Annotated in this window: 51 protein-coding genes and 1 pseudogene (1 of these 52 running past the window's edge); 37 read left to right on the top strand and 15 right to left on the bottom strand. The window is 73.3% G+C overall.

Features of this window, described 5'->3' with window-relative positions:
* A protein-coding gene (locus tag AB0F72_RS34530; RefSeq protein WP_360440568.1) for a pectinesterase family protein crosses the window boundary here: on the bottom strand, positions 1-2,413 show its 5' end (the start). The gene continues 4,784 nt to the left of window position 1, outside the view; 2,413 of the gene's 7,197 nt are visible here — the first part of the coding sequence; its start codon is at positions 2,411-2,413; its stop codon lies beyond the left edge, outside the window.
* 403 nt (positions 2,414-2,816) lie between these two features.
* On the opposite strand from AB0F72_RS34530, the gene AB0F72_RS34525 reads away from it, so the two are divergent.
* From AB0F72_RS34525 to AB0F72_RS34510, 4 genes are all read left to right on the top strand, one after another.
* A complete protein-coding gene (locus AB0F72_RS34525) occupies positions 2,817-3,383 on the top strand; it encodes a Uma2 family endonuclease (protein ID WP_360440565.1) in 567 nt (188 codons plus the stop codon).
* Between the two features lie 7 nt (positions 3,384-3,390).
* The gene (locus tag AB0F72_RS34520; RefSeq protein WP_360440562.1) at positions 3,391-3,567 is read left to right on the top strand and encodes a hypothetical protein; all 177 of its coding nucleotides are present in this window, start codon (positions 3,391-3,393) and stop codon (positions 3,565-3,567) included.
* Positions 3,568-3,622: 55 nt separating this feature from the next.
* The gene (locus AB0F72_RS34515; protein ID WP_360440559.1) at positions 3,623-4,183 is read left to right on the top strand and encodes an RNA polymerase sigma factor; all 561 of its coding nucleotides are present in this window, start codon (positions 3,623-3,625) and stop codon (positions 4,181-4,183) included.
* A gap of 89 nt (positions 4,184-4,272) precedes the next feature.
* Positions 4,273-4,866, top strand: coding sequence for a hypothetical protein (locus AB0F72_RS34510; RefSeq protein WP_360440556.1), 594 nt, complete (start codon positions 4,273-4,275; stop codon positions 4,864-4,866).
* Here the strand turns inward: AB0F72_RS34510 and AB0F72_RS34505 are convergent.
* Positions 4,859-6,238: a serine/threonine-protein kinase gene (locus tag AB0F72_RS34505; RefSeq protein ID WP_360440553.1), complete on the bottom strand. Its 1,380-nt coding sequence runs from the start codon at positions 6,236-6,238 to the stop codon at positions 4,859-4,861. The two genes, AB0F72_RS34510 and AB0F72_RS34505, sit on opposite strands and share 8 nt — an antisense overlap.
* Positions 6,239-6,396: 158 nt before the next feature.
* Between AB0F72_RS34505 and AB0F72_RS34500 the strand changes: the two genes are divergently transcribed.
* The 5 genes from AB0F72_RS34500 to accD are packed head-to-tail and all read left to right on the top strand — an operon-like array spanning position 6,397 to position 11,260.
* Positions 6,397-6,825, top strand: coding sequence for a cupin domain-containing protein (locus AB0F72_RS34500; RefSeq protein WP_360440550.1), 429 nt, complete (start codon positions 6,397-6,399; stop codon positions 6,823-6,825).
* Positions 6,822-8,084, top strand: a complete 1,263-nt coding sequence (locus tag AB0F72_RS34495; RefSeq protein ID WP_360440547.1) for a beta-ketoacyl-[acyl-carrier-protein] synthase family protein — start codon at positions 6,822-6,824, stop codon at positions 8,082-8,084. Before AB0F72_RS34500 ends, AB0F72_RS34495 begins: the two co-directional genes overlap by 4 nt.
* Complete coding sequence (locus tag AB0F72_RS34490; protein ID WP_360440543.1) at positions 8,081-9,292, top strand: ketosynthase chain-length factor; 1,212 nt, start codon at positions 8,081-8,083, stop codon at positions 9,290-9,292. Before AB0F72_RS34495 ends, AB0F72_RS34490 begins: the two co-directional genes overlap by 4 nt.
* Positions 9,293-9,321: 29 nt before the next feature.
* Positions 9,322-9,579 carry an acyl carrier protein gene (locus AB0F72_RS34485; protein WP_360440540.1) on the top strand — a complete coding sequence of 86 codons (258 nt, stop codon included), beginning with the start codon at positions 9,322-9,324 and terminating at the stop codon, positions 9,577-9,579.
* 52 nt (positions 9,580-9,631) lie between these two features.
* Positions 9,632-11,260, top strand: coding sequence for an acetyl-CoA carboxylase, carboxyltransferase subunit beta (gene accD / locus AB0F72_RS34480; protein ID WP_360440537.1), 1,629 nt, complete (start codon positions 9,632-9,634; stop codon positions 11,258-11,260).
* A gap of 3 nt (positions 11,261-11,263) precedes the next feature.
* On the opposite strand, the gene AB0F72_RS34475 is transcribed toward accD, so the two are convergent.
* Positions 11,264-12,004 (bottom strand): response regulator transcription factor, encoded by a 741-nt coding sequence (locus tag AB0F72_RS34475; RefSeq protein ID WP_360440534.1) that lies wholly within the window; start codon positions 12,002-12,004, stop codon positions 11,264-11,266.
* Between the two features lie 360 nt (positions 12,005-12,364).
* Between AB0F72_RS34475 and AB0F72_RS34470 the strand changes: the two genes are divergently transcribed.
* Entirely contained in the window at positions 12,365-13,153 is a 789-nt protein-coding gene (locus AB0F72_RS34470; protein WP_360440531.1) for an AfsR/SARP family transcriptional regulator, read from the top strand.
* Positions 13,154-13,218: 65 nt separating this feature from the next.
* Here the strand turns inward: AB0F72_RS34470 and AB0F72_RS34465 are convergent, their stop codons facing one another.
* Genes AB0F72_RS34465 through AB0F72_RS34450 form a run of 4 tightly spaced genes read right to left on the bottom strand, consistent with a single transcriptional unit; the run spans position 13,219 to position 17,395 of the window.
* Complete coding sequence (locus AB0F72_RS34465; RefSeq protein WP_360440528.1) at positions 13,219-14,631, bottom strand: MFS transporter; 1,413 nt, start codon at positions 14,629-14,631, stop codon at positions 13,219-13,221.
* A complete protein-coding gene (locus tag AB0F72_RS34460; protein ID WP_360440525.1) occupies positions 14,624-14,782 on the bottom strand; it encodes a hypothetical protein in 159 nt (52 codons plus the stop codon). Before AB0F72_RS34460 ends, AB0F72_RS34465 begins: the two co-directional genes overlap by 8 nt.
* On the bottom strand, positions 14,779-16,353 hold the full coding sequence (locus AB0F72_RS34455; protein ID WP_360440522.1) for an FAD-dependent oxidoreductase: 1,575 nt from the start codon (positions 16,351-16,353) through the stop codon (positions 14,779-14,781). The genes AB0F72_RS34460 and AB0F72_RS34455 overlap by 4 nt, the downstream gene beginning before the upstream one ends.
* A 22-nt stretch (positions 16,354-16,375) precedes the next feature.
* Positions 16,376-17,395: a methyltransferase gene (locus tag AB0F72_RS34450; protein ID WP_360440519.1), complete on the bottom strand. Its 1,020-nt coding sequence runs from the start codon at positions 17,393-17,395 to the stop codon at positions 16,376-16,378.
* Positions 17,396-17,560: 165 nt separating this feature from the next.
* On the opposite strand from AB0F72_RS34450, the gene AB0F72_RS34445 reads away from it, so the two are divergent.
* Positions 17,561-18,769, top strand: coding sequence for a cytochrome P450 (locus tag AB0F72_RS34445; protein WP_360440516.1), 1,209 nt, complete (start codon positions 17,561-17,563; stop codon positions 18,767-18,769).
* On the opposite strand, the gene AB0F72_RS34440 is transcribed toward AB0F72_RS34445, so the two are convergent.
* On the bottom strand, positions 18,759-19,442 hold the full coding sequence (locus AB0F72_RS34440; RefSeq protein ID WP_360440513.1) for a response regulator transcription factor: 684 nt from the start codon (positions 19,440-19,442) through the stop codon (positions 18,759-18,761). The genes AB0F72_RS34445 and AB0F72_RS34440 overlap by 11 nt on opposite strands.
* Entirely contained in the window at positions 19,439-20,629 is a 1,191-nt protein-coding gene (locus AB0F72_RS34435; RefSeq protein WP_360440510.1) for a sensor histidine kinase, read from the bottom strand. The genes AB0F72_RS34440 and AB0F72_RS34435 overlap by 4 nt, the downstream gene beginning before the upstream one ends.
* A gap of 164 nt (positions 20,630-20,793) precedes the next feature.
* Between AB0F72_RS34435 and AB0F72_RS34430 the strand changes: the two genes are divergently transcribed.
* Both AB0F72_RS34430 and AB0F72_RS34425 read left to right on the top strand, forming a co-directional pair.
* Positions 20,794-22,071, top strand: a complete 1,278-nt coding sequence (locus AB0F72_RS34430; RefSeq protein ID WP_360440507.1) for a cytochrome ubiquinol oxidase subunit I — start codon at positions 20,794-20,796, stop codon at positions 22,069-22,071.
* Entirely contained in the window at positions 22,043-23,029 is a 987-nt protein-coding gene (locus AB0F72_RS34425; protein WP_360440504.1) for a cytochrome d ubiquinol oxidase subunit II, read from the top strand. Before AB0F72_RS34430 ends, AB0F72_RS34425 begins: the two co-directional genes overlap by 29 nt.
* Before the next feature lie 104 nt (positions 23,030-23,133).
* On the opposite strand, the gene mppR is transcribed toward AB0F72_RS34425, so the two are convergent.
* On the bottom strand, positions 23,134-23,937 hold the full coding sequence (mppR, locus tag AB0F72_RS34420) for an enduracididine biosynthesis enzyme MppR (RefSeq protein ID WP_360440501.1): 804 nt from the start codon (positions 23,935-23,937) through the stop codon (positions 23,134-23,136).
* Between the two features lie 82 nt (positions 23,938-24,019).
* Between mppR and AB0F72_RS34415 the strand changes: the two genes are divergently transcribed.
* From AB0F72_RS34415 to cydC, 17 genes and pseudogenes are all read left to right on the top strand, one after another.
* Positions 24,020-24,775 (top strand): ABC transporter ATP-binding protein, encoded by a 756-nt coding sequence (locus AB0F72_RS34415; RefSeq protein ID WP_360440498.1) that lies wholly within the window; start codon positions 24,020-24,022, stop codon positions 24,773-24,775.
* A 10-nt stretch (positions 24,776-24,785) separates the two neighbouring features.
* Entirely contained in the window at positions 24,786-27,389 is a 2,604-nt protein-coding gene (locus AB0F72_RS34410) for an FtsX-like permease family protein (RefSeq protein WP_360440495.1), read from the top strand.
* Positions 27,390-27,478: 89 nt separating this feature from the next.
* Positions 27,479-29,332, top strand: coding sequence for an asparagine synthase (glutamine-hydrolyzing) (gene asnB / locus AB0F72_RS34405; protein ID WP_360440492.1), 1,854 nt, complete (start codon positions 27,479-27,481; stop codon positions 29,330-29,332).
* Between the two features lie 33 nt (positions 29,333-29,365).
* Positions 29,366-30,505, top strand: coding sequence for an enduracididine biosynthesis enzyme MppP (gene mppP, locus AB0F72_RS34400; protein ID WP_360440489.1), 1,140 nt, complete (start codon positions 29,366-29,368; stop codon positions 30,503-30,505).
* A gap of 26 nt (positions 30,506-30,531) precedes the next feature.
* Positions 30,532-31,671 (top strand): enduracididine biosynthesis enzyme MppQ, encoded by a 1,140-nt coding sequence (gene mppQ / locus AB0F72_RS34395; RefSeq protein ID WP_360440485.1) that lies wholly within the window; start codon positions 30,532-30,534, stop codon positions 31,669-31,671.
* A 32-nt stretch (positions 31,672-31,703) separates the two neighbouring features.
* A pseudogene (locus tag AB0F72_RS34390) lies at positions 31,704-32,156 on the top strand (SRPBCC family protein); the annotation flags it as partial.
* Position 32,157: 1 nt separating this feature from the next.
* The gene (locus AB0F72_RS34385) at positions 32,158-32,622 is read left to right on the top strand and encodes an anthrone oxygenase family protein (RefSeq protein ID WP_360440482.1); all 465 of its coding nucleotides are present in this window, start codon (positions 32,158-32,160) and stop codon (positions 32,620-32,622) included.
* 57 nt (positions 32,623-32,679) lie between these two features.
* On the top strand, positions 32,680-32,991 hold the full coding sequence (locus tag AB0F72_RS34380) for an antibiotic biosynthesis monooxygenase family protein (protein WP_360440479.1): 312 nt from the start codon (positions 32,680-32,682) through the stop codon (positions 32,989-32,991).
* A 23-nt stretch (positions 32,992-33,014) separates the two neighbouring features.
* Positions 33,015-33,515, top strand: a complete 501-nt coding sequence (accB, locus tag AB0F72_RS34375; RefSeq protein ID WP_360440476.1) for an acetyl-CoA carboxylase biotin carboxyl carrier protein — start codon at positions 33,015-33,017, stop codon at positions 33,513-33,515.
* The gene (locus AB0F72_RS34370; RefSeq protein ID WP_360440473.1) at positions 33,512-34,894 is read left to right on the top strand and encodes an acetyl-CoA carboxylase biotin carboxylase subunit; all 1,383 of its coding nucleotides are present in this window, start codon (positions 33,512-33,514) and stop codon (positions 34,892-34,894) included. Before accB ends, AB0F72_RS34370 begins: the two co-directional genes overlap by 4 nt.
* Positions 34,891-35,544 (top strand): class I SAM-dependent methyltransferase, encoded by a 654-nt coding sequence (locus tag AB0F72_RS34365; RefSeq protein ID WP_360440471.1) that lies wholly within the window; start codon positions 34,891-34,893, stop codon positions 35,542-35,544. Before AB0F72_RS34370 ends, AB0F72_RS34365 begins: the two co-directional genes overlap by 4 nt.
* 26 nt (positions 35,545-35,570) lie before the next feature.
* Positions 35,571-35,891 (top strand): TcmI family type II polyketide cyclase, encoded by a 321-nt coding sequence (locus tag AB0F72_RS34360; RefSeq protein ID WP_360440468.1) that lies wholly within the window; start codon positions 35,571-35,573, stop codon positions 35,889-35,891.
* Positions 35,888-36,199, top strand: a complete 312-nt coding sequence (locus tag AB0F72_RS34355; protein WP_360440465.1) for an antibiotic biosynthesis monooxygenase family protein — start codon at positions 35,888-35,890, stop codon at positions 36,197-36,199. The genes AB0F72_RS34360 and AB0F72_RS34355 overlap by 4 nt, the downstream gene beginning before the upstream one ends.
* The gene (locus AB0F72_RS34350; RefSeq protein WP_360440462.1) at positions 36,199-37,230 is read left to right on the top strand and encodes a class I SAM-dependent methyltransferase; all 1,032 of its coding nucleotides are present in this window, start codon (positions 36,199-36,201) and stop codon (positions 37,228-37,230) included. The genes AB0F72_RS34355 and AB0F72_RS34350 overlap by 1 nt, the downstream gene beginning before the upstream one ends.
* Positions 37,227-37,421, top strand: coding sequence for a hypothetical protein (locus tag AB0F72_RS34345; RefSeq protein ID WP_360440459.1), 195 nt, complete (start codon positions 37,227-37,229; stop codon positions 37,419-37,421). Before AB0F72_RS34350 ends, AB0F72_RS34345 begins: the two co-directional genes overlap by 4 nt.
* A gap of 180 nt (positions 37,422-37,601) precedes the next feature.
* Positions 37,602-39,269 (top strand): thiol reductant ABC exporter subunit CydD, encoded by a 1,668-nt coding sequence (gene cydD, locus AB0F72_RS34340; RefSeq protein WP_360440456.1) that lies wholly within the window; start codon positions 37,602-37,604, stop codon positions 39,267-39,269.
* Positions 39,266-40,933, top strand: coding sequence for a thiol reductant ABC exporter subunit CydC (gene cydC / locus AB0F72_RS34335; RefSeq protein ID WP_360440453.1), 1,668 nt, complete (start codon positions 39,266-39,268; stop codon positions 40,931-40,933). The genes cydD and cydC overlap by 4 nt, the downstream gene beginning before the upstream one ends.
* 59 nt (positions 40,934-40,992) lie before the next feature.
* Here the strand turns inward: cydC and AB0F72_RS34330 are convergent, their stop codons facing one another.
* Positions 40,993-41,148, bottom strand: a complete 156-nt coding sequence (locus AB0F72_RS34330) for a hypothetical protein (RefSeq protein ID WP_360440450.1) — start codon at positions 41,146-41,148, stop codon at positions 40,993-40,995.
* A gap of 237 nt (positions 41,149-41,385) precedes the next feature.
* On the opposite strand from AB0F72_RS34330, the gene AB0F72_RS34325 reads away from it, so the two are divergent.
* Both AB0F72_RS34325 and AB0F72_RS34320 read left to right on the top strand, forming a co-directional pair.
* Complete coding sequence (locus AB0F72_RS34325) at positions 41,386-41,763, top strand: hypothetical protein (RefSeq protein WP_360440449.1); 378 nt, start codon at positions 41,386-41,388, stop codon at positions 41,761-41,763.
* 156 nt (positions 41,764-41,919) lie between these two features.
* Positions 41,920-42,648, top strand: coding sequence for an SDR family oxidoreductase (locus AB0F72_RS34320; RefSeq protein WP_360440446.1), 729 nt, complete (start codon positions 41,920-41,922; stop codon positions 42,646-42,648).
* Here the strand turns inward: AB0F72_RS34320 and AB0F72_RS34315 are convergent.
* From AB0F72_RS34315 to AB0F72_RS34300, 4 genes are read right to left on the bottom strand one after another with little or no spacing between them, the layout of a single operon-like run.
* A complete protein-coding gene (locus AB0F72_RS34315) occupies positions 42,637-43,368 on the bottom strand; it encodes an SDR family oxidoreductase (protein WP_360440443.1) in 732 nt (243 codons plus the stop codon). The two genes, AB0F72_RS34320 and AB0F72_RS34315, sit on opposite strands and share 12 nt — an antisense overlap.
* 12 nt (positions 43,369-43,380) lie before the next feature.
* Positions 43,381-43,674: a hypothetical protein gene (locus AB0F72_RS34310; protein ID WP_360440441.1), complete on the bottom strand. Its 294-nt coding sequence runs from the start codon at positions 43,672-43,674 to the stop codon at positions 43,381-43,383.
* Positions 43,675-43,686: 12 nt separating this feature from the next.
* A complete protein-coding gene (locus tag AB0F72_RS34305; RefSeq protein WP_360440438.1) occupies positions 43,687-44,925 on the bottom strand; it encodes an acyltransferase domain-containing protein in 1,239 nt (412 codons plus the stop codon).
* Positions 44,918-49,507: an SDR family NAD(P)-dependent oxidoreductase gene (locus tag AB0F72_RS34300; RefSeq protein ID WP_360440435.1), complete on the bottom strand. Its 4,590-nt coding sequence runs from the start codon at positions 49,505-49,507 to the stop codon at positions 44,918-44,920. Before AB0F72_RS34300 ends, AB0F72_RS34305 begins: the two co-directional genes overlap by 8 nt.
* Before the next feature lie 522 nt (positions 49,508-50,029).
* Between AB0F72_RS34300 and AB0F72_RS34295 the strand changes: the two genes are divergently transcribed.
* The 5 genes from AB0F72_RS34295 to AB0F72_RS34275 form a co-directional block, all read left to right on the top strand.
* Positions 50,030-50,833 carry an SDR family NAD(P)-dependent oxidoreductase gene (locus tag AB0F72_RS34295; protein WP_360440432.1) on the top strand — a complete coding sequence of 268 codons (804 nt, stop codon included), beginning with the start codon at positions 50,030-50,032 and terminating at the stop codon, positions 50,831-50,833.
* Between the two features lie 20 nt (positions 50,834-50,853).
* Complete coding sequence (locus AB0F72_RS34290; RefSeq protein WP_360440429.1) at positions 50,854-51,609, top strand: alpha/beta fold hydrolase; 756 nt, start codon at positions 50,854-50,856, stop codon at positions 51,607-51,609.
* A gap of 27 nt (positions 51,610-51,636) precedes the next feature.
* Positions 51,637-53,265: a PhpK family radical SAM P-methyltransferase gene (locus AB0F72_RS34285; RefSeq protein WP_360440426.1), complete on the top strand. Its 1,629-nt coding sequence runs from the start codon at positions 51,637-51,639 to the stop codon at positions 53,263-53,265.
* Positions 53,266-53,307: 42 nt separating this feature from the next.
* Positions 53,308-56,688, top strand: a complete 3,381-nt coding sequence (locus AB0F72_RS34280) for an amino acid adenylation domain-containing protein (protein ID WP_360440423.1) — start codon at positions 53,308-53,310, stop codon at positions 56,686-56,688.
* A 14-nt stretch (positions 56,689-56,702) separates the two neighbouring features.
* On the top strand, positions 56,703-57,671 hold a 969-nt coding region (locus AB0F72_RS34275; protein WP_360440420.1), incomplete at its 3' end, for a polyketide synthase.

The raw sequence follows: 57,671 nt of genomic DNA, 5'->3' as shown, positions 1-57,671 counted from the left end.
GGTCCGCCGTGCCCGACGCCTTGTCGTCGGCGATGACGACGTCGGCCGGGTCGCCGGTGGCGCCGACCAGGACCACGTTCGGCGACGTGATCTCGAACTTCTCGTGGTAGGTGCCGGCCGCGATGGTGATCATCGTGGGCTGCAGGTTCGAGGCCGGGAGGGACGCCAGCGCCTCGGTGATCGTCCGGAACGCGCCGTTGGCGCCGTCCGCGGCGACGTAGAGGTGCGCGTAGTCGATCGGCAACGCGATCGGGTCGGTGGCCGAGGTGGCCGACGCGCTGCCGGACACCGCTGACACGTTCCCGACCAGGTCCAGCGCCGTCACCTTGTAGTACTGCGGGACACCCTTGGGCGCGCTGGTGTCGGTGAAGGCGGGCGCCGTGCCGGCCTTGGCCGCGGTGAGCGTGCCGAGCAGGACGTAGCTGCCGCCGCTGCTCGACGAGCGGCTGATGCTGTAGCCGGCGAGGTCGGTCTCCTTGTTCGCCGCCCAGGTCAGCGCGATGCCGTGGGTGGCGTCGGCGACAGCCTTCAGCCCGGTCGGCGCGGCCGGCTTCACCATCGGGCTGGCCGCGGTGACGGCGCTGTAGGAGGAGATGTTGCCGGTGGTGTCGACCGCGCGGATCCGGAAGTACGCGCGGGTCCCCTCGGTGATCGTCGGGTCGGTGAACGTCGTGGCGGTGAGCGTGGCGCCGGCGGCCGGCAGGTAGTCGACGTAGACCTTGTCGCCGTTGCGCTTCTGCACGGTGTACCCGGCGAGGTCGGTCTCCTTGTTCGCCGCCCAGGTCACGGTCATGCCCGCGGCGGCGACGGTCGCCTTCGCGGACGACGGCGCGGCCGGCGCCTTGGTGTCGGCGGCGAGCGTGACCGAGGCGGTGGCGGCCGGCGAGACACCGGCGCTGTTGACCGCGGTGAGCCGGTAGTACGACGTCGCTCCGGCCGGCGCGGCGGCGTCGGTCAGCGTGGTGCCGGTGACCGGCGTGGTGGTCAGCGCGGTGAACGGGCCGGCCGCTGCGGCGGCGCGCAGGACGGAGTAGCCGGTGGTGGTCGCCGTCGCGTTCGCCGTCCAGGTCAGGACCACGCCGCCGGTCTTGCCGGCGACCGCCGTGAAGCCGGCCGGCGTGGGCGGGAGCGCCAGGGGGTCGGCCGGCCGGGTGGCCGATCCGGTCGCGGCGGAGGAGGCGTTACCGGTCAGGTCGACCGCGGTGACCCGGTAGTACGCCTTCGCGCCGGCCGGTGCGGTGGTGTCGGTGTAACCGGTGGCGGTCAGCGCGGCCGGGGTCAGCTGGGTGTAGGCGCCGCTCGACGAGGCCGCCCGGTAGACCAGGTAGCCCCGCAGATCGGCTTCCTTGTTCGCCGACCAGGACAGCGTGATCCCGGTGGTGGTGGCGGTCGTCTTGAGGCCGCTCGGTTTCGCCGGAGGCGTGGTGTCCTTCGGAATCGCCACCGAGGCGGAGGCGGGTTCCGAGGCGCCGGCCGCGTTGATCGCGGTGAGCTGGTAGTACGCCTTCGCGCCGGCCGGGGCGGTGGTGTCGGTGTAGCTGGTGCCGGTCACCGGGGTCGCGGTCAGCGCCGCGAACGGGCCGGCTGCCACGGTGGACCGCTTGACGACGTACCCGGAGGTGGTGGACCCGGAGTTGGCGGTCCAGGTCAGCGTGGCGCCGCCGGCGGCCGTTGCCTTCGCCGTGAAGCCGGCGGGGGTCGGCGGCGGCGTGGTGGTGCTCGCCGGCCGGGTCGCCGAAGCGGTCGCCGCGGACGAGGCGTTGCCGGTCCGGTCGACGGCGGTGACCCGGTAGTACGACGTACGGCCGGCCGGGGCGGCCGAGTCCAGGAACGACGTCGCGGTGTACGGGCTGTTGGTGAGCTGGCTGAAGGTGCCGCCCGACGATGAGGAGCGGGCCACCACGTAGCCGGCCAGGTCCGGAACGGCGCCGACAGCGGTCCAGCTCACCGCGACACCGGCGGCGGACGCGGTCAGCTTGAGGCCGCCCGGCTTGTCCGGCTCATCGGTGTCGACCGTCTTCACCGTGACAGCACTGGACGGCTTGGACAGGTTGCCGGTGGTGTCGACGGCCGCGACCGCGTAGTAGTACGTCTTGCCGGCGACCGCCGTGGTGTCGGTGAAGGTCAGCGCGGTGGTCGTGCTGCCCAGCAGGTCGGTGGCCGGCACGATGGTCTTGCCGGTCGACCGGTAGACGCGATACCCCGCGGTGTCGGAGGCCGACACCTTGCCCCAGCTGACCGACACGCCGACCTGACCGTAGTAGGCGGTCTTCAGGCTGCCCGGGACACCCGGGGCGGTCGTGTCGGTGGCTGCCGACGCAGCCGTCACGCTCAGGCTTCCGGCGCCGAGGGCGAGGAAGGCCAGGAGGGCGACCGGTCGGTACAGCCGGGGAGTGGACCAGAACGGTCTCACGGGGCGATGCGGCATGGGGGTCTCTTCCAACGACGTGCGCGGCCGCGGGTTGACGTGGCGATTCGCGGCGGGACACTTGATGATCACCCCTGATGTGACTCTGCGTGATGTCCGCGGGCGAAACGCGACCGGCCGGCCAGGCGGTTGAATCTGACCGTCATGCAACGCCCGACAAATGATCATGCGATCCGGTCGGGTCGTGCCAGGCTGCGACCTGTCACGGGGATGGACAAGCGGCCGATGACCTGCACCCACGGCGAAACCGCTGACCTGCTGGGCCGCAGCCCTCGGTCGGACCTGGTCGCTGAGGGGTATCGCTCAGTCACTGTGCGTGAACTCGCTGGCTGTGGCCGGTGCCACGCTATCGTGGGCCGGATGGCCCATCACGTTTCAGGGGGTGCGTATGACCGCTGAGATGGTCGCGCCGGCCTGGATGCATGAGCAGGTCACGGCCGAGCAGTACGCGAACTGGACCGAAGAGCAGTGCGCGGGCATCGAGGTCGTGGACGGGATGGTCGTCGTGAGTCCGAGCGCGTCGAAACGGCACAACCGCCTGGCCCGGCTCCTGGCGAACGCGTTGGACGCTGCTGCCGGGCCGGACTGGAACGCCGACACCGACTTCGACGTCCGGCTGCGGGACGTGCCGCTCAACAACCGTCGTCCGGACGTGACGGTCTACCGAGCGGAGACCATCGACATCACTCCGACCCGACCCGAGCATGTGCTTCTCGTGGTCGAGGTGGTGTCGCCCGGGTCGGAGACGACTGATCGGATCGTCAAGGCCGATCAGTACGCGCGGGCCGGCATCCAGTTCTATTGGCGTGTCGAGCAGGCTGCCACCGGTGCGCCCCTGGTTTACACGTACGTTCTTGATCCGGCGACCGGCCGCTACCGGGACAGCGAGGTCTTCACCGCCGTCGTGAAACTGGCGGTGCCCTTCCGCATCGAAGTGGATCTCGGCCAGATCTGAGTCGCCGGTGCTGGGCAAGCTGTTCCACCACGCGCCGGCGCCGCTGCGTCCGGTGCGCGACGCGATCCTGGACCACACGCCGCTGCTGCAGAAGGTGGTCGGGGAGTCCTCGCCCGGCGAGATCGTCGCGCAGATCGCCGCCATCGACGCGGCCGAGGCGCGGTTCACCGCCCGGGTGCGCTGAAACGGTGGCACACCGATAGTCCTCGGGCGGTGGTAAATGAGCGCATGCTCAGGGAATGGCGAATCCCGCAATTGTCGAACGTGACCGAACAGACATCGAAACGCTGGCACGGGAGGCCTCAGCGGGCGACCCGGCCGCGCTGAACACGCTTCTGATCGCGGTGGGGCCGGAGACGCTCCGGTTGTGCGGGCGGTTCCTCCCGAACCGGGAGGACGCCGAGGAGGCGTGTCAGGACACCCTGTGGGCGGTGGCCCGTGGCATCGGGAGATTCCACGGCCGGTCCACCTTCCGGACCTGGTTGTACAGCCTCGCGGCCAATCGGTCCCGCTCGACCTACCAGGTGATCCGTCGCCGGCACGACGGTGAGGCGGCCGGCGTGCCGCTGCCCGACCGGGCTGACCCCCGGCGCACCAGCGTCGTGGCCGCCACCCGGATCGACCTGCTGGAGGCGCTCGACGGGCTGCCCCCGGAGTACGCGGAGGCGGCCGCCCTGCGTGACGTGCTCGGCCTGAGTTACGGCGACATCGCCGGGCTTCTCAACATCCCGGAAGGAACCGTGAAGTCGCGGATCCACGAGGCCCGGCGCCGGCTCCGGCTCAGTCTCGACCACCAATAAAACATGACCTTGACGAATCTGCGAACAAAAGGCGGTACCGGCGTGACTCACCGAGTGACAGACCACGAAGTCGATGAAAGAGAGCCGACATGCGTCATCTCAAGTTCCGTCATATCGCGGCCGCCGGTGCGATCTCCGTGATCGCGGCTGCTCCGCTCGCCGCCTGCGGCGGCCCGTCGGTGTCACCACGACCCCCGCAGGCTGCCGGCGCCGAGACGGCCGCCGCGGCGAGCGGGGTCCCGGGCACCGCACCCAGCGCGCCGGTGCAGGCCGGGAATCCCGAGCCCGCCGTCGCCAGACCGCCGACCGGGTCGAAACCGGTGCAGACCAAGACCGTCACACCGACGAAGACCAAGACCGTCACACCGACGACGACCAAGTCCCACACCTCCGCACCGGCCTCGACCAAGCCGACCGGCAGCTGCTACGGCGCCGTCCGGTACGACCTGGATCTGCGCAACACCGTGCTGGACCTGATCACGTCGATGTGCTTCCACACCGGTGGCGTCCTGCGGCTGCAGGGAATCGGGCCCGGTCTGGTGACCGCCACGCCGCGGTCCCTGGTGTCACAGAGCTATGAGGCAGCCGTTGTCGACCTGCGCTTCGTCAGGCCGGGTACGGTCACCGTCAGCATCCCGCAGGACTCGCAGACCCACACCATCACGGTGGTGGTCGTCAGCTAGGGCGCACCCGAACTCCGGCGAGCAACGTGTCGACGAAGACCGACGCGTTGTCCGCCGGCGGTGCGATCTGGACGTACACCAGACCGGTCCCGCCGGATCCCGTGCCCGCGGCCTCCACCAGCCGGCCGCGCCGGTCGGAGCAGCTGAACCCGGCGATGACCCAATCGATGCCGGCCTGCCGGCTGCGGCGCACCGGAGACGGTGTGCAGCCGGCGTGCGGGAGCTCGGCGACGACCGCGGCCGGCGTCCGGCCGGCCGTGCCGTCGCGGGCGAGCGAGATGAACGCGCCCCGGACCGCCTCGTCGGTGCGCCAGCGGGCCGGGTCGGGCGACACCAGCAGCGCCGGGTATCGCGGTCCACCCGCCTGCCCGGGCCAGGCCCATCGTCCCGTCATGGCGTGCCAGCCGTCCGGGATCCGCACGGCGATCCGGCCGGTCGCGTCCACCGCCACCCCCGGCTCCCGTGCGAACCGGCCGCCCACCGCGTCGGACGTCAGCGCGCAGACCATGACGGCCGCCGCGAACCCCATCGTCACCCGGGTCGCGGCGCGGGCCAGCGGCCTCGTCCGTGGCCCGGCCGTGGCCCGGTCCAGAGCCGCCCGCAGCGCCGCGGCGTCCCGGTACCGATCGGCCGGTCGCCGGGCGGTCGCGGTCCGGAGCACACCGGCGACCTTGCCCGGCACGCCGTCGCGCAGCCGCACCGGGTCGTCCGGACGGCGGCGCACCGGTGCGCCGAGGAGCCGGACGCCCAGCTGACCCAGACCGTAGACGTCGGTGCGCCGATCCACGACGGCCATCGGATCGTCCTGTTCCGGCGCCATGTAGCCCGGCGTCCCGGCCCGGGCGGTCAGGCCGGAGGCCGTGGCGAGCGCCTTGGCCAGGCCCAGGTCGGCGATGACCACCTGCTCGGCACGCGGACCCGGCCCCGCTCGGGCCGGCCGGGACCGGAACAGCACGTTGCCGGGCGCCAGATCACGATGGACGATGCCGTGCTCATGCAGCACCGCGACGCCGTCGCAGATCTCCCGGAGCAGGGCACCGGCCTGCCGGACCGGAATCGGTCCGCGGGCCAGCCGATCGCGCAGGCTGCCACCGTCCGCCCAGGCCATCACCGAGTACGGCCGGCCGTCGGGCAGTTCCCCGAGCGCGTGCACCGACACGATGCGATCGTCGTCCAGCCGCCAGAGCAGCCGGGCCTCGTCGAGGAACCGCTCCCGGATCCGCAGATCGTGGCTCCAGTTCTCGGCCAGCACTTTGATGGCGACATGGGCGTCGAGCGATTCGTCGTATCCCAGCCAGACGGTCGCGAACGAACCGATCCCGAGCAACCGTTCGATGCGGTACGACCCGATCCGGACCGGAGAGGTCACCACTGCCCGAGCATAGCCGCGCCACGGCGCCGTCCGCGTGGCGTGAGTCCAGCGCTCCTGGACGGGTCCTCTGCCCGGCGCTGACAGGCTCGCGGCAGCGATTCCGCTGGGGATCGGGGTCACACCCGCCCAGCGGTCATGTCGAGTTTGAGGAGCACGCGGTGGCTGATACGCGCCCGTCGGTAATCTCTCGCGCCGAGGTGCCGCCCAACCGACGCCGAGGCGGCGACATCCGGGTCTTGCTGAGCCCTCGCACGGTGGCCTCCACCTCGGGGTTCATGGGCAGCCTGACGCTGGCGCCGGGGGAGTACGTGACCGAGCACTACCATCCCTACTCGGAAGAGTATCTCTATGTCGTCGAGGGCCGGCTGACCATCACGATCGAGGGGAACGCGGTCGAGGTGGGCCCCGACCAGGCGGTTCTCGTACCGATCAATGCCCGGCATCGGGCGGAGAACCGCGGCACGCGTACCGTGCGGGCGGTTTTTCATCTCGGACCGCTGGCGCCGCGACCGGAACTGGGCCATGTGGACACCGAGGACCTCGCCAACCCCGGTGAGCGTCAGTTCGTGGTGGGGGACCGCGGATGAGCGGCCGCCGTGTGGTGATCACCGGGGTCGGCGTGGTCGCGCCGGGAGGCATCGGGCGCAAGGCGTTCTGGGATCTGCTCTCCAGCGGGCGGACCGCGACCCGGCCGATCTCGCTCTTCGACGCCGGCGGATTCCGGTCCCGGATCGCGGCGGAGTGTGACTTCGATCCGCTGCTGGAGGGGCTCAGCTTTCCGGAGGCGCGGCGGATGGACCGGGCCGCGCAGATGGCTGTCGTCGCGGCGCGCGAGTCGGTGGCCGACAGCGGTCTCTCGCCGGACGGGCTGCCGCCGGAGCGGGTGACGGTGAGCGTGGGCAGCGCGGTCGGGTGCACGATGGCGCTGGAGCAGGAGTACGTCGTGCTCAGCGACGGCGGCCGCCGCTGGCTCGTCGACCACACGTACGGCGTGCCGCATCTCTACGGCTACATGGTCCCCAGCACGATCGCCACCGAGGTGGCCTGGACCGTCGGCGCCGAAGGGCCGGTCGCGCTGATCTCCACCGGCTGCACCTCCGGCCTGGACGCGGTCGCCCACGCCGTGGAGGTGATCCGGGAGGGCGGCGCCGACGTCGCTCTGGCCGGGGCCACCGACGCCCCGATCTCACCGATCACCGTCGCCTGCTTCGACGCGATCAAGGCCACGTCGGCGAACAACGACGAGCCGGGCACCGCCTCCCGCCCCTTCGACCTGCACCGGGACGGGTTCGTGCTGGGTGAGGGTGCGGCGATGTTCGTGCTGGAGGAGTACGAGCACGCCCGCCGGCGCGGCGCCGAGGTGTACGCCGAGGTGGCCGGGTTCGCCAATCGCAGCAACGCGTTCCACATGACCGGGCTCAAGCCGGACGGGCGGGAGATGTCCGCGGCCATCGACGCGGCGCTGCGGCAGGCCGGCCGGGCGCCCGGCGACGTCGACCACATCAACGCGCACGGTTCCGGTACCCGGCAGAACGACCGGCACGAGACGGCGGCGTTCAAACGCAGTCTGGGCCGGCACGCGTACGAGGTGCCGATCAGCTCGATCAAGTCGATGGTCGGGCATTCGCTCGGTGCGATCGGCTCCATCGAGATCGCGGCGTGTGCGCTCGCGCTGCGGCACCAGGTCGTGCCGCCGACCGCGAACCTGCATCACGCCGACCCGGAGTGCGACCTGGACTACACGCCGCGGGTGGCCCGCGAGGCCCGGCTGCGGACCGTGCTGAGCGTGGGCAGCGGCTTCGGCGGCTTCCAGAGCGCGATGGTGCTGACCGGGGGGCCCTCGTGAGGACCGCCGTGATCACCGGGCTCGGCGTGATGGCGCCCACCGGCCGGACCGTGGCGGCGCACTGGTCGGCCGTGCTCGCCGGGCGCTCGGCGCTGACCACCATCAGCCAGTTCGACGCGTCGGGGTACCCGGTGCGGGTCGCCGGCACCGTGCCCGGATTCGAGCCGCGGTCGCACGTGCCCGGCCGGGTGGTGCCGCAGACCGACAGGTGGACCCACCTCGGGCTGGCCGCGGCGGCGCAGGCGCTGGACGATGCCGCGCTCGACCCGGCCACCGTGCCGGAGTACGAGATGGGCGTGACGACCGCGAGCTCCTCCGGGGGCACCGAGTTCGGTCAGCGCGAGATCGAGGCGCTGTGGCGGGACGGCCCGTCACACGTCGGCGCGTACCAATCGATCGCCTGGTTCTATGCGGCGACGACCGGGCAGATCTCGATCCGGCACGGCCTGCGCGGCCCCTGTGGGGTGCTCGTCACCGAGCAGGCCGGCGGGCTCGACGCGATCGGCCAGGCGCGCCGGCTCATCCGCAGTGGCCTGCGCGCGGTCGTCACCGGTGGCACTGACGCGTCGCTCTGCCCGTACGGGGTGGTGGCCCAGCTCAGCTCGGGCCGGCTCAGCACCGCCACGGATCCGTCCCGGGCGTACGCCCCGTTCGACGCGTACGCCGCCGGGCACGTGCCGGGCGAGGGCGGCGGCATGCTGATCGTCGAGGAGGCGCAGGCCGCGGCCGAGCGCGGCGCGGCACATCGGTACGGCGCCGTCGCCGGGTACGCCGCGACCTTCGACCCGCCACCCGGGTCGACCCGGCCACCCGCCCTCGGCCGGGCGATCAGAGGCGCGCTGGCCGATGCCGGGCTGGCGCCGGATCAGGTGGGCGCTGTCTTCGCCGACGCGGCGGCGGTGCCCGAGCTGGACCGGCAGGAGGCCGAGGCGATCGCCGAGATCTTCGGGCCGTACGGCGTGCCGGTCACCGCCCCCAAGACGATGACCGGACGCCTGTACGCCGGTGGCGCCTCACTCGACCTGGTGACCGCCCTGATGGCGCTCCGCGAGGGCGTCGTCCCGCCGACGTCCGGCGTGCGATGCCCGGTCGACGAGCTGCGGCTCGACCTGGTCCGGGACAGCCCGCGGCAGGTGGCCCTGGAGCACGTGCTCGTCGTCGGCCGTGGTTACGGCGGCTTCAACGCCGCAGTTGTCCTGTCCCGATGAAATCGCATTCGACAAAACGAGGAGTGAAAATGCCTGAACTGACGCTGGACGACCTTCGGAGAATTCTGCGTGCGGCCGGGGGTGAGGACGATCCGGCGACCCTCGACGGGGACATCCTCGACGCCACTTTCGCCGACCTCGGATATGACTCGCTCGCGATGCTGGAAATGGTGAGCCGGATCGAACGCGAATTCGGCACGTCGATTCCCGACGAATTGGTGCCCGATATGCCGACGCCGCGTACGGCGATCGGCCTCATCAATTCCCGGCTGCGCGCCGCGGCCTGAGACACCGGCCGGCCGGGCGTCGTCCGGTTCACGACAGGAAGGAGACGGCGGCATGACGTCGGCGCGCACGACCGGCAAGGTCACCACGGAATTCACGCGCTGCCCGGCCTGCGGGCTGATCACGTACGCGAGTCGCCTGGCGCGGGCGGGCGGCGTGTGCCCGGAGTGCGGCGCGCACGGGCGGCTGTCCGCGCCGGACCGGCTCGCGTACCTGCTGGACGACGCCACGGTGGCGCCGCTGCCGGCGGACGACCCGGTCCGCGACCCGCTGGGCTTCGCCGACTCCCGGCCGTACCGGGATCGGCTCGCGGCCGCGAGACGGGCGACCGGGCTCAGCGAGGCGGTCCTCTGCGCGCGCGGGACGATCGAGGGGACCCCGGTCACGGTGGCGGTGATGGACTTCGGGTTCCTCGGCGGGAGCCTCGGCATGGTGGTCGGCGACCGGATCACCCGGGCCGCCGAGACGGCTCTCGCGGACCGTACGCCGCTGATCATCGTGACCGCGTCCGGCGGCGCCCGCATGCAGGAGGGCGTGCTCTCGCTGATGCAGATGGCGAAGGTCAGTCAGGCGATCGCGGCGCTCGACGACGCCGGCCTGCTCACCGTCTCGATCATCACCGAGCCGACCTTCGGCGGTGTCGCGGCGTCGTTCGCCGCCTGCACCGACGTGGTGATCGCCGAGCCGGCCGCGCGGATGGGTTTCGCCGGGCCGCGGGTGATCGAGCAGACTGTGCGGGAGACGTTGCCGGACGGGTTCCAGACGGCCGGGTTCCTGCTCGCGCACGGCATGGTGGACCGGGTCGTGCCCCGCGGTGAGCTGCGGGCCGTCCTGGGCCGGCTGCTCGCCGTGACCCGGCCGGCGGCCCCGGGCCCGGCGCCCGACGTGCTGATCCGGGATCCGGCCCGGCTGCCGGAGAAGGACGCCTGGGACACCGTGCGGGACGCGCGGGATCCGGACCGGCCGACCACCCTGGAGTACGCCGCCGCGCTGCTCGACGGTTTCGTCGAGCTGCACGGCGACCGGCTCGCGGGTGACTGCCCGGCGATCGTCGGCGGCCTCGGGGTGCTGCGCGGGCGTCCGGTGCTGCTGCTCGGGCACCAGAAGGGCCACACCACCCGGGAGCTGATCGAGCGCCGGTTCGGCATGGCCTCGCCGGAGGGCTACCGGAAGGCGGCACGGCTGCTGCGGCTCGCCGCCAAACTCGGGCTGCCGGTCGTCACGCTGGTGGACACCCCCGGCGCGTACCCCGGTGTCGCGGCCGAGGAACGCGGCCAGGCCTTCGCGATCGCGGACATCATCAAGCAACTGTGCTCGCTCCCGGTGCCGGTCGTCTCGGTGGTCGTCGGGGAGGGCGGCAGCGGCGGCGCGCTGGCGCTCGCGGTCGCCGACCGGGTGCTCTGCCGGGCCGGCGCGTTCTACTCGGTGATCAGCCCGGAGGGTTGTGCCGCCATCCTCTGGAAGGACGCGGCCGCCGCGCCGCGGGCCGCTCGCGCGCTGCGGCTCGGCGCCCGGCACCTGCTGGCCTCGTCGGTGGTGGAGGCCGTGGTGCCCGAGCCGGCCGACCGGGCGCAGGTGACCGCGGCCGTGGGGGACGCCGTCGCGGCCACCCTGAACGCGCTCGACGGAACAGCGCCCCACGAGCTCGTGGCCGCCCGGCGGGCGCGGTTCCGGCGGTACTGAGGCTCAGCGCTCCGGGTAGGCGTTCTCCTCGGGCGGCTCCGGGAAATCGGCGCTGATCCGCGGCGGCGGGATCAGCGCGGCGCTGATCGCCTTGTTCACCGCGTCGATCCGCGACACCGCGTTCAGCTTGCCGAACACGTGCCGCATGTGCCGCTTGACGGTGCCCTCGCTGATGAAGAGGCGGCGGGCGATCTGGGAATTGCTGAGCGCCTCGGCGGCGAGCGACAGCACGTCGTGCTCCCGGCGGGACAGTCGCACGCTGTGCGGTCCGCCGGGCAGCGCGGTGTGGTCCCGCCGGAGATCGCGCAGCCCGCCGGGCAGCAACTGGCCGCGCCGGGCCGGCAGGACGAGGCGGACCTGCCCGTCGTCGTGGCCGGCGTTGCGGATGGTGGCGAGCAGCTCGACGCTGGAGACGCTCTTCGGCAGATAGGCCCGGATGCCCAGCGTGAGCAGGTCCGGCACGACTTGGGCGTCGTCCTGGCCGCTGAGCACGACCACGCCGCTGTCCGGCGCTTTCGCGCGGAGCGCGCCGACCACGTCGAGGGTGGTGTGCCCGGTCAGCTCGCGGTCCACCAGCACGACATGGGGGCGGTGGGCGGTGGTCAGGGTGACCGCGTCGGGGGTACGGGGATCGGGCGCCTCCTGGATGACCGATAGATCCGGCTCGATGTCTATGATGCGGCGCACGCCCTCCCAGAAGAGCGTCGGCCCGCCGAGCGTCAGCACCCGCAGCGGTCCCGTCACCTGATTCGTGATCCTGCCGCCATACAGTGATGACTCGCTCGTCAAAAGAACTCCTCCCGTGCCGTCGCAGCCGCCACCGAGCGTACTGCCGTATCGTCCAATCTCAATCGAGCCGGGAGGCCTTCGTTTGCGGGCGCGGCGCATGTCCACTGTGGTGTGACATGACGGTTTCGTGACCATGTAGAGGGACCCGGCGGCCGGGATGAGCCGAAGGGGGTATGGCGATTACCCTTTCGGCCAGTACACCTGCCACGACTCGACGCGGTATTTCCTCCTTGCTAGCCTCGATCACATTGGATCCAATAGATGGAAAATTGATTGGCAAACAATTCAAATCAACTGTTCGCGGGGGTGTGACAGGTGATTCACTACCGTATTCTCGGACCACTTGAAGTCGAGGTCGACGGCGCGTCATGCACGCCGACGGCACCCAAGAACCGGCAGGTTCTGGCGTTACTTCTGCTGAACGCCGGCCGGGTCCTCCCGATCGAGTCGTTCATCGAGGAGCTCTGGGACGCGAACCCGCCGGCGAGTGCGGTGACGACCACCCAGACGTACATGTACCAACTCCGCAAGATCCTGCACGGCAAGGGCGGGAGCCGGGAGCCGGTGCTGCTCACCCGGGCGCCCGGATACCTGCTCCGGGTCCAGCAGGGGCAGACCGACGTGGAGTCGTTCGACCGGATCGCGGCACAGGGCCGCGCCATGCTCGCCGCGGGGGAGGTGGAACGCGCCGCGGAACGGCTGAGCCAGGCCCTCAACCTGTGGCGCGGACCGGCGGCGATGCCCGACGTCAGCCGCGGCCCGCTGCTGCAGGCGAACCTCGCGGCGCTCGAGGAGCGGCGGATCCGCGTGCTCTACGAACGGATCGAGGCCGACCTGATGCTGGGCCGCTATGCGGGCCTGATGGCCGAGCTGCGCCGGCTGGTCGCGGAGCGCCCGCTGGACGAGTGGCTGCACTGCCGCCTGATGGCCGCGCTCTACGGCCTGGGCCGCCGCGGCGAGGCGCTCACCGCGTACCACCAGGCCAGCCAGGTCCTCCAGGAGCACCTGGGCCTTGACCCGTCGGCCGAGCTGCGGCAGATGCAGCGGCTGGTGCTCGCCGGGCGGCCGCTGGAGACGGCCCCGGCCCGCTCGCTGGTCTCCTGACCGGCAGCCATCGGAACACCACGGTGCCCGGCGTACTCGACGCCGGGCACCGTGGTGTTCCTGGTTCAGCCGGCTTCCGCGGGGGCGGCCGGCGCCCGCCGGGGCACCGCCAGCGACGGGATCGGGAGCCGGACCGCCGCCAGCAGGCCGGCCGCCAGCAACAGGGCCGTCAACCCGAAGACCACCTGGGCGGCGTCGAGCACGGCCGTCCCGGTGCCGTCACCCAGCCGGGTGTAGAAGACGCCGGAGAGCACGGCCAGTGCCAGCGAGCCGCCGACCTGCCGGCTCAGCGACTGCACGGCCAGGGCGGCGCCGAGCTGCGGGCGGGGTGTGTGCCGCAGCAGGGTCAGCGTGTAGACCTGGAAGCCCAGGCCGATGCCGACGCCGATCGCCAGGGTGGCGAGGGCCCAGCCGGCCCAGCCACCCGGCCCGAAGTCCGGGTGCGTGAACGCCAGCCACGCCGTGCCCCCGGTCAGCAGCGCTGTTCCGGCCACCCCGAACCACTGCGTGTGAGCGAAGCGGGCGAGCAACGGCGTGCCCGCGAGCGACACCAGAAGCGTGCCGAAGGTCAGCGTCAGCAGGTACATCCCGGCGTCGGTGGCCGAGGCTCCCAGCGCGACGAACACCACCGGCAGGAACGTGATCACGACGAGCAGGCCGGCCCCGGTGTTCCAGCCCTGCACCGCCACCGACCGCATCACCCGGTCGCGCAGCAGCGCCGGCGGCAGCACCGGATCGGCGGCCCGGTGCGCCGATCGCCACCAGAGGGCGAGCAGCACGGCGGAGGCCGTCACCAGGATCAGGACCTGCGGTGACGTCCACGCCCATCGGGTGCCCGCCGAGCCGGCGACGAGCACCAGGGCGGTGAGCGCGCCGCCCAGCAGGGCCATCCCGGCGTAGTCGACCGGGGCGGCCCGCCCGGGGCGCGGCAGCCGGAGCGTGCCGACCAGCAGCAGGGCCAGCACCGAGGGCGGGACGGTGATCAGGAACGCCCAGCGCCAGCCCCAGGTGTCGGTCAGCACGCCGCCGGCGACCGGCCCGAGCGCGGCGCAGAGGTTGACCAGGGTCGCCGAGAGGATCTGGAACCGGAGCAGCCGGCGTGGATCCAGCAGCTCGGCGTAGATCGCGTACGCGGAGACCATCAGCCCGCCGGCGCCGGCGCCCTGCACCGCGCGTGCCGCGATCAGCTGGTCCATCGACTGGGCCAGCCCGCACAGCACCGAGCCGGCGGTGAGCAGCGCCAACGCGATCACCAGCAGCGCACGCCGGCCACGGGTGTCGCTGAGCTTGCCGTACAGCGGGGTGGTGACAGTGGAGGCCAGCACGGCGGCGGTGGTGATCCAGACGAACCGGTCTGAGCCGCCCAGATCCGCGGCGATCGCCGGGAGCGCGGTCGCCGTCAGGTTCAGGTCCACCATCGCCAGCAGCTGGGCCAGCACCACCCCGGTCAGCGGCAGGACGGTCCGCCGGTCAGCCATGGCGGGGTCCGTCGCGCTGGTCGTCCGGCATCCCGCGATGCGGTGGCGGTGCCATCGAGGTGCCCGCCGGGTAGGTGGCCGCGGCGTACCGCCCGTACGCCTGCAGCACCCGCCCGAGCCACCGGCCGAGCCGCCGCCAGCGGCCGTTCACCGCGGCTGTCCCGCCCGGCCGAGCACCGCGTCCACGGCGGCGGACAGCGCCGCGGCGTCCGGCTCGGGCGCCCGCCACGCCACGTACCCGTCGGGGCGCAGCAGAATCGCCTCGGCCGGCGCCGCCCGGTACCGGCCTTCCCAGCCGCCGTCCGGGTCGGTGCCCGCGTCCAGCACGACCAGGGGCAGCTCGGCCTTGTCCGCGGCGGTGCGCCAGCCCTCCCCGTCCGGGCCGGTGAGCAGCACCGGGCCGTCCACCGGCAGGTCCAGGGTGGATACCCGCCGCCCGGCCCGGAGCAGCCAGACGTGCGGCAGCCGGGTGCCCGGCCGGCCGGTCAGATCCGCCACCCCGTAGGCCGGCACGTCCGGATCCGCGCCGTCGTCCAGCACCGCGCCGGATCGGTACCGCAGCCCGAACGTCAGCGCCAGGTCGTCGAGGATGCCCTCGCCGCGCGGCGGCGCCGCGAACCCGGTGCCGCTGGTGACCCGGCGGCGGCACTGGTCGACGGTGAGCCCCGCGACCGCGAGCCGCTCCGGTTCGTAGCTGTCCAGCAGGGCCTCGCCCGCCGTGCCGGACACCACCGCCGCCAGCTTCCAGGCCAGGTTCTGCGCGTCCTGGATGCCGGTGCTCGCGCCGAAGCCGCTGACCGGCGGCATCACGTGCACGGCGTCCCCGGCCAGGAAGACCCGGCCGTCCCGGAAGCGCTGCGCCACCACCGCGGACAGCTCCCAGGGCTGGGTGTCACGGATCGTCAGCGGCAGGTCCGGGTCGCCGATCGCCGCCCGGACCAGCGCGGCGCACCGGTCCGGGGTGAACGCCGCCACCCCGCCGTCCGCCTCCGGGTCGAAGCGGACGTAGAGGGTGCCCTGCCGCAGCGTGTCGTCGTGCACCAGCAGGCCCTCCACCACGTCGTTCTGCACCTGGCAGATCGCGAAGCGGCGATCGCCCAGCGCCGCGCGCAGGTCGGCGTCGAAGACGATGCTGAGCTGGTGGTGCAGACCCCAGCGGCCACGGACCGGGATGCCCAGCTGCTCGCGCACGGTGCTGTGCGGGCCGTCGGCGGCGACCAGGTACGCGGCCCGTACCTCGGTCACCCGGCCGGTCGCCCGCTCGGTGAGCTGAGCGGTGACCCCGTCCCCGGTCTGGGTGAACCCGGTCAGCTCGGTGCCGAACCGGACGTCGGCGCCCAGTTCCTCGGCCCGCGCCCGGATCAGCGGTTCCAGCCGGTCCTGGCTGAGCAGGGCCCAGCGGGACGGGGTGAGCTCGCCGAGGCCGGCGCCGCCCGGCAGGTCGTGCCGGAGCAGTTCCGCACCGGTCAGGCTCCGCACCCGGGCACGCAGGGTGTGCCCGTCGAAGCCCCGGCCGGCCTCGGCCACCGTCTCCTCCAGCCCGACCGCCCGGAGGACCTCCATCGCTCGCGGGTTGAAGCCGCGTGCCCGCGGGTGCGGCGACGGCGACGGGCGGCGTTCGGCCAGCACGGTCGGCACGCCGCGGGCTGCCAGGTACGCCGCTGTGGTCAGCCCGGTCACCCCGCCGCCGACGACGAGCACGGCTGTCTGCGAAGTCTGCATGGTGCCTCCTGGTGGTGTGTGGTCAGGCCGGGCGGACGCCGGTGAGCAGGGTGTTGTGCACGCCGAGCGGCGCGGCCGTGATGTCGGTGAAGCCCGCCTCGGCCAGCCAGCCCTGCGCCTCGGCGGCCGTGTACTCCGCGCCGTGCGGCGTCACCATCAGCATGTTGAGGCTGGTCAGCAGCGCGCCCGCGGTGCCCCGGCGGTCGTCGTCGATCATCGGGTCGATCACCATGACCCGGCCGCCGGGCGCCAGCGCGTCGAACGCGCGGGACACCAGGACGCGCCGCTCGTCGGTGCCCCAGTCGTGCAGCACGTGACTGAGGATCAGCACGTCCGCCGAGGGCATCGGCACGGTGAAGAAGTCGCCCGCGTGGAAGGTGACCCGGTCGGCGAGGCCGAGCTGGTTCATGTGCTCGGTGAAGACCGGCTCCACACCGGGCAGGTCGAAGACGCTCGCCTTGAGATGCGGGTGCTGCCGCAGCAGCGCCGCCACCAGGTTGCCCCGCGCGCCGCCGACGTCCACCACGCTCTCCACCGCGGACCAGTCGAACGCCTCGGCGGTCGGCGGGCCGATCATGCCGTTCAGGTAGTCCATGCCGGCCGTGAAGTTGCGCCATGCGGCGGTCGTCCGGTACTGCTCGGTGAACATCTGCGGGCCGGCGCCCCACCGGTTCTGCGGCTCGCCGGTGCGCAGAGCCTCGGCCAGCCGATCCCAGCGGGCGTCCGCCGCGGTGAGGAAGGCGCCGACGTACGAGGGCCGGTTCGCGTTCAGGAAGTGATCGGACAGCGGCGTGTTCCGGTAGCTGTCGCCGTCGCGCTCCAGCATGCCGAGAGCGACGAGCGCGTCCAGGAAGTCGGGCACGCCACGCGGGTGCAGCTCCAGCCGGACCCGGAGCTGCTCGGCGGTCAGCGGACCGTCGGCGAGCACCGTGAAGAGGCCCAGCTCGGCGGCGATCAGGGTGACCTTGCGGCTGAAGTACGCCGTGCCCAGCCGCCACAGGGGCTCAGCGCTGACCGGCTGCGTGTCGATGGATTCGGGCACGTCGGAGACCTCCACTCAAAGGGGTTTGCTGCGAGCAGGCTGCGCGGCCGGGTTGGAGCGCGCGTCGTACGGCGGTCGAGTCCCCGCCCGTCGACAGGCGCTGGACGCCCGCACGAGCACGGTCCGGCACGCTCGGCCACTGTCATTCGAGCGAGAGGCGAACAGATGAGATCCACCAGCGCCACCGGTCTGCCGGCCTTTCCGATGCCGTCGCCGTCCCCCGGTGAGCCACCGGCCGCGTTCGCGCGCCTGATCGCCGAGGAGCCGGTCACCCGGGTCACGCTGCCCACCGGGGACGAGGCCTGGCTGATCACCGGGTACGCCGAGAACCGTGTCGTGCTGACCGACCCGCGCTTCAGCCGGGCCGCCGCGGCCGCGCCCGGAGCGCCCCGCCTGCAGCCGATCCCGCCGGACCCCGGATCGATGCTCAACATGGATCCGCCTCAGCACACCCGGCTGCGCCGCCTGGTCTCGCACGCGTTCACGCCGCGCCGGATCGAGGACCTCCGGCCGGCGGTGCGCCGGGACGTGGACGTCCTGCTCGACGCGCTGGTGGCGGCCGGGCCGCCGGCCGACCTGGTCACCGGGTTCGCCCGCCCGCTGCCGGTCGCGGTGATCTGTGAGCTGCTCGGCGTGCCCGGTCCCGACCGCGGCCGCATCCTGGCCTGGGTCGACGTGCTGCTGAGCCTCACCACGCACCCGCCGCAGCAGGTGGGCGCGGCCCGGCGGGAGATGAAGGCCTACCTGGCCGGCCTGGTCCGGGCGACCCGGGAACAGCCCGGCGACGGCCTGCTCCGCCAGGTCATCGCGGCGTACGACGAGAGCGGCGGCACCGACGACGAGGAGGTCGTGATGCTTGCCGCAACCATCCTCACCGGCGGTTTCCTGAGCACGGCGGGGGAGATCGCGCTGTCGATCCTCACGCTGCTGCGCCACCCCGCGCAGCTGACGGCGTTGCGCCGCGAGCCGGAGACCCTGCCGCGGGCCGTGGACGAGTTGTTGCGCTACAACGCGCTCACCACCGGAGGCGGCCTCATCCGGGTCGCCACCGAGGACGTCGAGCTGGGCGGCGTGACGATCCGGGCCGGTGACGGCGTGCTGCCGGCGATCAGCGCGGCGAACCGGGACCCCCGCGTCTTCGACCACCCGGACGTGCTGGACTTCGGCCGCCCGGACAATCCGCACATCACCTTCGGCCTCGGCGTGCACTACTGTCTCGGCGCCCGCCTGGCCCGGGTCGAGCTGGAGGAGGCGGTGGCCGGTGTGCTGCGCCGGCTGCCGGACACGCTGCGGCCGGCGACCGACATGACGGAACTGGCCGTGCACCCCGGCCATCTGGTCCGGGGTCTGCCGGAGCTGCCGGTCACCTGGTGATCGGCCCGGAACCCCGCCATCCGGGCCGCACCAGGCCCCACTCGTAGGCCATCACCACGAGCTGCACCCGGTCGCGGGCGCCCAGTTTCGTCATCACCCGGCTGACGTGCGTCTTCGCGGTCGCGACGCTGCACGTCATCCGGTCGGCGAGCTCCTGGTTGGTGAGGCCGCCGGCGATGAGCACCAGCACCTCGCGCTCGCGGGAGGTGAGCTGCTCCAGGCCGGGCGTCGCCGGGGGCTCGTGACTGCGCGTCGCGTACTCCTCGATGAGCCGGCGGGTGACCGACGGTGCGAGCAGGGCCTCGCCGGCGGCGACCACCCGGACCGCGTGCAGCAGGGCGGCCGGTTCGATGTCCTTGACCAGGAAGCCGCTGGCACCGGCGCGCAGGCTGCGGAAGATGTACTCGTCGTGCTCGAACGTGGTGAGGATGACGATCCGGATGCCGGACAGCTCTCGCCGCGCGGCGATCCGCCGGGTGGCCTCGATGCCGTCCATCCGGGGCATCCGGATGTCCATCAGCAGCACGTCGGGCCGGGTCTCGGCGGCGATGCGCACGGTCTGCTCGCCGTCGGCGGCCTCACCGGCGAGCTCGATGTCCGGTTCGGACAGCAGCAGCGAGCGCAGTCCCGCCCGTACCAATGTCTGGTCGTCGGCAAGCATCACCCGGATCATCGGGCGCCGCCACGGATCGGCAGCCGGGCGGTGACCAGGAAGCCGCCGCCGTCGTCGGCGCCGCGCGCCTCGAAGTCACCGTCCACCGCGGCCACCCGCTCCCGCATGCCGAGCAGGCCGTTGCCCGGCCGGAGCAGGGAACGTGGCACGCCCCGGCCGTTGTCCCGCACCTCGACCGCCAGCTCGCCGTGAGCGTGCACGATGCCGACCCGGGCCCAGGTCGCGCCGGAGTGCCGGACCACATTGGTCAGCGACTCCTGCACGATGCGGTAGATCGCCAGGTCGAGGCTGGCCGGCAGCTCGGCGGGCACGTCCACCACGTCGAGCGAGACGTCGACGCCGTTGGCCGCCATGTCGCGGACCAGGCCGTCCAGGTCGGCCATCCCCGGCGCCGGGCCGGTCGGCAACTCCTCCTCGTCGACCCGGCGCAGCATGCCGAGCATGGACCGCATCTCGACAAGCACCTCGCGGCTGGTGTTGCGGATGGCCACCAGCGCCTCCCGGGCCTGGTCGACGTCGCGGTCGATCAGGTGCGCCGCGACGCCGGCCTGGATGGTCACCGTCGAGATCCGGTGCGCGAGGACGTCGTGCAGCTCACGGGCGATGTGGATGCGTTCCTCGACCGCCCGCCGGCGGGCCTCCTCCTCACGGGTGGCCTCGGCCAGCTCGGCCCGCTCCTGCGCCTCGCGCAGCCGCTCCTGGTGGCTGCGGACCGCCTCGCCGACCGCCATGATCAGCGAGAGCCAGGCGATCAGCCACACCGTGCCCTGCGTGTTCGGCTCGCGGTCGTTCGCCTGGCCGAGCAGGAAGGCCCCGGCCAGGAAACCGAGCGCTGTCACGCCGGCCGCGACCCGGTGCGCGGACAGGACGGCGAAGTAGATCGCCACGGCGGGGGCGATGGTGAACGCGCCGCCCGGAAAATTCAGGCCGTGATAGGCGAGCGACACGGCGAGCGTGCCGGCCAGCATCACGAACGGCCGCCGGCGGTGCAGCGCGATGAACGCCGCGTCGGCGGTCAGCAGCAGGTAACCGAAGGCCAGCGGCGGGTGCGGTGACCCGTCGCCCCAGCCGATGATGGCGGTGGCCGCGACACTGACGGCCAGCACGATGAGAGCGGGACCGGTCTCACCGGCCGAGCCGCGGCGCGCGGTGGAACCCCAGAGGCCTCGCAACCGGTTGGTGAGCACGTAGCCAGATTAGGCGGGTAGGACCGGGTCGTCACCGGACGAGGGGATGACAGCGGCGTACATCCCGGGGCCAGCCGAGGCGTCCCCGGCGAGCCGCAGGATGTAGCCGATGAGTCGTCCGCGGCCCGACGACCTTTCCAACGAGCTTCGGCAGACTCCTCGGCATGGATGCCGTCGAGATCAGCAGACTGCAGTTCGCCGTCACCGGATCGGTGCATTACCTGTTCGTGACGCTGTCGCTGGGGCTGGTCCTGTTCGTCGTGGTGTTCCAGACGCTGTGGACGATCCGCAAGGATCCGGTGTACGAGCGGCTGACCAAGTTCTGGGGCCGGCTCTACGTCGTCAACTACGGCGCGGGGATCATCGGCGGGCTGGTGATGGAGTTCCAGTTCGGGCTGAACTGGTCGGGCCTGGCGCACACCACCGGCAACGTGTTCGGGGGCCTGATCGCGATCGAGACGATCGTGGCCTTCTTCATCGAGGCGACCTTCCTCGGCATGTGGATCTTCGGCTGGGGCCGGATACCGCGCCTGCTGCACCTCGGCCTGATCTGGGTGGTGGCCATCACCGCGTACGTCTCGGCGTACTGGATCCTCGCGGCCAACGCGTTCCTGCAGCACCCGGTCGGTTACGAGCAGCGCGACGGGATCACCTTCCTCACCGACTTCGGCGCGGTGATGCGCAACCCCAACCTGCTCGACGCGCTGCAGCACGTGGTGTCCGCGGCGGTGGTGACCGGCGCCCTGTTCGTCGCCGGGGTGAGCGCCTGGCAGTTCCTGCGCCGCACGCCCGATGTGGCCGAGTTCCGCAAGTCGTTGCGGCTGGCCGTGTTCGCGCTGCCGTTCGGCGTCTACCCGGCCATCCACTTCGGCTTCCTGCAGGAGGTGGTCATCGAGAGGACCCAGCCCGGCAAACTCGCCGCGATGTACGGCGACCCGGTGCGCGCGGCCGAGGCCCAGCAGGAGCTGACCGCGCGATTCGGGCCGGGTGACTGGATCCCGCCGGACTGGGTGTCGACGCCGTACCAGATCATGATGCAGACGTCCTTCGCCCTGGCGCTGGTCTCGATCGCGCTGCTGGTGCTGCTGATCCGCAACTGGGTGGTGCGGCTGCGCGTCCCGCTCTACCTGCTCGTCGCGCTCATCCCGGTGCCGTTCGTGCTGGTGATCTGCGGCTGGCTGGTCCGCGAGGTCGGCCGGCAGCCGTGGGCGGTCTACGGCCTGCTGTCCACACCGGATGCCGCCAGCCCGCTCTCCACCGGCGCCGCCGCGGCGTCGTTCACCGGCTTCGCCCTGGTGCTGGGCGGGCTGGTGCTGCTCAACGTCGTGCTGCTCCGGCGGTTCGCGCGCCGGGGCATCGAGGACGACGCGCTCGGCATGCCGCTGGGCGCGACCCTCGGATCGTCCACGTCCGATGACGACTCCGTACTCCTGGGGCGGTGAGTGTGCCGTGGAATTGTTCTTCGTGCTGCTGCTGGGCCTGCTCTTCGGCGGCTACCTGATACTCGACGGGTTCGACATCGGCAGCGGCATGCTGGTCCGGCCGCTCGGCCGCACCGAGTGGGAACGCCGGGCGATGATCACCTCCTTCGGCCCGTTCCTGCTCGGCAACGAGGTGTGGCTGGTCGCCACCGCCGGGATCCTGTTCGGCGCGTTCCCGGTCCTGGAGGGCGAGGTGCTCGGCGAGCTGCGGACCCTGCTCTGGCCGCTGCTGGTGATCTGGCTGCTGCGCGACATCGCGGTCTGGTCCCGCAGCCGGCTGCCCGGCGCCAGGTGGCGCGGTTTCTGGGACACCACCCTGGCCGTCGTCAGTGTCCTCTTCGCGGCCGGGTGGGGCGTCGTGATCGCCGGCCTGATGGTGCGTCTCAGCGGCGCGGCGGATCCGGCGTACGGATGGTTCGCGCTGCTCTGGGCCGTGACGATGGTCGCGGTCTTCGCCGGGCACGGCGCCGTGTTCCTGACCGCCCGGCTCCCTCAGGTGCCGGCCGCGGCGGTGGCCGCGACCGCGCGCCGGTTGCTGCTGGCCGGCGCCGCCCTGCTCGCTGTCGCGGCCGTGGCGACGGCCTTCGCCGGCGTGCTGCCGCAGCGGGCCGGTGTGCCGGCGGCGGCCCTGCTGGCCGGGATCGCGGCGGCCGCCGCGCCACTCGTCGCGCGGGTGCTGCTCGGGCGAGGCCGGCCCGCTCTGGCCCTGACCGCCACCGCCGCCTCGGTCGCCGGGCCGCTGCTGATGGTGGCGGCGGCCGGGTGGACGACGGTGTACGACTCGACCGCTGACACGGCGTCGCTCGCGGCGCTCGGCGGGATCACCCTCGCCGCGATACCGGTGATCGTGCTCGCCCAGGCCTGGATGTGGTGGGTGTTCCGGCGCCGGGTGGACGAGCGCTCGGTGGTGTTCTTCTAGTGCGGCACGGCGTCCCGGCCGGGCCGATGGCGGCCCGGCGGCGGCCGGGGCTGGTCCCGCGGCTCGTCGCCGGGCCGGTCCCGCGGCCCGCCACCGGGCCGGGGTCAGGTCAGCGGGCGGCCGCCGAGCAGCGTCTCGCCGTAGGCGAACACGGTGCCCTCGCCGACCTCGCGCGGCGCCAGCGACGCCAGGTCGGCGAACGCCGGATCGGTGGTCAGCCACAGCTCGGCCGGCCCGGACCGCAGGCCGGTGAAGGTCACGTCGGTCACCCGGGACGCGACCAGACCGGTGACCGGCTCCTCGCCGGGCACCCAGGAGGGGAAGAGCCGGCTGTGCGCGAGCGGCAGGGCGAACAGCGGCGGCGGGACGGCGTCGTCCGTACCCGGGTGAACCGTGCCGCGGGCGATCCGCTGGCCGAACGCGGACGCCGTGCCGGTGAACGTCCCGCCTCCGCCGGGCGGTGGCCCGGCCCGGCCGGCACGCACCGGCAGGGTCTGGCTGATCTGGCCGAACTGCTTCGGCATGCCCTGGATCCAGCCGCGCATCAGCGGCACGGTGCTGTCCACCCAGGCGTACGGGCACCGGACCATCGGCGCTCCGCGGTGCTCGCAGGCGAGCAGGATGAGGAATTCGGCGAACCGGCAGCGCTCCGGGGCGCCGAGTTCGTCGCCCGGCTCGGAGCACCACTGCCACTCGGCCCAGACGGCCGCGGCCGCCCCGGCGTCCGGGCCCGGATCGAGGCCGGGCGGCAGGTGGCGGGCCACCGCCTCCGGGTCGGCGCGGTACTCCACCATCACCACCTCGCCGGAGAAATGCCACGGCGGCGGGGTGACCATCGCGGCTGTGCCCGAGGGCGACAGCGGCAGCGTGTAACCGTACGGTTCGGTCCGGGTGATGAGATCGTCCATGTCGGACACCGTAGGTTCGGTTGATCCGGCGGTTCTCGAGCACGGCTCGACGCAGGTGCCAACCGAGGGAGGAAGCGACCGCATGCGAGCGGACGAGACAACCATGGGTGAGGCGGCCGTCACAGCGACCGACCTGACCCGGGTGTACGGCAGTGGTGACGGGGCGGTCCGGGCCCTGGACGGCGTCTCGGCGTCGTTCCCGCGCGGCCGGTTCACCGCCGTGATGGGCCCGTCCGGATCGGGCAAGTCGACGTTCCTGCACTGCCTGGCGGGGCTCGACCAGCCCACGTCCGGGCAGGTCACGATCGGCGGCCAGGATCTCACGCGGCTCGGCCGCACCGCACGCGCCAGGTTGCGGCGGGAGCGGATCGGCTTCGTGTTCCAGGCGTTCAACCTGCTGCCGGTCCTCACGGCTGAGGAGAACATCACGATGATCGCTCACCTCGCCCGGCGCCCGGTCGACCGCGCGTGGATGACGCAGCTGGTGGCCCGCCTCGGCCTCGCCGACCGGCTCGACCACCGGCCGGCGGAGCTCTCCGGCGGGCAGCAGCAGCGGGTCGCGATCGCCCGGGCGATGCTCACCCAGCCGGACGTGATCTTCGCGGACGAGCCGACGGGCAACCTCGACTCCCGCTCCGGCACCGAGGTCCTGCGGTTCCTGCGCGAGGCGGTACAGACCGAGAACGCGAGCATCGTGATGGTCACCCACGACCCCAAGGCCGCGGCGTACGCCGACGAGGTGCTCTTCCTCGCCGACGGGCGGATCGTCGACACGCTCGCCAAGCCCACCGTCGACGAGATCCTGACCCGGCTGCGCCGGATCTCCGGGCCGGAGTGAGGGGACCGGGATGCGCATTCTCTGGCTGATCGCCCGGCGCTCGCTGGCCCAGCGCTGGCGCCGGCTGCTGGGCACCGTCGCCGCCGGCGCGCTCGCGACCGGCCTGCTGGCCGGCACGCTGCAGTTCATCCTCCAGTTCACCGCCGCGATCGACGAGGCGAGCGGCAGCGAGTACGCCACCGTCTCGCTCGTGGCCCGGCCCGGTGTCGCGCCGGTGCGTGGCCCGGAGAGCGGCGCCGGCGGCCTGGTGCCGCCGGCGGCGGTCGATCGGGTGGCCGAGTTGCCCGGCGTCGCCGCGGCGGCCGGTGACGCGGCCGCGCCGGCCGAGATCGTCGGCGCGGACGGGCAGGTGGTGCCGCCGACCGCCGGTGGCGGCAGCTACCTGCGGCCGTGGCTCGACTCGCCGCTGCTCTCGGCGTACACGCTGGTGGCAGGCCGGGCGCCGGCCGGCGCCGGCGAGGTCGTGATCGACCAGCAGACCGCACGCAGCGGCGGGCTGGAACCCGGCGACGTGACCACGATGCTGCTCTCGGAGGAGGCCAGCCGGGTCACTGTCGTCGGCGTGGTGACGGTCGGCGGCGGTGACGCGTCGGCGGGCGGGCTCACCGTGCTCACCGACCCGGCCCGGGTACGCGCGGCGGCCGGCCTCGGCGACGACTGGCAGGCGCTGTGGGTGGCCGCCGAACCCGGCACGGACCTGGCCGCTCTGGCCGCCGCGATCCGCACCGAACTAGCCGGGGACGGACCGGTGTGGGTGGGCACCGGCGCGGAGGTGCGCGACGCACAGCGGCGCGCCATCGCCGACCTGGCCACCCAGATCACCACCAACCTCGGCATGCTGGCCCTGGTCGGGGCGTTCGTCGGGATCTTCGTGCTGGCCGGCACGTTCGGCACGCTGGTGCGCCAGCGCGCCCGGGACCTCGCGCTGCTGCTGACCGTGGGCATGACGCCGCGTCAGGTCCGCCTGCTGCTGCGCGCCGAGGCGGTCCTGGTCGGCCTCGCCGCGGGTCTGCTGGGCCTGCTCGTCGGTCTCGGGGTGGCCCGTCTGCTGGCCCGGCCGCTGGCCGGCACCGGGCTGGACACCGGCGGCGCGGGTCCGCAGCTGGGTCTCGGCTACCTGCTGCCGCCGCTGGTCGCCGGCCTGCTGATCACCTGGCTGGCGGCGGCCCGCCCGGCGTGGCGGGCCTCGCTGACGTCACCTGTCGAGTCGCTCGCCGAGGCGTCGGCCGACTCGTCCGGCCGATCCCGGCGGCGGCTGCTCGGCGCGCTGCCGGTGCTGGTCCTCGCCGGGCTGTTCGTGGCGCTCAGCTTCTTCGCCCGGCGGGAGGACCCCACCCCGGAGGGCGTGACGTCGGCCGGCGCGGCAGCGATCCTGGCCGGGCTGCTGCTGCTCTCCGCGCTGGCCGTGCTCGGGCCGTACGTGGTGCCGCCGCTGGGCCGGGTGGTCGGCATGCTGGCCGTCGCGGTGCGGCCGGACGTGGGCCGGATGGCCCGCGCCTTCATCGTGCGCAGCCCGCGGCGGGTGGCCTCGGCCGCGTCCCTGCTGATGCTGACCGTGGCGCTGTCCACGGTGACCTGGGCGCTGGTCACCTCCATCACCGAGGGCCGGGCGGACCGGGGGACCGCCGCGGTCCGGGCCGACCTGGTGGTGAGCACCGACGGCGGAAGCGGCCTGCCGGCGTCGGTCGCGGAGGAGGCCGCCGCCGCGCCCGGGGTCCGGGCGTCCGCCGAGCTGGTGCCGGTGCGGACCATCGTGGCCGGCCCGATCCCGCCACCGCGGGTCCGCGGCCGGGAGAGCGTGGTGCCGCCGCTGACCGTCACCGGCACGGACGGCGCCGGGCTGGCCGCCCTGCTCGACCTCGGCGCCGCCGGGCCGGCGGTGTCCGGCCTCGGCGACGGGCAGGTCGCGCTCGCGGCGGAGGTCGCCGAGGCGTACGACTGGCCGGTCGGCACCCGGATGACGGTGCGGGCCGCGGAGGGCGTCCGCGAGCTGGAGGTGGTCGCGACGTACTCGCGGGAGGCGCAGGTCACCGCCGGGGACGCGATCGTCACCCGGGCCACGGCGCGGGCGGTCGATCCGGTGGCGTACGTCGCCGCGGTCCTGGTGGAGGCGCCGGACACGGCGGCCGACGGGATCCGGGCGGCGGTGTCCGACGTGCCCACCGCGCGGGTGGACACGGTCCGTGCCTATCTGACCGGTTCCGGCGGCGGGCTGCCGTTCGATCCCACCCTGCTCTACGTCTTCCTCGGCATCGCGATCGTGACGGCCCTGGTCGGGGTCGCGACCACGCTGTCGCTGTCGGTCGCCGAACGGTCCCGCGAGTTCGGCGTGCTCGGCGCCGTCGGCGCCGCCGAACGCCAGGTCCAGGCGCTGGTCCGGTGGGAGGCGGCCACGGTGGTGGTGCTCGGCACCGGCCTCGGCGTCGCCACCGCGCTGAGCGTGGTGCGCCTGGCGCAGGCGGTGACCGGCAGCGATCTGATCGGGGCGCGCCTGCCGGTGTACGCGCTACCGGTGATCGTCCTGGGGGCGGTCGCCGTGACAGTGCTGGCGTCGGTGCTGCCCGGCCGGCGGGCAGCGCGCGTCCCGGTGCTGGTGGCCGTGCACCGGGAGTAGGCCTCCAGCCGTGCTCGACCGGCGGACGATGCGCTCCTGTGAACCTTCTCGGGACGGAGACAGAGTGATCGTCTCGAGGAGGACGGCTGATGGGCGGTATCGCGGGCTGGCTCGATTTCGAGCGTGACCTGAGCACGCATCGCGGGGTGGTGCTGGCCCAGCTGGGCACGCTCGCCCCGCGCGGGCCGGACGACGAAGGCGTGGTCGTCACCCCGCACCTGGTCGCCGGCCACCGGGCACGGGCGGTCGTCGAGCGTGGCCGGGCGCGCCAGCCGGTCACGGTGCGGGGACCGGGCGGCGGGCACGCGACGCTGCTGCTCGACGGCCAGATCTACAACTGGCGCGAGCTGCGGGCCGAGCTGGCCGCCGCCGGGCACGAGTTCACCGGCGGCGGAGACGCGGAGACGGCGGCGCACGCGTACCTGCGCTGGGGTTCCGCCTTCGCCGAGCGCCTCGACGGCATGTTCGCCGTCGTGGTCTGGGACCGGGTGCGGGAACGGCTGGTGCTGGTGCGTGACCGGCTCGGCGTGAAGCCGCTGTTCTACCAGCGGGTGGGCGCGGGTCTCACGTTCGGCTCGGAGCCGAAGGCGCTGCTCGCGCACCCGCTGGCCGACCACGGGGTGGACGCCGACGGCCTGCGTGAGCTGCTGGCCTTCACCAGCACGCCGGGACGGGCGGTCTTCCGCGGCATGCGGCGGGTGCTCGCCGGCGGGATCGTCGAGGTGGATCGCGATGGTACGAGCGAACGCCGCTACTGGGAGCTGACCGCCGAGCCGCACACCGACGGCCTGGACGCCACCGTCCAGCGGGTGCGTGAGCTGCTCGGCGAGTCGGTGGCCCGGCAGCTGGACGCGGACACCCCACCGGGTGTGCTGCTCTCCGGCGGTGTCGACTCCTCCACGGTGGCCGCGCTCGCCGCTCGGGAGCTGGCCCGGCGAGGTGAGGGGCCGCTGCGGACGTACACGATCGGCTATCCCGGCGGCGGGCCCCCCGCGCCCGGACCGATGCGCAGTTCCGAGGACGCGCCGTTCGCGGCCGAGGTGGCGGCGCACATCGGCGCCGAGCACACCTACCTCGAACTGGACCCGGCGGAGCTGCTCGATCCGGTGGCCCGCGGCTCGGCGGTGGCGGCCCAGCAGGACATGCCGGTGGCGGCGCCGCAGTTCCCGGCCTCGCTGCGGCTGCTGTGCCGCCGGGTGGCCCCGCACAGCGGTGTGGTGCTGGCCGGTGAGCAGGCGGACACCGTGTTCGCCTCGTTCATGGGCATGGACGACCCGGCCGTGATCGGCGCGGACACCTATCCGTGGATCGCGGCCACCCGTGACCGGCTGCCGCCGGCCGGGCTCGGCACCGGGCTGCTCGCCCCGGACCTGCTGGACAAGCTGGACGTGCACGGGTACCTCGCGGAGACGTACCGGGCCGATCTCGCGCGGGTGCCGCGCCTGGACGGCGAGGACAGCGCCGAGGCCCGGCTACGGGAGATCTACTTCCTGCACCTGCAGGGCTGGCAGGAGTTCGGCTGCGCGCTCGACGACGGTGTCAGCGCCGCCGAGGGCGTGGAGCTGCGGTGGCCGTTCTGCGATCACCGGCTGGTGCAGTACCTGTTCAACGTCCCGTGGTCGCTGAAGACCTCGGGCGGTCCCAAGGGCCTGCTGCGTGCCGCAGCGGCTGACCTGTTGCCGGCGTCGGTGCTGGACAGGCCGTCCAGCCAGTTCCCGACCGGCCGGAACCCCGCCTATGCCGGGCTGCTGCGCCGGACGGCCGGTGAGGTGCTGGCCGACCCGCACGCGCCGGTGCGCCAGCTGCTCGACGTGCCGGCCGTCGAGCGGGCCCTGCGCGCGCCGTTCGAGCCGGCCCGCGCCTGGCGGGACCTGACCGATCTGGAGATGGTCCTGCAACTCGACCAGTGGCTGAGGAACACCGCCGCGCGGCTGTCGATCTGAGCGCCGCCACCACCGACCACCTGGAGTGCGTACATGAGTCCCAGCACACCCCTGTTGCGTGAGGCCAATCTGACGGAGATCGAGTCGCTGGCGCTCAGCAGTGAGCTGAACATGGCGGACGGCCATGCCCGTCAGGAGCTCACCGAGGCGCAGCGGAGCATCGTCGACGAGTTCCCCGATCTGTTCCACAAGGCGGCCGCGCAGCCGGTCGACGATCTCGAGCGCGAGGCACACCGCGCCTTCCTGCACATGATGGGCCAGCACACCTTCCCGACCCGGGCGGGCGGCGTGCTGACCTGCTACTCGTCGTCGGTCGCGATGGAGATCCTGGCCCGCTCGCTGGCCACGGCCGGCGGTGGCTCGGTCGCGCTGGTGCACCCGACCTTCGACAACATCCCCGACCTGCTGCGCGGCAACGGCCTGCGGCTGCTGCCGGTCGAGGAGGACGTGCTGCACCACGGGCCGGTCGCCGCGGCGGTGCCGGACGGGGTGCGATGTCTCTTCGTCACCACGCCGAACAACCCGACCGGCCGGGTGCTGACCGAGGACCGGCTGGCCGGGCTCGCGGCCGAGTGCGCCGCCAAGGACGTGGTGCTCGCCCTGGACACGTCGTTCCGCGGATTCGACACCCGGAGCCACTACGACCATTACGCCGTGCTGCGGGACAGCGGCTGCCGCTGGGTGGTCATCGAGGACACCGGCAAGCTGTGGGCCACCCAGGACCTCAAGGTGGGACTGCTGGCCTCCAGCGAGGACGTCGGCCTGCCGCTCGCGAAGATCCACTCCGACATCCTGCTCGGCGTCTCGCCGTTCATCCTGGTGATGGTCACCCGGTTCGCCGAGGACGCGAGGGCGGGCGGCCTGGCCGACCTGCACCGGTTCATCGCGGCCAACCGGTCCCTGGTCCGGGCGACGCTGCACGACGTGCCCGGCCTGACCTTCCCGGACGACGGCGCGCGGGTCAGCGTCGAGCGGGTCGACCTGGGCGACCGCCCCTGCCTGGACGTCTGGACCAGGCTCCGGCAGGGCGGCGTCTACATGCTGCCGTGCAGCCAGTTCCACTGGGCCGAGCCGGCCCGCGGGGATCGCTCGCTGCGGATCGCCCTGGCCCGGACGCCGGGGGCGCTCGACGCGGCGGTGCGGTCGCTGCGAGCCGTGCTGCTGGACGAGTGAGCGGCGGGCGGCACTGGCGAGCGGGCGTGGTCCAGTCCGTGGCGCCACCCGGCATGATCGACCTCGGGCCGGGCTATCTGGATCCGGCGCTGCTCCCGGTGCGCGAACTGGCCGGGGCGTACGCGCGAGCATTCGACGAGTTCGGCCCGGCCGCCCTGGCGTACGGCGAGAACCGGGGGCCGGAGCCGCTGCGGGAGGCGCTCGCCGCCCGGTCCGGCACCGATGCCGGCCACGTGCTGGTCACTGCCGGATCCTCGCAGGGACTGCACCTGCTGGCGGTGACGCTGGGCCGGCCCGGCGACGTGGTGCTGGCCGAGCCGCTCAGCTACGACTTCGGCCTGCGCATCCTCACCGACCACGGGCTGCGCGTGCGCACCGTCGAGTCGGACCGCGACGGACCGGTGCCCGGCGCTCTCACCGAGGCGGCGCGCCGGTTCCGCGGGCGGGGACAGCGGGTCGCGTTCGCCTACCTGATCCCGGCGCACCGGAACCCGACCGGTGTGACGGTTCCCGAGGAGCGCCGCCGCACGCTGGTGCGCGAGGCGGCGGAGGCCGGGGTGCCGATCGTCGAGGACGACGCGTACGCCGGGTTGCGCTACGACGGCCCGCCGGAGCCGCCGTCCCTGCACGCGCTCGCCGGGCGCCGCGGTGTGGCCCGGCTCGGCACGTTCGCGAAGACCCTGGCGCCGGGGCTGCGACTGGGCTGGATCGAGGCGGAGCCGTCGCTCGTCGCCCGGTGCGCCGGCGCCGGCTGGGCGGACAGCGGCGGCGGCTTCAACCATCTGGCCGCGCTCGCGGTGGCCGGCTTCCTGGCCGACGGCGGCTACGACCGCCATCTCGGCCGGCTGGTCGGCGAGCTGCGGGCTCGCCGGGACGCGCTCACCGGCGCGCTGGGCGTGGCCGCGCCGCACGGCGGGTTCTTCGTCTGGCTGCCCGCCGATGACGGTGCCGGTGCCGGTGCCGGTGCCGGCCGGGCGGTGCGCGAGCGCGCGGCCGAGGCCGGGGTCTCGGTGGCCGACGGCGCCCGGTTCGGGGCCGCGGGCGCCGGCGCGGTGCGCGCGGCGTTCAGCTTCCATCCGCCGCACGTGCTGGCGGAGGCCGGCCGCCGGCTGGCCGCCGCCCGGCCGGCTCCAGCACGACTGGACGCCGGGTCCACAACACGTTGACAGCATCGCCGGAACGAGAGGGGACGGCCATGGCCGGTCACACCGACAACAGCATTCTCATCGACGCGCCGCTGGAGCTCGTGTGGCGCCTGACCAACGACGTGGAGAGCTGGCCGGAACTGTTCAGCGAGTACGCCAAGGCGGAGATCCTCGGCCGGGACGGCGACACGGTCCGGTTCCGGCTCACCACCCACGCGGACGAGCAGGGCAACGCGTGGAGCTGGGTGAGCGAGCGCACTCCGGACGCCGGCCGGCGCACCGTACGGGCGCAGCGGGTCGAGCCCGGCTGGTTCAAGTACATGAGCCTGTTCTGGGAGTACACCGAGGCGCCCGGCGGCGTGCGGATGCGCTGGGTACAGGACTTCGAGATGCGCCCGGACGCGCCGGTCGGCGACGAGGGGATGGCCGAGCGGCTCAATCGCAACACGGCCGTGCAGATGGAGCGCATCCGGACGCTCGTCGAGTCGGCCGCCCGGACGGCCTGAGATGGCGCTGCTGCTGCCCGTCGCCCTGCTCACCGGCGGCGTGGTCGCCGGGATGCTGCTGTGGTCGGCGATCGGCGGCGTGCCGTGGATGCGGCGGCTGAGCGGGCCGGAGTACGTGCGGCTGCACCGTTTCTGGTCGCCGCGGTTCGATCCGCTCGCGCCGATCGCCGTACTGATCACCATCGCCGCCGACATCGCGCTGGTGGCCATCGGACCGGCGCGGGCCGCCCGGCCCGCGCTGATCGTGGCGGTGGCCGCGCTGGCCGGGGTGATCGCGGTGTCGGCGAGCCGGGCGGCGCCGCTGAAGCGCCGGGTCCTCGCGCTCGACCCGGATCGGCTGCCGGACGACTTCGCCGCCCGTGACCCGCGCGCCGACTGGCAGCGCTGGAACCTGGCCCGCACGGTGCTGGCGATGGGCGCCTTCGCGGCGAACGCGGCAGCCGTCGGCCTTCTGCTGTCCACCTGAACCCGCCGAACCCGCCTAGACGGCTGTCCACCTGAATCCGGCGAGACGAGGAGAGAAATGACGACCGACACCGACGTACGCGTAATCCTCTGGTACCGCGTGCCGGAAGGCGACGTGACGAGCCTGGCCGAGACGTACCGCCGGATCGGCGACCAGCTCGCCGGCACCCCCGGCATGGTCAGCAGCGAACTGCTGAGCTCCCGGGACGAGCCCGGCGTGCTGATGGTGACCAGCCGCTGGCGCACCGAGGACGACCTGCAGCGCTGGGTGCACTCCGACACGCACCGGCACACCACGCCGCTGCGCCCCTATCTGGACACCGGCCGGACCCGGCCGTGGGAGACGTTCGACGTCGCCTCCGAGACCTGACCGCCGACCGCGAAGGGAGTGCCGTGAACGATCAGGAATCCCCGCTCGACCAGCTGCGCAACACCGCCGCGATGCTGTTCGAGCTCGCCCCGCACACGCCGTCACGGATCCGGCTGCGGTCCGGCGACGCCAGCATCGAGGTCCACTGGCCGCAAGCGGGTCCGGCGCCGGCCACCGCGCCGGCCACCGCGCCGGCGCCCGCGCCGCCGCTGGTCACCGAGGAGGCCGCCGACGACACGCTGGTGGCCGTGCGAGCGCCCCTGCTGGGGACGTTCTACCGGTCCCCGGCGCCCGAGGCGCCGCCGTTCGTGACGCCCGGCGACAAGGTCGAGAAAGGGCAGCAGATCGGCATCGTCGAGTCGATGAAGCTGATGAACCCGGTGGAGTCGGCGGTGGCCGGCACGGTGGTGGAGGTGCTGGTCGCCGACGCCGCGCCTGTCGAGTTCGACCAGGTGCTGCTCACCGTGACCACCGCCGGAGCCGGTGACGGTTGCGCCGAGGTGTTTCCCGGAGGGCGATCATGAGGTTCCGCTCGGTGCTTGTCGCCAACCGCGGCGAGATCGCGGTACGCGTCGTGCGGGCCTGCCGGGAGCTCGGCATCCGCTCGATCGCCGTCTACTCGACCGCCGACCGGGACGCGGTCCTCGGCCGGCTCGGTGACGAGCAGGTCCACATCGGACCGGCGCCGGCCCGGCGCAGCTATCTGAACGCCGCCGCCCTGATCGAGGCCGCCGTGCAGCGTGGCGCGGAGGCGGTGCATCCGGGATACGGATTCCTCTCCGAGGACCCGGACTTCGCCGCCGCCTGCGCGGACAACGACCTGACGTTCGTCGGACCGCCACCGGAGGTGATCAGCCGGTTCGGCGACAAGGCCGCGGCGCGCACCGCGATGGCCGAGGCCGGGCTGCCGATCCTGCCGGGCACCGGCACGGCGGTGGAGGAGGACGAGGCGCGGGCCGCCGCCGACCGGATCGGCTATCCGGTGATCATCAAAGCCGTCGCCGGTGGCGGCGGGCGCGGGATGGAGATCGTCACCGAGCCGGGCGCGTTCGCGGCGGCCTACCGGCGGACCAGGGACACCGCCCGCGCGCTCTTCGGCGACGACCGGGTCTGCCTCGAACGGTTCCTGACCGCCGCGCACCACATCGAGGTGCAGGTGCTCTGCGACGAGCACGGCAACGCCGTGCACCTCGGGCTGCGGGACTGCTCGGCGCAGCGGCGGCGGCAGAAGCTCGTGGAGGAGAGCCCGTCGCCGGTGGTCAGCCCGGAGCTGGCCGACCGGATCACCGCCGCCGCGCTGCGCGGCGCCAGGGCGGCCGGGTACCGGGGCGCGGGCACGTTCGAGTTCCTGCTCGACCCGGCGAGCCGGGACTTCTACTTCATGGAGGCGAACTGCCGGATCCAGGTGGAGCATCCGGTGACCGAGATGGTGACCGGCGTGGACCTGGTCCGCGAGCAACTGCTGATCGCGGCCGGCCAGCCGTTGTCGATACGGCAGGAGGACGTGCGCCCGCGAGGCGTGGCGGTCGAGTGCCGGATCAACGCCGAGGACCCGGATCACGGCTTCGCGCCGGCGCCCGGCCCGCTGGTCGAGTTCGTGCCGCCGGGCGGGCCGTTCGTGCGGGTGGACACCCACGCGTACCCGGGAATGACAGTCACCCCGCACTACGACTCCCTGATCGCCAAGGTCATCTGCTGGGGGCCGGACCGGGACACCGCCCTGGACCGGATGGACCGCGCTCTCGCCGAGCTGCGGGTGGCCGGTCCCGGCGTCCGCACCACCACCGGATTCCTGCGGGAGCTGATCGCCCATCCGCTGTTCCGCAAGGGCCTGCACACCACCTCCCTGGTCGACCGCGTCGTCGCCGAGCGGGGACCCCAACCACCTGGAGCTCACCCATGACGCTGACATCCGACATCTCCCTGGTCCGCGGCGCGGACGGCGAGGTGACCCTGCTCATCGACGGTGTGCAGGCGATGCAGGGCTGGGAGGCGGAGCTGATGTGGCGCTCCGCGGACCTGCTCTGCGCCGGCGGCGGCGACTTCCTCGAGGTCGGCCTCGGCCTCGGTTTCTCCGCGCTGCGCATCGCCGGCCACCCGGAGACCCACCGGCACACCGTGATCGAGAAGCACGCCGAGGTGATCGACCTGTTCCGGGCCGAGCATCCGGCCGCGCCGGACAACCTCGACATCGTCCACGCCGACTTCTTCGACCACCTGGACCGGCTGCCGGAGGCCGCCTACGACGGCGTGTTCTTCGACCCCGAGCTTCCGCGGGAGCTCTTCGAGGACCGCGCCCGGCTGGACGAGTTCATGCCGCGGCTGGTCCGCGCGCTGCGGCCGGGCGGCCGGTTCGTGCCGATGTTCTCGCTGGACGGCGCGGTGCCGGACGCCGCGACCTGCACCACCACCCCGGCCGCGATGCTCGACCGCTACCTGCGCTTCTTCGACCGCGTGGAGGTGCTCCGGCACCCGTACCGGGCGTACGCCGGCACCGAGTACACCCCGGCGGACACCGGCGACGCGTTCATCCTCTGCTTCGCCCGAGCCTGACCGCCGCCAACCCGGAAGGACCCACGATGGCACAACGGACCTTGATCATCGCCCGGATGGACGAGGGCGACCAGCAGGCGGTCGCGGACATCTTCGCCGAGTCGGACGCCACCGATCTGCCGCTGATGCTCGGCGCCTCCCGCCGGACGCTGTTCTTCTACCGCGGGCTCTACCTGCACCTCATCGAGGCGCAGGACGGCCTCACCGACCGGCTCTACGACGCCCGGCAGCACCAGCTGTTCGACGACGTCAACACCAAGCTCAGCAAGTTCATCTCGCCGTACGACCCGGCCTGGAAGGAACCTCGCGACGCGATGGCCGAGCCGTTCTACACCTGGGTGCGGTGAGCGGGGTGTTCCGCGTGCTGCTGACCATGCGGATCGACCCGGACCGGGACGCGGAGTTCGAACAGGCCTGGACGGAGATCGCCCGGGTGATCAGCCGGGAGCCCGCGAACCTCGCGCAGGAGCTCTACCGCGAGCCCGGCCCGGTCTACCACGTCGTCACCGACTGGACCGACGAGGAGTCGTTCCGCCGCTTCGAGACCAGCGAGGCGCACCGGGGGAACCGGGCGCGGCTCGACCCGTACCGCCGGGCGGTCCGGATGACCACCATGCGCCTGGTCCACCGCTCACCAGAGGGAAGGAAAGCCTGATGCCGGCGACCACCACCACGCCCGTGACCCGGGAGCGACTGAACGGCCTGATGCAGGCCTACAAATCAACGAGCCTTCTGCGTACGGCCGTCGAGCTGGGCGTTTTCGACGCCCTCGCGGACGGCCCCGCGACGGCGGACGCGCTCGCCGGCCGCCTCGGCACCCACCCGCGGGGGACCCGGATCCTGCTCGACGCGATGGTCGCGATCTCGCTGGCCGGGATCGACGGCGATGCCTACCATCTGCCGCCCGGCGCCGAGCAGTTCCTGGTCAGCAAGAGCCCGCAGTACCTCGGCGACATGACCAAGGTGATCTCCAGCGACTGGGAGTGGGACGCGCTGAAGCGGCTCCCCGAGGCGGTCCGGCACGGCGGCACGGTGATGGACGAGCACGCCGAGACGGCCGAGTACCAGTACTGGGTGGACTTCGCCTCGTTCGCCTCGGCGATCGCCACGCCGACCGCCCAGGTGATGACCGACGCCCTGGAGCACTTCGCGGCGGCGCGCCCGTCGCTGAAGGTGCTCGACATGGCCTGCGGGCACGGCATTTATGGGTACGCCTTCGCGCAGCGTCACCGGCAGGCCACCGTGACGAGCCTGGACTGGGAGAACGTGGTGCCCGTCGCGGCCGGCCACGCCGAGCGGCTGGGCGTCTCCGACCGGGTCGGATTCCTGACCGGCGACATGTTCACCGAGCCCCTCGGCGGCCCGTACGACGTGGTGATGCTGACCAACGTGCTGCACCACTTCTCCGAGGAGCGCGGCATCGAGCTGCTGCGCCGGGCACGGGAGGCGCTGAAGCCGGACGGCCGCCTCGCCCTGGTCGGGTTCACCACCGGCGACGGCACCCCGGCCGAGGACCCGGCGCCGTACCTGTTCTCGATTCTGATGCTGGTCTGGACCGCGCAGGGCGAGGTGCACTCGAAGGCCGCGTACGACCGGATGCTGTCGGCGAGCGGCTTCGCCGACCCGGAGCTGCACACGGTGGCGCACCTGCCGCTGCGGGTGCTCATCGCCTCTCCGGCACGGTGAGGCGCCGCCTCGCCGGTGTCCTGGCCGCCGTGGCCCGCGCCGTCTGGCGTGGCCTCGTCCTGCACGGCTCGGCGATGGCGGGCGTGCCGCTGGACGAGGACCGGGAGCGGCCCGAGCCCGATCGCCCGCTCACCGACCACGAGCGAACGATGTGGACCGAGATCGAACGCCGCATCGCGCCACCCCGCTGACCGGGGGCGGGGTGTGCCGCCACGGCGCATCCCGCCCCGCAGCCGGACCGTGCGGTATGGAACCGTGCAGTATCTTGGACGGCAGCTCGCTCACGACGCGTTGCCCCGGTCCGGTCCCCGGCCGCCGCTCGACGCCGCGTAGATGAGAGGCCCGCCGATGCACCGATTGCCCGCCCGCTCGTGAGGCCTCTCGACCCCCGTCTGTTGCGATACGCGCGGGCGACCCGGGCCTTCCTGGCGCTGACCGTCGGTCTCGGCGTCGCCGGCGCGGTGCTCGTGGTGGCGCAGGCGTCGCTGCTGGCCACCGGCATCGCCTCGGTCTTCCTGGACGGCGCCGTGCTGTCGCCGGCCCTGATCGCCGGCCTGGCCGGGACCGTCGTCGCCCGCGCCGCCGTGGTGTACGCGCAGGAGCGGGCGGCCGCCCGCGCCGCCGCCGCGGCCAAGTCCCAGCTGCGCTCCCGCCTGCTGCCGCACCTCGTCGCGCTCGGCCCCGGCGGCATGCCGGGCCGGCGGACCGGCGAGCTGAGCACGCTCACCACCCGTGGCCTGGACGCCCTCGACGCCTACTTCGCGCGGTATCTTCCGCAGCTCGTGCTGGCGGCGGTGATCCCGGTGGTGATGCTGGCCCGGCTGTTCCCCGCCGACCTGATCGCGGCGGTCACCATCCTGGTCACCCTCCCGCTCATCCCGATCTTCATGGCGCTCGTCGGGCTGCACACGCAGGCCGCGAACCGGCGTCAGTTCCGCTTGCTGACCCGCCTGTCGCACCACTTCCTCGACGTCGTCGCCGGCCTCACCACCCTGAAGGTGTTCGGCCGGGCCGCCGCGCAGGCCGCGACCATCCGCCGGGTCAGCGACGACCAGCGCCGGGTCACCATGCGGACGCTGCGGATCGCGTTCCTCTCCACACTGGTGCTCGAGCTCGTCGCCACCCTCTCGGTCGCCCTGGTCGCCGTCGGCGTCGGCCTGCGCCTGCTCGAGGGCGACCTCGACCTGGCCACCGCGCTGCTCGTGCTGATCCTGGCGCCGGAGGCGTACCTCCCGCTGCGCCAGGTGGGCGTGCACTATCACGCGGCGGCGGAGGGCCTGGCCGCGGCGGAGGAGACCTTCGCCGTGCTGGACACCCCCCTTCCCGGGTACGGGGGTGACGCCGCTCCACCACCCGGGCCGGCCGGCATCGAGCTGTCCGGTCTGGTGCTTCGCCATCCCGGCCGCGACCGGCCGGCGGTCGAGGACCTGACCGCCCGGATCCGGCCCGGCGAGATCGTGGCGCTCACCGGCCCGAGCGGCTGCGGCAAGTCCACGGTGCTCGCCGCGCTGCTCGGATTCCACGCGCCGGCCGCCGGGCGGATCGCCGTGGGCGGCGCCGACCTCGCCGGACTCGACCTGGCCGCGTGGCGCGAGCGGCTCGCCTGGGTGCCGCAGCGGCCGCACCTGCTCGCGGCGTCGGTGGCCGACAACATCCGGCTCGGCCGCCCCGGCGCCACCGAGGCCGAGGTGCGGGCGGCCGCCGAGGCGGCCGGGGCGGACCGGTTCATCACCGCCCTCCCCGGCGGCTACGACTCCGTTCTCGGCGACGACGGCGCCGGCGTCTCCGCCGGTCAGCGGCAGCGCATCGCGCTGGCCCGGGCGTTCCTGCGGGACGCGCCGGTGGTGCTGCTCGACGAGCCCACCGCGAACCTCGACGACGCCACCGCGGCCGAGGTGCAGGCGAGCATCCGCCGGCTGGCCCGGGGCCGCACCGTCGTGCTCGCCGCGCACCGCCCCGAGCTGATCGCCCTGGCCGACCGGGAGATCCGCCTCGGCGCCTCGGGCAAGACCGCCACGACGACGGCGGTGCCGGCGTGACGGTGACGCGGGCCGGCGCCGCTCCCCGGACCTCCTGGCTCCGGCTCGTTCTCGTCACGGCCCGGCCCGCGCTGCCCCGGCTGCTCGTCTCGGCGGTGCTCGGCGCGGGCGCGGGCGCGGCCGGCGTCGGGCTGATGGCCTGCGCCGCCTGGCTCATCTCGCGGGCCGCCCTGCACCCGCCGGTGCTGCAGCTGATGGTCGCCATCGTGGCCGTCCGTGCCTTCGGCATCGGCCGGGGCGTCCTGCGCTACCTGGAGCGCCTGACCGGCCACGACGCCGCGTTCCGGGCGCTCGTCGCCCTGCGGGTGCGCGCCTACCGGGGTCTCGCGGAGGTGGCGCCCGGCGGGCTGGCCGGGTTCCGCCGCGGCGACCTGGCGGAGCGGCTCACCGCCGACGTCGACGCGGTCCTCGACGTGCTCGTCCGGGTGGTCCTGCCGTACGCCGCCGCCCTGCTCGTCGGGGTCGGCTCGGTGGCACTGGCCGGCACGCTGCTGCCCGCGGCCGGTCTCGCCCTGGCGGTGGCGCTGATCGTGCTCGCGATCGGCGTCCCGGCGGTGCAGGCCGGCGCCGCCCGCCGCAGCGACGGCCGCCTCGCGCCGTTGCGGGGCGAACTTGCCACGCACACCGTCGACCTGCTGCACGGCCTGCCCGACCTGACGGCGTTCGGCGCCACCGGCACGCACCTGGCGGCGGCCGCCGACGCCGACCGCCGGCTGCGTGCCGCGGGCGAACGCTCGGCCGCGACAGCGGGACTCGGCTCGGCCGCCGCGGTCCTGGTCACCGGCGCGTGCGTGCTGGCCGGACTGATCGCGGGAGCGGCCGCCGTCCGGGCCGGCACGATCTCCGGTGAGCTCCTCGCCGTCGTGACGCTCACCCCGCTCGCCGTCGCGGAGGCGGTCAGCGGGCTTCCCGCCGCCGCGCAGCGACTGGCGGGCGCCCGGGCGGCGCTGCGCCGGGTCGCGGAGGTCGTCGACGCCGCACCGCCCGCGCCGGATCCGGCGGACCCCGTGCCGCTGCCCGCCGGCCCGTACACGCTGCGTCTGCACGATGTGACAGCGGGCTGGGCCGATCCGGCCGTGCGGGGACTCGACCTCACCCTGGCTCCGGGACGCCGGGTGGCGCTGGCCGGGCCCAGCGGCGCCGGCAAGTCCACCGTCGCCGCCCTGCTCGTGCGCTTCCTCGATCCGCAGGCCGGCCGGGTGACGCTCAACGGCACCGACCTGCGTGACATGCGCGGCGCCGACGTGCGCCGGGTCGTCGGGCTGCTCGACGACCGCGCGTACCTCTTCGACACCGGCATCGCCGCCAACCTGCGGGTGGGCCGTCCCGGCGCCACCGAGGCCGAGCTGTGGCAGGCTCTGGCCGCCGCCCGGCTGGAGGACTGGGTCCGGTCCCTGCCGGCCGGCCTCGACACCGAGGTGGGTGAGCACGGGATGGCGGTCTCCGGCGGGGAGCGCCGCCGCCTGGCCCTGGCCCGGCTGCTGCTCGCCGACCCGCCGGTGCTGGTTCTCGACGAACCGGCCGAACACCTGGACGAGCCGACCGCCGCCGCCCTGACCGCGGACCTGCTCGACGCCACCCACGGCCGTACGGTCCTGTTGATCACGCATCGGGAAGCCGACCTCAGCGGTGTCGACGAGGTGATCCGCCTGCCGGGCCGGTGATCGCCGGCGTCCACACCGCACTGCCGCTCGCTCGCCCGTGCTGTCCGGGGCTCGTCGCCTCAGGGTGGTCCCTCGCGGTCGAGGCCGCCGGTGAACGGCTCCGGGCTCTCCGGCTCGCCGTCGTCGGTCTCCTGCGGTGCGACCTCGGTGTTCTCGTGCTCCTCGCCGAAGTCGCCCGTGTCGTCGCCCGGATCGCCGATCGGTTCCATTGTCACTTCGTCTCCTAAGGCTGGCACCCTGCCTATGCCCGTCGCGCAGTGGCTACCCGTCCACCCGGCGGGCAAACGACGGACGGCGACCCCCGATTTCGGTACGGGCAGGGCGGCGGGGCGATGTCCCCGGCGGACCGCGCCCGCCGGGGCGTGCGCGGTCCCGGGAGCCGGGCAGCCGGTCTCGCCACACTGCCCGGCTTGACCCGGTTTACGGCAGCTTGGCAGGGGCATTCGGCGGCCATGGAGAGAGTCAGCAACAAACACGGCACACGTCTCGACGAAGAGATGAAACAGGAGGTCCGGGGCAATGTCCAAGGCATCGCCGGCGGACGGGCCGAGGAGTGGAAGACGCCCGAGCCGGCCGGCGAGGATCAGCCCGAGGCAAGCCGGGTGCCGGACATGGACAACCACGCGGACCTCACCCGATTCGGGCGATACATCGGGTTGTCCAGCATGCCCGGGGATCGTGCGGGGCTTCGCCGGGGCGCCGAGATCCTCGGAGCGCCGGACGACGTGCTCGCGGATCTGGATCGGCTACCGGAGGGGGTCGTCTTCCACACCGTCACCGAGATCTGGGCGGCGCTCGGCCGAGGGGCGGCCGAACGCCTGCCGCAGTGACCGAAACCGGGCAGGGCGGTCCGGGCGTGGACGCCGCACGCAGCCTTCCAGCGTGCCCTTGAGCATCTCGGTGGAGTCGATGGCGAAGGGGTTCGGGATCGACTAGGGTCCATATCGGGTGCTTTGGACCGTTGCCGGTTCCACACGGGGGGACTCATGCGACAGCACGACCACGCCGCGTCCGGCGACCGGCCGGTCACGCTCATCACCGGGGGCTCCACCGGGATCGGGGCCGCCGTCGCGCGGCAGCTTCTGGACCGGGGGCACCGGGTCGTGGTGCTGGCGCGGGACCAGGACCGGCTCGATCAGTTCGTGGCCGAGGCAGACGGGCCGCCGGAGCTGATCGCCGTTCAGGGGGACGCCTCCGACTACGACACCGTTCAGGAGACCGTGCAGAAGGCGATCGCCACGTTCGGGCGGCTGGACAACGCGGTCGCGAACGCGGGTTTCGCCACGCACGACAACCTGGCCACCGGGGATCCGGGCGGCTGGCGCGAGATGGTGCTCACCAACGTGCTCGGCCCGATGCTGCTGATCCGGGCCACGGTGGAGGCGCTGCGCGCGACGCGGGGGCGGATCGTGCTGGTGGGCAGCATCGTGGGGCAGCTGCACAACCGGGGCAACATCTACGGCGCCACCAAGTGGGCGATCCGCGGGCTGGCGGAGAACGCCCGGCTGCTGGTCGCCGAGGACGGGATCGGGGTCACGCTCATCGCTCCGGGGCGGGTGGACACGCCGTTCTGGGAGGACAGCCGGCGCGGGGCGCCCAGCGGGCCGATCCTCAGCGCCGATCAGGTCGCGGAGACGATCGTGTGGGCGCTGAGCCAGGCGCCCGGCGTGGACGTGAACACGATCGTGGTGCGCCCGACCGGGTCACCGATCTGAGGACGAGGGCTGGTAACCGCCGCTAGCCGTCCAGCCGCCGTCGAACCGTACCGTTGTCGCGGTCAGGAAACCGAGATCCCGGCCGGTCATCGTGTGGATCAGTTCGGCCACCTCGGACGGCTCGGCCAGGCGTCGCTGCGGCGTGGCCCGGATGATGGCCTCCTCGTCGAGCAGCCGGCGGTCGAATCCGTCGGCGACGAGCGGGGTACGGACGTACCCCGGGCTGATCGCCACCACCCGGATGCCGTGCCGCGCCCACTCGATGCCGAGCACCTCGGTGAGCATCACGACGCCGGCCTTGGACGAGCAGTACGCGGCGCGTTCCACCATCGCCTGGTGCGCGGCCACCGAGGCGATGTTGACGACCAAGCCGCCGGCCTCGCGCAGGGCCGGGAACAGCGCGCGGCAGCAGTAGTACGTGCCGGAGAGGTTGACGCCGATGACCTTCTCCCAGGCTCGCGGCGCCAGTTCCTCGGCCGGGCCGCGACCGCCGACACCGGCGCTGTTCACCAGCAGGTCGGCCCGGCCGATGTCCGCCGCGGCGGCCGCCACCTGCTCATGGTCACGGACGTCGACCTGTCGCCAGGTCAGACCGTCGTCTCCGGGACGCCGGTCCCAGCCGACGACCTGCCACCCGGCGGCCCGCAGACGGGCAGCCACGGCGGCGCCGATCCCGCTGGCAGCCCCGGTGACCACCGCGCGCGGGGGAGAAGAACTCACGGGAAACCTCCGTCAAGGCAGCTTGAGCCGGGCGATGCGCTTCTCCCCGTCCAGGGCGCGCATCGCCCGGGCCATGGTCTCGGCGAACAATGTGTCCTCACCCCGGTCCCGCATGGTCTCGGCCACCTCGGTGATCGCCTTGGCCTCGGCCTGCAGCGCCTGCCCGGCCAGCACGCACCCCATGACGTCGAAGTGGCCGCTGTCCCGGGCCGGGTTGAGGCGTGCCACCAGGTCGATGATGCGCAGGTAACGGTCCACCAGCTCCTGCTCGGCACGGGTCAGGGCGGGCATGTCACGTTCGGTCATGAGGCGACTCTGTCATCGGGCACGGGTCGCCTGCCAGCCGGTCAGCACGTCGCGTCCCGCGCCGGCCACCTCGTCGAGCAGTGCCTGGAACTCCGCGGCGACCGGGTCGCGCACCACCGCGGACGCGCCGGGCAGCACGCTGAAGTCCGGCTCCAGGCCCTGCGCCCAGAGCGCGGCCGCCATCCGTCCCAGCTCGGCGAGCCCGTCCGGCCGCCCGCGTGACGCGCTGACCACGGTGACGGCACGGCCGGTCAGCGAATCCCGGACGAACCTGTCCAGGCTGCCGTTCCCCACCTGGATGAAGACGCGGACGCCCTCCTCGTAGAGCTGCTCGACCAGCTCCCGGAACCGGACCGGGGCGACCAGGTGGCGTACCAGCAGGCGCCGCAGCGCCGCGTCGTCCTCCGGGTACCGGCCGACAGTGGTGGCCGACCAGACCGGCACCTCGCCGGGGCACAGCGGGACGTCCCGCAGCACGGACGCCACCGGATCGAGGTAGGGCGCCAGCATCGGGCTGTGGAACCCGGACCGGAAGGGCAGTACGGTACGCGGCACGGCCGGGTCGCTGATCCGCCGGAACACCGTGCCGATGGCCGTGTCGGTGCCGCAGAGCACGGTCTGCACCGGACTGTTGTCGTGCGAGATGACCACGTCGGCCACCCCGTCGATCAGCCGGCGTGCCTCGGTCGCCGGGCAGCCGACCACCGCGAACGCCACGTCCGGCAGCCGGTAGGCGTCCGGGCCCATCCGGCGGACGAACTCCTCGAACGCGGTCTCCGGCCAGCGCCCGGCCGCGAACAGCGCGCTCCACTCGCCGGCGCTGTGCCCGGCCACCAGGTCCGGGCGCAGACCCATCCGGCGCAGCGCGGCGTTCAGCAGACGGCCGGTGTGCAGCAGGTCGCCGGTCCGGCCGCCGACCGTGCCGGTGTGGTCCGGCCGGTACCGGGGCAGCCCGAACGCGTCCGCCACGTCGTCCAGCGGCGGCCGCTCGTGCGCGGACAGGCCGGGGAACAGGAACGCGATCCGGGCCGGCTGCGCCACCGGCGTGGTGCTGTACCAGAGGCCGCCCGGACCGTCCCACCGCTGCTCCCGGGAGACCACCTCGCGGGCGAGCGCGAGCCGTTCCGGGGTGGGGGAGAAGAGCGCCAGCCGGCAGGGCCCGGCCGTGGTCGCAGGCCGGCCGGGGGTGGACAGCAGCGCGGCGAGCCCGGCCGGGGACTCGCTCGCCAGCCGGAGCACCGGCTCAACCATCGAAGTCCTCCGCCCGGAACGGCGCCGGGTCGCCGGCCAGGTACATCACCTGGTGCGTGTCGCGCGGCCCGTGGCGCATCTCGTGCAGCAGGGCCTCGACGCCGGCCTCCGGGTCGATCACGCTGATCCCGCGGCGTGCGTACTCCCGCTCCAATGCGGCCGAGACCATCCCGCCGCCGGCGGCGGCCCACGGTCCCCACGCCACCGCCAGCGTCCGGCCGGTGATCCGGTCGGCGGCCGCCGAGGCCAGCGCGTCCAGCGCGTCGTTCGCCGCCGCGTAGTCCGCCTGGCCGCTGTTGCCGAAGACGCCGGAGACGCTGGAGAAGAGGACCAGCAGGCGCAGGTCGGGTTTCAGGGTGTCCAGCAGCACCCGCGCGCTGCTCACCTTGGCGTCGTAGACGGCGGCGAACGCGTCCGGGTCCTTGTCCTTGATGAACCGGTCGGCCACCATCCCGGCGCCGTGGACCACCACGTCGATGCGGCCGTGCCGGCGGTACACGTCGTCGACCGTCGCCGCGAGCCGCGCGCCGTCGCGGACGTCCACCCGGTGGTAGCGCACCGAGGCGGCGCTCGCGGCGAGCCGGTCCAGGACGCTCCGCAGCTCGCGCTGGGCGAGCAGCTCCCGCATCCGCCGTTCCACCTCCGCCGGCGTCGCGTAGCCGGCGTCGAGCAGGGCGCGGCGCAGCTCCGCCGGATCGGTGCGCCCGGCGGTCGCCGGGTCTTCACGACCGGAGATCGCCGGGGTACGGCCGACGAGCTCGACATGACAGCCGGACCGGGCGGCCAGGGCCAGGGCGGTTCGCGCCGTGATGCCGCGGCCGCCCCCGGTGAGCAGCACCACCGAGCCGGCGTCGAGGGCGAGTTCATCGTCACCGGGGCTCAGGTCCTGCCGGACGTAACGGCGGATCGTGCGGGCGCTCCCGGTCAGCTGGAACACGCCTCGCGCCGGGATCGTCAGCTCCTCGGCGATGCGGCCGGCCCGCTCGGCGAGTCCGAGGCCCGGGTCGAGATCCAGCAGCCGCAGCCGGGATCCGGGGTACTCATGTGTCGCGGCCCGGACCAGGCCGGGCAGGCCGGCGCCGTCGCCCGTGGTCACGACGGCGATCTCCGGCACGCCGGCCAGCAGCAGCGGGCGGAGGCCGGCGTAGACCCGCGGTACGGCCGTGCCGCCGTCCGCGAGCAGCACCGCCACGTCGGCGTGATCGTCGTCGGGCGTGATCCGGGCGCCGTCCCGGGCCAGTCGTTCGCCGAGCGCGGCGGCCAGGTCGGACGGGCCGCCGAGGAGACGGATCCGCTGCCCGGCGAGCGAGGCGCCGGCGGGCGCCGCCACGGGTTCGCGAATCGGGACGTAGCGTTCGGGCGGGAGGGGCGCCCGGTCGGCAGCAGGCGTGCCGGCAACCGCCGGGGTGGCTGCCGGAACGCCGTCGAGCAGCGTGGTCAGCTCGGCGATCGTGCGGGCCGCGACCAGCACGCCGACCCCCTCCGGCGGTGCGGGCACGCCGAGTCGCTCCAGCAGCGCCTGCGCCAGCTCGGTCCGCTTGATCGAGTCGATGCCGAGCTCGGCCTCCAGGTCCAGCCCGGGCCCGAGCATCTCGATCGGGTACCCGGTGCGCTCGCTGAGCAGCCGGACGATCGTGGCCGGGACGTCGCCGGTGGCGGGAAGCGCCACCTCCTCGGGAGCGTCCGGCGGGACCGTAACGGGGGCGGCGGGAGCTGAGCCGTTCAGGTAGCCGAGCATCACGTCGCGCTGCGCGCCGACCAGCTCCCGGCTGGTCCGGAGGAACTCGAGCACCGTCGCCTCGCGGGAACCGCCGCCACTCGCCGCCGTCAGCCGCGGCGCCTGGTCCGCCGGTCGCAGACCGCCCGGCACCGGCGACCCGTCGGCGCCACGGACCAGATGCCCGTCCACGGTCCACCCGGTGCGGCGGGGCGGTGGGGCGGCCACCGCCCGCGAGCCGGAGAAGAGCCGGCCGGCGTCCACCGGCACGCCCGCGGCGGCCAGCGTGGCGAGCGCCGTGAGCAGGCGGGGCAGACCGGGCTCACCGGGCACGTCGCACGGGACGGTGACGTGCGGCCGGTCACCGAGGATCCGGCTGATCATGCGGCTGAGCGTCCGGCCCGGACCCACCTCGACGAAGACCCGGGCGCCCGCCGCGTACATGTCCTCCACCTGGGACAGGAACCGCACCGGTGCGGCCAGCTGCCCGGTGAGCAGGCGCCGGATCTCCGCCGGGTCGGCCGGGTAACGCGTACCGGAGACGTTGGCCCACACCGGCACCGCCGGTGTGCGAAGCGAGCTCCCGGCCAGCGCGGCGTCGAACCTGGTCGCCGCGCCGGTCATCGCCGGGCTGTGGAACGCGCAGGACACGGCGAGCCGGGTGACCGGGTGGCCGGCCGCCCGCAGCGCTTCCGTCGCGGATTCCAGCGAGCCGACCGGCCCGGCGATCACCACCTGCTGCGGGCCGTTGTGGTTGGCGATCACCACCGTCCCGTCCGGGTCGTGATCGGCCAGCACCGCGCTGACCTCGTCGGCTCCGGCCGAGACGGCGACCATGCCACCGCCGTCCCCGGCGGCCGCGTGCATCGCGGCGGCGCGTTCCCGGCTGAGCCGCAGCAGCTCGGAGCGGGACAGCACGCCGGACGTGTACAGGGCGAGCAGTTCGCCGTAGCTGTGCCCGGCGGCCATGTCCGGCCGGACGCCGAACCCGGTGAGCAGGTCGAGCAGCGCCAGGCCGGCCACGCCGAGGGCGGGCTGCGCGTGGCGGGTGTCCGCGAGCCTGTCGCGCTGGGCGGCCGTGTCCGCTTCGCCGAACGCGGCCGGCGGGAACATCACCCCGGCCAGCGCGGGGTCCTGGTAGAGCTCGGTGCGCAGCGCCGGGAAGGCGGTGAACAGGTCGGCCAGCATGCCCGGCCGCTGGCTGCCCTGCCCGGGAAAGACGAAGGCCACCTCGAGAGAGGCGGGTGAATCGCCGGCCAGGTGCACGCCGGCGGCCGGGTCGGCGGTGCCCTCGGCGACCCGGCGCAGGGCGTTGCGCAGCGCGGGCAGGTCGCCGGCCACCACTGCCGCGCGCACCGGCCGGCTGTCGCCGCTGGTGTGCCGGAACCACTCCAGGGCGAGCGCGTGCATGACGCCGGGGTAGTCGCCGGCCGCCTCGGCGCGCGCCGTCAGGTCCGCCGCGGCGTCCGTCCCGCGCAGCAGGAACAGCTCGGCCGGCCAGCGTTCGATCGCCTGCTCGGGGTCGGCGGTGGACGGGTGGGCGCGAACCACGGCGTGGAAGTTCGTCCCGCCGAAGCCGAACGCGCTGACGCCGGCGACCCGCTCGGCGGGCGGGCGCAGCCAGGGGCGTGCGGCCCGGTCGAACGTGAACGGGCTGGTGGCAGGCTCCCAGAAGCGGTTGGGCCGGGTGAGGTGGCCGGTCGGCGGGCGTACCCCGGTCTGCACCGCCCGGACCGCCTTGATCAGGCCTGCCATGCCGGCCGCGCACTTGGTGTGCCCGATCAGCGATTTGACGCTGCCGAGCGAGCAGGAGCCGGGCACGGCCCCGTCGCCGGCGAAGACCTCGGAGAGCGCGGACAGCTCGGTGCGGTCGCCGACCACGGTGCCGGTCCCGTGCGCCTCGACCAGGCCGATCTGCGCCGGGCGGACACCGGCGGCGTGCAGGGCACGCCCGATCGCGGTGCGCTGGCCCTGTGCGCGGGGCGCGGTCAGGCCCATGGCGCGGCCGTCGCTGGCGCCGCCGACACCGGCGATCACCGCGTGCACCCGGTCGCCGTCGCGTTCCGCGTCGGCGAGCCGTTTCAGTGCGAGGCAGGCCACCCCCTCGCTGATCACGATGCCGTCGGCGCTCTCGTCGAAGGCACGGCAGCGGCCGGTGGGCGACAGTGCCTGCACCGAGCCGAAGAGCAGGTAGTCGTGCAGCCCGTTGTGCACGTCGACGGCGCCGCAGAGCACCATGTCGCTGGTGCCGGTGATCAGCTCCTTGACGGCGAGGTCGACCGCGGTGAGCGATGAGGCGCAGGCCGCGTCGACGGTGTAGTTGACGCCGCCGAGGTCGAGCCGGTTGGCGATGCGCCCGGCGATCACGTTGGACAGGATGCCGGGGAAGGAGTCCTCGGTGAGCCGGGGCAGGTGTTCGTCGAGGCCTGCCGGTGGCTCGTCGTAGCTCGTCGCCACCAGGGCGCGGGCGCCGTAGGCGGTGGCCAGGTCGGCGCCGGCCTCGGCGCCGAAGATCACCGAGGTACGGTCCCGCGGGAACTCCCTCGTGTCGTAACCGGCGTCGGCGAGGGCCTGCCCGGCCACCAGGAGCGCGAGCAGCTGCGCCGGGTCGACGCTGCCGAGCGCCGCGGGGGGCACCCCGTGGGCGACCGGGTCGAACGGCATCGGCGCGAGGAATCCGCCCCACTTCGACGGGCTGTGCTCTCCCGGTCGCGGGTCGCCGGCGCGATAGTGGCGATCGGCGTCCCACCGGCTGGGCTCGACCTCGGTGACGGCGTCGGTTCCGGTGACCAGGTTGGCCCAGAAGGCCGCGGTGTCGCCGGCGCCGGGGAATGCGGCAGCCATGCCCACGATGGCGATCTCCATGAAGGGCTGGTCCTTTCGGGAGGCTTTGCGGGGCGCGCAGGTGCAGATTCCGCGGATCCTTTAATAAGGAGTAGACGCCATATTCTCAAGCCCGGCGGAAACTGCCGATCGGCTCATGATCCATAAATGATTGATCCACCCGTCCGGACGATGGTTACACATCCCGCGAGAGGTGTCCACTCGCGTAAATCCGCAGTTGTACAAACTAATTTTGCCCGATTAGCGGCTATTTATGACCCAGTTTGCGAGGTTATGCGAATGATTCGATCTGACGGGATCCGCGCTGCTCACCAAGGGCGGCGAGCCTCGAATGGGGTGCGCATAGGCCTATATGATCAAGAAATGGAGGTTGCGGCATTGGCGTGATCGTGATGTGCTGCGTCCAACGCGGAAAGCGGCATGGGTGTGCCATGAGCCGCGCTTGGTGACCGGGCCTGACCGGAATTCACACTGGTGACGCAGAAAGACGGGGATGATTTCTGTGCGGAGCTATTCCGCGGCACATCGGCACGGGGAACCACGGTGAACCTCGGGCTGGAGGGCAAGCGCGCCCTGATCACCGGCTCGTCCTCCGGCATCGGCGCCCGGGTGGCCGGCATTCTGGCCGCCGAGGGTGTCGCGACAGTCGTGCACGGCCGCAGCGCACCCGCCGCTGAGGCGGTCGTCCGGGACATCCGGGCGGCCGGTGGCGACGCCGAGCCGATCGTCGCCGAGCTGCTCGACGACGACGGCCCGGAGCGCCTGGCCGGCGCCGCGCAACGCCACCTCGGCGGCGTCGACATCCTGGTGAACTGCGCCGCCACCGGTCTCGACCGCCCGTGGGACCAGACCAGCGCCGAGGACTGGCGGCGGCTGCACGAGCTCAACGTGGTCGCGCCGGCCCGGCTCGCCCAGGCCCTGGTGCCGGGCATGCGGCGGCGCGGCTGGGGGCGGTTGATCCAGATCGCCAGCGGCGCGGCGACCGCGCCGCAGGCCGGCTCGGTGGCCTATTCCGCCACCAAGGCGGCCCTGGTCAACCTCACCACCGGGCTGGCGCGGGCCCTGGACCGCACCGGGATCACGGTGAACACGGTGAGTCCCGGGATCGTGGTCACCCCGCGGGTGGAGGCGTACGTGCGGTCCCTGGCGGAGGAGAACGGCTGGGGCCCGGACTGGTCCGACATCGAGCGCGAGGTGCTCACCCGGTCCATCGACAACCCGACCGGCCGGCTGGGCCGGCCGCAGGACGTGGCCGCGCTGGTGGTGTTCCTGGCCAGCCCGCACGCGGGCTTCATCAACGGTGCCAATCATCGGGTCGACGGCGGCGCGATCGCCGTCGTCAACTAGGAAAGCGGGGGTACGACACGGTGAGCGTCCACTCATCCGCCGGCCGGCTGTCCCAGTGGTTCCTGTTCCCTGAACGTGCCGAGGCGCCGGTCGCGCTCTACTGCCTGCCGCACTCGGGCGCCGGCGCCACCGCGTACCGGTCCTGGGTGACCTCGGCGCCGCCGGAGCTCTCGGTGCGGCCGTTGCAGCTGCCCGGCCGGGAGAGCCGGATCAACGAGCCGCCGGAGGTCGAGGTCGCCGACGTGGCCGACGTGCTGGCCGCCGAGACCCGCCCCTACGCCCTGTACGGCCACAGCTTCGGCGCCCTGCTCGGCCACGCGGCCGTCGCGGAGTTGCAGCGTCGCGGCGCCCCGCTGCCCGAGCGGCTGTTCGTCGGTGCCTCCCGGCCGCCGGATGCGACGTCCGGTTTCGCCCGCAGCGTGCTGCGCCTCGGCGACGACGAGTTCCTGCGCCAGGTGGTGACGATGGGCGGCACCCCGGCCGAGATCCTCGAACATCCGGCGCTGGCGGCCCTGCTGGTCCCGGTCCTGCGGGCCGACTTCGGGTGGATCGAGCGGTACGAGTCCGGCCCGCACGCCCTCCTCGACGTGCCGATCGTCGGCTTCGCCGGCGCGCAGGACGTCCTGGCGAGCGCCGAGGCGATGGCCGGCTGGCGCCGCCTGACCACGCGCTCCTATCGCGGCCGGACGATGCCCGGAGCGCACTTCTTCCATACCGCACCCGGCAGCGGCCTGCTCCCGGTGATCGCCGCCGACCTGGCCGGCGAACCCGGCTGACCACTCTCGACAGTCCGGAGCAGCACCATGACCGAATGTCTGATCGTCGGTTTCAACGACACCGACTTCGCCGAGTACGTGCGCGACGTCCGGCTGATGGGCGAGGAGTCCGGCGCCTTCCGTGATCTGCGGCTGGCCTACATCGACCACGACGGCCGCCCGCTGCGGGCGCTGGACGCGCTCTCCCACTTCCACGAAAACGAGCCGGGCACCGCGAAGCCGTACTTCCACAACGCCGACTTCCTCTGGCCGGTGGTCACCGTCCTGGGCAGTTTCCTGGCGCGGCGCGGGATCAGCGTGGACTTCGTCAACCTCTTCCAGCACGAGCGTGCCCAGCTGCGGGAGAAACTCGACGCCGGGGTCAAACTGGTGGCGATCACCACGACGCTCTACGTCTCACCGCAGCCGATCATCGAGATCGTCGAGTTCATCCGCCGCTCGCACCCGGACGTGCCGATCGTGGTCGGCGGGCCGTTCATCACCAACCAGGTCGCCGCGCTGAAACGGCCGGACCTGGACGCGATGATGGACTACCTCGGCGCCGACTACTACGTGACCGGCCGCGAGGGGGAGCTGACCCTGGCCCGGCTGGTGTTCGCACTGCGCACCGGCGGCGACCCGGCCGACGTGCCGAACCTGGCCTACCGGCTCGGTGACGGCGACTTCGTGCACACCCGGACCGACGTGGAGTCGAACCCGCTCACCGAGCTGGTCGACTACCGCCTCTTCGACGGCGCGTTCAACGAGTTCGTCACCACCCGGACCGCCAAGTCGTGCCCGTTCTCCTGTGCCTTCTGCGGTTTCCCGCAACGAGCCGGCAAGTACACCTACCTCGACGTGGCGCACGTCGAACGCGAGCTGGACAACATCAAGAAGCTCGGCTCGGTCTCCACCGTCACGTTCATCGACGACACGTTCAACGTCCCGAAGAACCGGTTCCGGGACATCCTCCGGATGATGATCGACAAGGACTACGGCTTCAAGTGGAACTGCTTCTACCGCAGCGACCACGGCGACCGGGCCACCATCGACCTGATGGCCGAGGCCGGTTGCGAGGGCGTCTTCCTCGGCATCGAGTCGGGCAGTGACACGCTGCTGAAGCAGATGAACAAGACGGCCCGCCGGGCGGACTACCTGGAGGCGCTGGAGGCGTTCAACCACCACGGGATCTCCACCTACGCCTCGCTGATCATCGGTTTCCCGGGCGAGACCGAGCAGACCGTGGCCGAGACGATCAGCCTGCTCGACCAGGGGCGGCCGGACTTCTTCCGGGCCCAGCTCTGGTACTGCGACCCGGTCACCCCGATCTATCAGCGCCGCGACGAGCTCGGCATCCGCGGCGAGGCGTTCAACTGGAGCCACCGGACGATGGACTGGGGCGCCGCCGCGCAGATCATCGACGACCTCTTCCTCGACGTGTCCAGCTCGATCTGGCTGCCGCAGTTCGGGTTCGAGCAGTGGAGCACCTTCTACCTGCAGCGCAAAGGGATGTCGATGCCGCAGGTGAAGGACTTCGTGCGCGGCTTCAACGCGGTGCTCGCCGACCAGTTGCGGCACCCCGGTGGTGGCGCCGATCAGGCCGCGCTGCTCGACGACCTGCGCCGGGCCAGCCAGTTCCAGGTGGTCAACCCGCCGCCGCAGCAGCCGGTGGCCTGACCGGGCCCGACCGCACGCACCCACGCGAACAGGAGCGAGACCGTGCACCGAACGTCCACCGACACCGCCGCGGCACGACTCGCGAGCCGCCTGGCCGCGGGAGCCGAGGCGATCGCCCGCGGTGACACCGCGCCGGACCCGGCGGCCGGGGCCGGGGCGGGCGGCGCCGGGCCCGCGCCGGTGTCGTTCGCCCAGCGCCGGCTCTGGTTCCTGCACCAGTTCCAGCCGGACAGCCCGGCCTATCACGTGCCGGCCGTGCTGCGGCTGACCGGACCGCTGTCGGTGACCGCGCTGCGCCGGGCACTGAGCCGGTTGGCCGAGCACCATCCGGCGCTGCGGTCGGTGTTCGACGAGGTCGGCGGCGAGCCGGTGCAGACCGTTCGCGGTCCGTCCCCCGTACCCCTGGAGGAAGTTGACCTTGAGGGTTTGCCCCCCGCTCACCTGCGCCGGGCCGTCGCGGCCGACCGGCAGCCGCCGTTCGACCTGCGGTCCGGGCCGCTGCTGCGGGCGAGTCTGTTCCGGCTCGGCGAGAACGACCACCGGCTGTTCCTGGACATGCACCACATCGTCGTGGACGGTTGGTCGCTGAGCGTCCTGATCCGGGACCTCGTGGCGCTCTACGCCGCGGAAACGGGGAACGGGGAGGCGCCGGAGCCGCCCGTGCTCGACCCGGCCGGGCACGCCCGCTGGCAGCACGCCCGGATCGAGGCGGGCGAGCTGGACGAGCAGCTCGGCTACTGGGAGCGGCAGCTGACCGGCGCGTCCGCGACCGAGCTGCCGGCTGACCGGATGCGTCCGGCGGTGCAGGGCTGGCAGGGCAGCCGGCGGGTGCTGCGCCTGGACCCGCGGGTCACCGAGCTGATCCGTGACTGTGCTCGGAGCAGGTCCGCGACCACCTACATGGTGCTGCTGGCCGGGTTCGTCGCGCTGCTGCACCGGCAGACCGGGCAGACCGACGTGGTGCTCGGCGCCCCGGTCGCCGGCCGTGACCGGATCGAGCTGGAACCGCTCGTCGGGCTGCTGGCCAACACGGTCGTGCTGCGGACCGACGCCGGCGGCGATCCGTCGTTCGCCGAGCTGGTCGGCCGGGTGCGCGACGTGGTGCTCGACGCGCAGGCTCACCACGAGGCGCCGTTCGAGCTGCTGGTCGAGCGGCTGCGCCCGCGCCGTGACCCGGCCCGGCACCCGCTGTTCCAGATCGCGTTCGCGATGAAGAACCTGCCGGCCTCGGGGCGTCTGCGCGCCGGGCCGCTGGAGGTGGAACTGCTGGACATGGTCGGTGAAGCGGCCAAGTTCGACCTCTCGGTGATGGCGTTCGAGGCGGGTGGGCACATCGACTGCGAGTTCGAGTTCAGCACCGACCTCTTCGACGCCGAGCGCATCGACCGGCTGATGACCCAGTACCGCGCGTTCCTCGGCTCGCTCTGCGCGGAGCCCGAGCGACGGCTCTCCGCGGCGGCCGTCCTGGAACCCGAGGAGGAGCGCCGCATCCTGCGCGAATGGGCCGGCGACGCGGCGGTCCCGACCGGCACGCCGGTGCATCGGCAGGTGAGTGAGTGGGCGCGCACGCAGCCCGAGGCGCCGGCTGTCTGCTTCGGACAAGACATCCTCCGGTACGGGGATCTGGCGCACCGTTCCGACCGGATCGCCGCCCGGCTGCACCGGGCGGGCGCCGGTCCCGGCCGGCTGGTCGCGGTCTGCCTGGACCGTGGCCCGGACCTGGTCACGGCGTTGCTCGCGGTGCTCAAGACCGGCGCCGGATACGTGCCGCTCGACCCCGGTCATCCGGGCGACCGGCTCGCGTTCGCGGTGGCCGACAGCGCGGCGTGCGCGGTCCTGACCAGCGAGGATCTGGCCGGCCGGTTCGCCGCGGCCAGCACTCCGGTGCTGGACGTGGCGTCCGGCGGCGGCGACGAGCCGGTGCCGATGGTCGCCGATCCGCGCCCGGACGAGGTCGCCTACGTCATCTACACCTCTGGATCGAGCGGCCGGCCCAAGGGCGTCGAGGTCACCCATGCCGGGCTGGCCAATCTGGTCCGATGGCACGTCGAGACGTACCGGGTCGAGCCCGGTGACCGGGCCACGCTCGTGGCCAGCCCCGGCTTCGACGCCTGTACCTGGGAACTGTGGGCGGCGCTGGCCGGTGGCGCCGCTCTGCACGTGCCCGCCGAGCCGGTGCGGATCGCCCCGGACCGGCTCGCGCGCTGGCTGGCCGACGAGCGGATCACCCTCGCCTTCCTGCCCACGGCGGTGGCCGAGGCGGTGCTGGCCGAGCCGGCGCTGACCGGGTCGTCGCTGCGGGCGCTGCTGACCGGCGGGGACGCGCTGACCCGTACCCCGCCGCCGGACCTGCCCGCCCGGCTGGTGAATCACTACGGGCCGACCGAGAACACCGTGGTGGCGACCGCCGACCCGGTGCCCGCCCGGAACGGCGCGGTGGTGCACGCGCCGCCGATCGGCCGGCCCATCACCGGCGTCACCACCTATGTCCTGGACACCACCGGGCGGCCGGTGCCGGTCGGGGTGCCCGGCGAGCTCTGCCTCGGAGGCCGGCAGGTGGCTCGCGGCTACCTGCGCGATCCGCGCCGGACCGCGGAACGGTTCGTCCCGGACCCGTTCGGCGCCGAGCCCGGCGCCCGGCTCTATCGGACCGGTGACCTGGTCCGCTGGCTCCCGGACGGCCGGCTGGACTTCCTCGGGCGGCTGGACGCCCAGCTCAAGGTGCGCGGGTTCCGGATCGAGCCGAGCGAGATCGAGGCGGTCCTGCTCACCCACCCGGCGGTACGCGAAGCGGCCGTCCTGGTCCGCGGAGACGAGCCGGAACGCCGGGACCTGGCCGCCCTGGTGCTGCTGCGGGACGGGCCGGCCCCGACCGCCGAGGAACTGCGCGCCCTGGCCCGCCGCCAGCTGCCCGGCTACATGGTCCCGACCCTGCTGGCCGAGGTCGACGCGCTGCCGATCACCGCCAACGGCAAACTGGACCGTGCCCGGCTGTCCTGGCAGGACGGCCGCCCGCTGCCGTCCGGTGGCACTGCCGAGCCGCCGGTGAACGAAACCGAACGGGTGGTCGCCGGAGTGTGGGAGCTCCTGCTCGACGTGCCCCCGCCGAGCCGGACCGACAACTTCTTCGACCTCGGCGGCCACTCGTTCCTCGCCCTGCGGGTCCGCGCCGAGCTCACCGAGCGGCTCGGCATCGAGATCGGCGTCGTCGACCTCTTCCAGTTCCCGACCGTGGCGTCGCTGGCCGCGCACATCGTCCGGCTCCGGTCCGCACCGGAACCGGCCGCGGCCGGGGTCACCGCGCCGGGCGCCGACCGGGGTGAGCGCCGCCGCGCCGCGCTGCGGACCGGCGCGGTGGCCCGCCGCCGGGAGACCCACCGGAACCGCCGCCTCGCCGGCCAGCCCACCGAGGAGACCGACTGATGACCGGACAGGACATGGACGGCGCGCTGGCGGTGGTGGGTATGGCGGGTCGTTTTCCGGGTGCGTCGAGTGTTGCCGAGTTCTGGCGGAATTTGTGTGCCGGGGTGGAGTCGGTGACGTTTTTCTCGGAGGAGGAGTTGGCGGCGTCGGGTGTGCCGGAGTCGGTGTATCGGCATCCGAGTTATGTGCCGGCGAAGGCGAAGCTGGACGGCGTGGAGTTGTTCGACGCCGAGTTCTTCGGTTTCAACGCCCACGAGGCCGAATTACTGGATCCGCAGCACCGGTTGTTCCTGGAGACGGCGTGGGAGGCGCTGGAGGACGCGGCGCACGATCCGGCGCGTTTCCCGGGACGGATCGCTGTCTACGCCGGATCGTCGGTCAACACCTATCTGCTGCGGGCCGTGGCCGCCGACCCGTCGCTCATCTCGGACATGACCGCGCTGCTCGCCAACGAGAAGGACTTCCTGGCCACCCGGGTCGCCTACAAGCTCGACCTCCGCGGGCCGGCGATGACCATTCAGACCGCGTGTTCGACGTCGCTGGTGGCGATCCATCAGGCGTGTCAGTCGCTGCTCGGCGGTGAGTGCGACATGGCGCTGGCCGGCGGCGCCGGGATCCGGCCGGAACACGCCGAGGGATACCGCCACTCCGACGGGATGGCGCTGTCGCCCGACGGCCACTGCCGTGCCTTCGACCGGCAGGCGGCCGGAACCGTCAACGGCAGTGGTGTGGGTGTGGTGGTGCTGCGCCGGTTGGTGGATGCGGTGGCGGATGGGGATGTGGTGCATGCGGTGGTGCGGGGTTCGGCGGTGAACAACGACGGTGGTGGGAAGGCGGGTTTTACGGCGCCGTCGTCGTCGGGTCAGGCGCAGGTGGTGGCGGATGCGTTGGCGGTGGCGGGGGTGTCGGCCGGGTCGGTGGGTTTTGTGGAGGGGCATGGGACGGGGACGCCGTTGGGTGATCCGATCGAGGTTGCGGGGTTG

It is taken from the genome of Actinoplanes sp. NPDC023936 (assembly GCF_040639325.1).
Lineage (GTDB): Bacteria > Actinomycetota > Actinomycetes > Mycobacteriales > Micromonosporaceae > Actinoplanes.
This window is presented reverse-complemented; position numbering and strand designations above follow the sequence as displayed.

Coding starts and splice junctions, on each gene's coding strand:
- AB0F72_RS34525 (WP_360440565.1), top strand. CDS start 2,817: ATGACCGCTGAGATGGTCGCGCCGGCCTGGATGCATGAGCAGGTCACG.
- AB0F72_RS34515 (WP_360440559.1), top strand. CDS start 3,623: ATGGCGAATCCCGCAATTGTCGAACGTGACCGAACAGACATCGAAACG.
- AB0F72_RS34510 (WP_360440556.1), top strand. CDS start 4,273: ATGCGTCATCTCAAGTTCCGTCATATCGCGGCCGCCGGTGCGATCTCC.
- AB0F72_RS34495 (WP_360440547.1), top strand. CDS start 6,822: ATGAGCGGCCGCCGTGTGGTGATCACCGGGGTCGGCGTGGTCGCGCCG.
- AB0F72_RS34485 (WP_360440540.1), top strand. CDS start 9,322: ATGCCTGAACTGACGCTGGACGACCTTCGGAGAATTCTGCGTGCGGCC.
- accD (WP_360440537.1), top strand. CDS start 9,632: ATGACGTCGGCGCGCACGACCGGCAAGGTCACCACGGAATTCACGCGC.
- AB0F72_RS34465 (WP_360440528.1), bottom strand. CDS start 14,631: ATGGCTGACCGGCGGACCGTCCTGCCGCTGACCGGGGTGGTGCTGGCC.
- AB0F72_RS34455 (WP_360440522.1), bottom strand. CDS start 16,353: ATGCAGACTTCGCAGACAGCCGTGCTCGTCGTCGGCGGCGGGGTGACC.
- AB0F72_RS34445 (WP_360440516.1), top strand. CDS start 17,561: ATGAGATCCACCAGCGCCACCGGTCTGCCGGCCTTTCCGATGCCGTCG.
- AB0F72_RS34440 (WP_360440513.1), bottom strand. CDS start 19,442: ATGATCCGGGTGATGCTTGCCGACGACCAGACATTGGTACGGGCGGGA.
- AB0F72_RS34430 (WP_360440507.1), top strand. CDS start 20,794: ATGGATGCCGTCGAGATCAGCAGACTGCAGTTCGCCGTCACCGGATCG.
- AB0F72_RS34425 (WP_360440504.1), top strand. CDS start 22,043: ATGACGACTCCGTACTCCTGGGGCGGTGAGTGTGCCGTGGAATTGTTC.
- mppR (WP_360440501.1), bottom strand. CDS start 23,937: ATGGACGATCTCATCACCCGGACCGAACCGTACGGTTACACGCTGCCG.
- AB0F72_RS34415 (WP_360440498.1), top strand. CDS start 24,020: ATGCGAGCGGACGAGACAACCATGGGTGAGGCGGCCGTCACAGCGACC.
- AB0F72_RS34410 (WP_360440495.1), top strand. CDS start 24,786: ATGCGCATTCTCTGGCTGATCGCCCGGCGCTCGCTGGCCCAGCGCTGG.
- asnB (WP_360440492.1), top strand. CDS start 27,479: ATGGGCGGTATCGCGGGCTGGCTCGATTTCGAGCGTGACCTGAGCACG.
- mppP (WP_360440489.1), top strand. CDS start 29,366: ATGAGTCCCAGCACACCCCTGTTGCGTGAGGCCAATCTGACGGAGATC.
- AB0F72_RS34385 (WP_360440482.1), top strand. CDS start 32,158: ATGGCGCTGCTGCTGCCCGTCGCCCTGCTCACCGGCGGCGTGGTCGCC.
- AB0F72_RS34380 (WP_360440479.1), top strand. CDS start 32,680: ATGACGACCGACACCGACGTACGCGTAATCCTCTGGTACCGCGTGCCG.
- AB0F72_RS34370 (WP_360440473.1), top strand. CDS start 33,512: ATGAGGTTCCGCTCGGTGCTTGTCGCCAACCGCGGCGAGATCGCGGTA.
- AB0F72_RS34365 (WP_360440471.1), top strand. CDS start 34,891: ATGACGCTGACATCCGACATCTCCCTGGTCCGCGGCGCGGACGGCGAG.
- AB0F72_RS34360 (WP_360440468.1), top strand. CDS start 35,571: ATGGCACAACGGACCTTGATCATCGCCCGGATGGACGAGGGCGACCAG.
- AB0F72_RS34350 (WP_360440462.1), top strand. CDS start 36,199: ATGCCGGCGACCACCACCACGCCCGTGACCCGGGAGCGACTGAACGGC.
- AB0F72_RS34325 (WP_360440449.1), top strand. CDS start 41,386: ATGGAGAGAGTCAGCAACAAACACGGCACACGTCTCGACGAAGAGATG.
- AB0F72_RS34320 (WP_360440446.1), top strand. CDS start 41,920: ATGCGACAGCACGACCACGCCGCGTCCGGCGACCGGCCGGTCACGCTC.
- AB0F72_RS34310 (WP_360440441.1), bottom strand. CDS start 43,674: ATGACCGAACGTGACATGCCCGCCCTGACCCGTGCCGAGCAGGAGCTG.
- AB0F72_RS34305 (WP_360440438.1), bottom strand. CDS start 44,925: ATGGTTGAGCCGGTGCTCCGGCTGGCGAGCGAGTCCCCGGCCGGGCTC.
- AB0F72_RS34300 (WP_360440435.1), bottom strand. CDS start 49,507: ATGGAGATCGCCATCGTGGGCATGGCTGCCGCATTCCCCGGCGCCGGC.
- AB0F72_RS34285 (WP_360440426.1), top strand. CDS start 51,637: ATGACCGAATGTCTGATCGTCGGTTTCAACGACACCGACTTCGCCGAG.